This is a genomic window from Enterobacter sp. BIDMC 30, from assembly GCF_000534355.1.
Lineage (GTDB): Bacteria > Pseudomonadota > Gammaproteobacteria > Enterobacterales > Enterobacteriaceae > Enterobacter > Enterobacter ludwigii.
In genome coordinates this window covers 1-57,671 of the sequence record NZ_KI973169.1, presented here as the reverse complement: position 1 = coordinate 57,671, position 57,671 = coordinate 1, and the positions used below count along the sequence as shown (strand labels likewise).

49 protein-coding genes, 5 tRNA genes, 2 pseudogenes and 1 riboswitch (1 of these 57 running past the window's edge) are annotated in these 57,671 nt (G+C 54.4%); of the genes and pseudogenes, 33 read left to right on the top strand and 23 right to left on the bottom strand.

The genetic code is table 11. The annotated features are described in order from the left end of the window. Both glyS and L466_RS21915 read left to right on the top strand, forming a co-directional pair. On the top strand, positions 1-1,452 hold the 3' portion of the coding sequence (gene glyS, locus L466_RS21910; protein ID WP_014168126.1) for a glycine--tRNA ligase subunit beta. Its footprint begins 618 nt before the window's first position; the window shows 1,452 of its 2,070 coding nt (coding positions 619-2,070); its start codon lies beyond the left edge, outside the window; it ends in the stop codon at positions 1,450-1,452. Positions 1,453-1,728: 276 nt separating this feature from the next. Next, a complete protein-coding gene (locus L466_RS21915; RefSeq protein WP_020882642.1) occupies positions 1,729-3,348 on the top strand; it encodes an ABC-F family ATP-binding cassette domain-containing protein in 1,620 nt (539 codons plus the stop codon). 46 nt (positions 3,349-3,394) lie between these two features. Here L466_RS21915 and L466_RS21920 read toward each other — a convergent pair whose 3' ends face one another. Continuing rightward, entirely contained in the window at positions 3,395-3,682 is a 288-nt protein-coding gene (locus L466_RS21920) for an HTH-type transcriptional regulator (RefSeq protein ID WP_025206425.1), read from the bottom strand. A gap of 331 nt (positions 3,683-4,013) precedes the next feature. Between L466_RS21920 and L466_RS21925 the strand changes: the two genes are divergently transcribed. Together L466_RS21925 and cspA are read left to right on the top strand one after the other, a co-directional pair. Next, positions 4,014-4,724: a DUF3053 domain-containing protein gene (locus L466_RS21925; protein WP_020882641.1), complete on the top strand. Its 711-nt coding sequence runs from the start codon at positions 4,014-4,016 to the stop codon at positions 4,722-4,724. 245 nt (positions 4,725-4,969) lie between these two features. Beyond that, entirely contained in the window at positions 4,970-5,182 is a 213-nt protein-coding gene (cspA, locus tag L466_RS21930) for a transcription antiterminator/RNA stability regulator CspE (protein WP_014168131.1), read from the top strand. Between the two features lie 58 nt (positions 5,183-5,240). Here cspA and ghrB read toward each other — a convergent pair whose 3' ends face one another. From ghrB to L466_RS21960, 6 genes are all read right to left on the bottom strand, one after another. Further along, positions 5,241-6,215: a glyoxylate/hydroxypyruvate reductase GhrB gene (ghrB, locus tag L466_RS21935; protein WP_014168132.1), complete on the bottom strand. Its 975-nt coding sequence runs from the start codon at positions 6,213-6,215 to the stop codon at positions 5,241-5,243. 26 nt (positions 6,216-6,241) lie between these two features. Further along, positions 6,242-7,522 carry an MFS transporter gene (locus tag L466_RS21940; protein ID WP_020882640.1) on the bottom strand — a complete coding sequence of 427 codons (1,281 nt, stop codon included), beginning with the start codon at positions 7,520-7,522 and terminating at the stop codon, positions 6,242-6,244. A 108-nt stretch (positions 7,523-7,630) separates the two neighbouring features. Then, positions 7,631-8,569 (bottom strand): sugar kinase, encoded by a 939-nt coding sequence (locus tag L466_RS21945; RefSeq protein ID WP_025206424.1) that lies wholly within the window; start codon positions 8,567-8,569, stop codon positions 7,631-7,633. Positions 8,570-8,572: 3 nt separating this feature from the next. Then, positions 8,573-9,322 (bottom strand): sugar phosphate isomerase/epimerase family protein, encoded by a 750-nt coding sequence (locus L466_RS21950; RefSeq protein ID WP_032679355.1) that lies wholly within the window; start codon positions 9,320-9,322, stop codon positions 8,573-8,575. Between the two features lie 103 nt (positions 9,323-9,425). Beyond that, positions 9,426-10,442 (bottom strand): LacI family DNA-binding transcriptional regulator, encoded by a 1,017-nt coding sequence (locus L466_RS21955; RefSeq protein ID WP_014168136.1) that lies wholly within the window; start codon positions 10,440-10,442, stop codon positions 9,426-9,428. A 123-nt stretch (positions 10,443-10,565) separates the two neighbouring features. Next, positions 10,566-11,228: an OmpA family lipoprotein gene (locus L466_RS21960; RefSeq protein WP_014168137.1), complete on the bottom strand. Its 663-nt coding sequence runs from the start codon at positions 11,226-11,228 to the stop codon at positions 10,566-10,568. Positions 11,229-11,440: 212 nt separating this feature from the next. On the opposite strand from L466_RS21960, the gene L466_RS21965 reads away from it, so the two are divergent. Beyond that, entirely contained in the window at positions 11,441-13,720 is a 2,280-nt protein-coding gene (locus L466_RS21965; RefSeq protein ID WP_050594886.1) for a molybdopterin guanine dinucleotide-containing S/N-oxide reductase, read from the top strand. Here the strand turns inward: L466_RS21965 and L466_RS21970 are convergent. Continuing rightward, complete coding sequence (locus L466_RS21970) at positions 13,689-14,129, bottom strand: N-acetyltransferase (RefSeq protein ID WP_032679978.1); 441 nt, start codon at positions 14,127-14,129, stop codon at positions 13,689-13,691. The genes L466_RS21965 and L466_RS21970 overlap by 32 nt on opposite strands. Continuing rightward, positions 14,107-14,688, bottom strand: a complete 582-nt coding sequence (gene tag, locus L466_RS21975; RefSeq protein WP_014168140.1) for a DNA-3-methyladenine glycosylase I — start codon at positions 14,686-14,688, stop codon at positions 14,107-14,109. Before tag ends, L466_RS21970 begins: the two co-directional genes overlap by 23 nt. A 162-nt stretch (positions 14,689-14,850) precedes the next feature. Between tag and L466_RS21980 the strand changes: the two genes are divergently transcribed. The 9 genes from L466_RS21980 (at position 14,851) to dppF (ending at position 25,418) form a co-directional block, all read left to right on the top strand. Continuing rightward, entirely contained in the window at positions 14,851-15,549 is a 699-nt protein-coding gene (locus L466_RS21980) for an autotransporter domain-containing protein (RefSeq protein WP_020882635.1), read from the top strand. Between the two features lie 238 nt (positions 15,550-15,787). Further along, positions 15,788-16,990, top strand: coding sequence for an L-lactate MFS transporter (locus L466_RS21985; RefSeq protein WP_025206420.1), 1,203 nt, complete (start codon positions 15,788-15,790; stop codon positions 16,988-16,990). Between the two features lie 240 nt (positions 16,991-17,230). Further along, the gene (gene eptB, locus L466_RS21990; RefSeq protein ID WP_014168144.1) at positions 17,231-18,925 is read left to right on the top strand and encodes a kdo(2)-lipid A phosphoethanolamine 7''-transferase; all 1,695 of its coding nucleotides are present in this window, start codon (positions 17,231-17,233) and stop codon (positions 18,923-18,925) included. A gap of 91 nt (positions 18,926-19,016) precedes the next feature. Then, positions 19,017-19,093, top strand: a tRNA-Pro gene (locus L466_RS21995). A gap of 620 nt (positions 19,094-19,713) precedes the next feature. Further along, complete coding sequence (dppA, locus tag L466_RS22000; protein WP_014168145.1) at positions 19,714-21,321, top strand: dipeptide ABC transporter periplasmic-binding protein DppA; 1,608 nt, start codon at positions 19,714-19,716, stop codon at positions 21,319-21,321. A 161-nt stretch (positions 21,322-21,482) separates the two neighbouring features. Further along, a complete protein-coding gene (gene dppB / locus L466_RS22005; protein WP_020882632.1) occupies positions 21,483-22,502 on the top strand; it encodes a dipeptide ABC transporter permease DppB in 1,020 nt (339 codons plus the stop codon). A gap of 9 nt (positions 22,503-22,511) precedes the next feature. Then, complete coding sequence (gene dppC / locus L466_RS22010; RefSeq protein ID WP_014168147.1) at positions 22,512-23,414, top strand: dipeptide ABC transporter permease DppC; 903 nt, start codon at positions 22,512-22,514, stop codon at positions 23,412-23,414. 10 nt (positions 23,415-23,424) lie between these two features. Then, complete coding sequence (dppD, locus tag L466_RS22015; RefSeq protein WP_014168148.1) at positions 23,425-24,408, top strand: dipeptide ABC transporter ATP-binding protein; 984 nt, start codon at positions 23,425-23,427, stop codon at positions 24,406-24,408. Next, a complete protein-coding gene (gene dppF / locus L466_RS22020) occupies positions 24,405-25,418 on the top strand; it encodes a dipeptide ABC transporter ATP-binding subunit DppF (RefSeq protein WP_032679976.1) in 1,014 nt (337 codons plus the stop codon). The genes dppD and dppF overlap by 4 nt, the downstream gene beginning before the upstream one ends. A gap of 50 nt (positions 25,419-25,468) precedes the next feature. Here dppF and coaA read toward each other — a convergent pair whose 3' ends face one another. Next, the gene (gene coaA, locus L466_RS22025; protein WP_025206418.1) at positions 25,469-26,419 is read right to left on the bottom strand and encodes a type I pantothenate kinase; all 951 of its coding nucleotides are present in this window, start codon (positions 26,417-26,419) and stop codon (positions 25,469-25,471) included. A gap of 315 nt (positions 26,420-26,734) precedes the next feature. On the opposite strand from coaA, the gene L466_RS22030 reads away from it, so the two are divergent. From L466_RS22030 to rpoC, 13 genes are all read left to right on the top strand, one after another. Continuing rightward, positions 26,735-26,810: transfer RNA gene (locus L466_RS22030), tRNA-Thr, on the top strand. 8 nt (positions 26,811-26,818) lie between these two features. Continuing rightward, positions 26,819-26,903 (top strand) — tRNA-Tyr (locus tag L466_RS22035). 116 nt (positions 26,904-27,019) lie between these two features. Further along, positions 27,020-27,094, top strand: a tRNA-Gly gene (locus tag L466_RS22040). Positions 27,095-27,100: 6 nt separating this feature from the next. Continuing rightward, positions 27,101-27,176, top strand: a tRNA-Thr gene (locus L466_RS22045). Positions 27,177-27,294: 118 nt separating this feature from the next. Beyond that, the gene (gene tuf, locus L466_RS22050; RefSeq protein ID WP_014168151.1) at positions 27,295-28,479 is read left to right on the top strand and encodes an elongation factor Tu; all 1,185 of its coding nucleotides are present in this window, start codon (positions 27,295-27,297) and stop codon (positions 28,477-28,479) included. Between the two features lie 229 nt (positions 28,480-28,708). Further along, the gene (gene secE, locus L466_RS22055; protein WP_003862342.1) at positions 28,709-29,092 is read left to right on the top strand and encodes a preprotein translocase subunit SecE; all 384 of its coding nucleotides are present in this window, start codon (positions 28,709-28,711) and stop codon (positions 29,090-29,092) included. A 1-nt stretch (position 29,093) separates the two neighbouring features. After that, on the top strand, positions 29,094-29,639 hold the full coding sequence (gene nusG, locus L466_RS22060) for a transcription termination/antitermination protein NusG (protein WP_003862341.1): 546 nt from the start codon (positions 29,094-29,096) through the stop codon (positions 29,637-29,639). 155 nt (positions 29,640-29,794) lie between these two features. Then, positions 29,795-30,223, top strand: coding sequence for a 50S ribosomal protein L11 (gene rplK / locus L466_RS22065; protein WP_008808007.1), 429 nt, complete (start codon positions 29,795-29,797; stop codon positions 30,221-30,223). Positions 30,224-30,226: 3 nt separating this feature from the next. After that, entirely contained in the window at positions 30,227-30,931 is a 705-nt protein-coding gene (gene rplA, locus L466_RS22070; protein WP_006810530.1) for a 50S ribosomal protein L1, read from the top strand. Positions 30,932-31,222: 291 nt separating this feature from the next. Then, positions 31,223-31,720, top strand: a complete 498-nt coding sequence (rplJ, locus tag L466_RS22075) for a 50S ribosomal protein L10 (RefSeq protein ID WP_004097644.1) — start codon at positions 31,223-31,225, stop codon at positions 31,718-31,720. A gap of 66 nt (positions 31,721-31,786) precedes the next feature. Beyond that, on the top strand, positions 31,787-32,152 hold the full coding sequence (rplL, locus tag L466_RS22080; protein WP_014168154.1) for a 50S ribosomal protein L7/L12: 366 nt from the start codon (positions 31,787-31,789) through the stop codon (positions 32,150-32,152). 319 nt (positions 32,153-32,471) lie between these two features. Next, positions 32,472-36,500 (top strand): DNA-directed RNA polymerase subunit beta, encoded by a 4,029-nt coding sequence (rpoB, locus tag L466_RS22085; protein WP_032679974.1) that lies wholly within the window; start codon positions 32,472-32,474, stop codon positions 36,498-36,500. A gap of 76 nt (positions 36,501-36,576) precedes the next feature. Beyond that, positions 36,577-40,800, top strand: a complete 4,224-nt coding sequence (gene rpoC, locus L466_RS22090) for a DNA-directed RNA polymerase subunit beta' (protein ID WP_014168156.1) — start codon at positions 36,577-36,579, stop codon at positions 40,798-40,800. 59 nt (positions 40,801-40,859) lie between these two features. Here the strand turns inward: rpoC and L466_RS22095 are convergent, their stop codons facing one another. The 10 genes from L466_RS22095 to L466_RS22140 all read right to left on the bottom strand — a co-directional run bounded on the left by L466_RS22095 (position 40,860) and on the right by L466_RS22140 (position 49,686). Then, on the bottom strand, positions 40,860-41,177 hold the full coding sequence (locus L466_RS22095; RefSeq protein WP_014168157.1) for a PTS lactose/cellobiose transporter subunit IIA: 318 nt from the start codon (positions 41,175-41,177) through the stop codon (positions 40,860-40,862). Positions 41,178-41,180: 3 nt separating this feature from the next. Next, on the bottom strand, positions 41,181-41,486 hold the full coding sequence (locus L466_RS22100; RefSeq protein WP_014068453.1) for a PTS sugar transporter subunit IIB: 306 nt from the start codon (positions 41,484-41,486) through the stop codon (positions 41,181-41,183). A gap of 180 nt (positions 41,487-41,666) precedes the next feature. Beyond that, positions 41,667-43,208 (bottom strand): sensor domain-containing diguanylate cyclase, encoded by a 1,542-nt coding sequence (locus tag L466_RS22105; RefSeq protein ID WP_032679973.1) that lies wholly within the window; start codon positions 43,206-43,208, stop codon positions 41,667-41,669. Between the two features lie 329 nt (positions 43,209-43,537). Next, positions 43,538-44,671: a 2-iminoacetate synthase ThiH gene (gene thiH, locus L466_RS22110; RefSeq protein ID WP_032679972.1), complete on the bottom strand. Its 1,134-nt coding sequence runs from the start codon at positions 44,669-44,671 to the stop codon at positions 43,538-43,540. After that, entirely contained in the window at positions 44,668-45,438 is a 771-nt protein-coding gene (gene thiG, locus L466_RS22115) for a thiazole synthase (RefSeq protein WP_014168160.1), read from the bottom strand. Before thiG ends, thiH begins: the two co-directional genes overlap by 4 nt. 1 nt (position 45,439) lies before the next feature. Then, complete coding sequence (gene thiS, locus L466_RS22120) at positions 45,440-45,640, bottom strand: sulfur carrier protein ThiS (protein WP_032679363.1); 201 nt, start codon at positions 45,638-45,640, stop codon at positions 45,440-45,442. After that, complete coding sequence (locus L466_RS22125; protein WP_032679971.1) at positions 45,624-46,379, bottom strand: HesA/MoeB/ThiF family protein; 756 nt, start codon at positions 46,377-46,379, stop codon at positions 45,624-45,626. Before L466_RS22125 ends, thiS begins: the two co-directional genes overlap by 17 nt. Next, positions 46,372-47,007 (bottom strand): thiamine phosphate synthase, encoded by a 636-nt coding sequence (gene thiE, locus L466_RS22130; protein WP_032679970.1) that lies wholly within the window; start codon positions 47,005-47,007, stop codon positions 46,372-46,374. Before thiE ends, L466_RS22125 begins: the two co-directional genes overlap by 8 nt. Beyond that, complete coding sequence (gene thiC, locus L466_RS22135) at positions 47,007-48,902, bottom strand: phosphomethylpyrimidine synthase ThiC (protein WP_032679969.1); 1,896 nt, start codon at positions 48,900-48,902, stop codon at positions 47,007-47,009. The genes thiE and thiC overlap by 1 nt, the downstream gene beginning before the upstream one ends. Before the next feature lie 78 nt (positions 48,903-48,980). Beyond that, positions 48,981-49,090: riboswitch (TPP riboswitch) on the bottom strand. 98 nt (positions 49,091-49,188) lie between these two features. After that, positions 49,189-49,686: an Rsd/AlgQ family anti-sigma factor gene (locus L466_RS22140; protein WP_014168165.1), complete on the bottom strand. Its 498-nt coding sequence runs from the start codon at positions 49,684-49,686 to the stop codon at positions 49,189-49,191. 95 nt (positions 49,687-49,781) lie between these two features. Here L466_RS22140 and nudC point away from each other — a divergent pair. Then, positions 49,782-50,534 (top strand): annotated as a pseudogene (gene nudC / locus L466_RS22145) (NAD(+) diphosphatase); the annotation flags it as partial. Here the strand turns inward: nudC and L466_RS24090 are convergent. After that, positions 50,503-50,592 (bottom strand): annotated as a pseudogene (locus L466_RS24090) (hypothetical protein); the annotation flags it as partial. The pseudogenes nudC and L466_RS24090 sit on opposite strands and share 32 nt — an antisense overlap. A gap of 1 nt (position 50,593) precedes the next feature. On the opposite strand from L466_RS24090, the gene hemE reads away from it, so the two are divergent. The 5 genes from hemE to L466_RS22170 all read left to right on the top strand — a co-directional run bounded on the left by hemE (position 50,594) and on the right by L466_RS22170 (position 54,134). Next, positions 50,594-51,658: a uroporphyrinogen decarboxylase gene (gene hemE / locus L466_RS22150; RefSeq protein WP_020882986.1), complete on the top strand. Its 1,065-nt coding sequence runs from the start codon at positions 50,594-50,596 to the stop codon at positions 51,656-51,658. A 9-nt stretch (positions 51,659-51,667) separates the two neighbouring features. After that, entirely contained in the window at positions 51,668-52,336 is a 669-nt protein-coding gene (nfi, locus tag L466_RS22155) for a deoxyribonuclease V (RefSeq protein ID WP_025206412.1), read from the top strand. A 44-nt stretch (positions 52,337-52,380) separates the two neighbouring features. Beyond that, positions 52,381-52,971, top strand: a complete 591-nt coding sequence (locus L466_RS22160; protein ID WP_014168169.1) for a YjaG family protein — start codon at positions 52,381-52,383, stop codon at positions 52,969-52,971. A gap of 186 nt (positions 52,972-53,157) precedes the next feature. Continuing rightward, complete coding sequence (hupA, locus tag L466_RS22165) at positions 53,158-53,430, top strand: nucleoid-associated protein HU-alpha (RefSeq protein WP_002445246.1); 273 nt, start codon at positions 53,158-53,160, stop codon at positions 53,428-53,430. Between the two features lie 11 nt (positions 53,431-53,441). After that, positions 53,442-54,134, top strand: coding sequence for a DUF1481 domain-containing protein (locus L466_RS22170; protein WP_020882988.1), 693 nt, complete (start codon positions 53,442-53,444; stop codon positions 54,132-54,134). Positions 54,135-54,177: 43 nt separating this feature from the next. Here L466_RS22170 and purD read toward each other — a convergent pair whose 3' ends face one another. Both purD and purH read right to left on the bottom strand, forming a co-directional pair. Beyond that, positions 54,178-55,470: a phosphoribosylamine--glycine ligase gene (purD, locus tag L466_RS22175; protein WP_020882989.1), complete on the bottom strand. Its 1,293-nt coding sequence runs from the start codon at positions 55,468-55,470 to the stop codon at positions 54,178-54,180. A 15-nt stretch (positions 55,471-55,485) separates the two neighbouring features. Next, positions 55,486-57,075 carry a bifunctional phosphoribosylaminoimidazolecarboxamide formyltransferase/IMP cyclohydrolase gene (gene purH / locus L466_RS22180; RefSeq protein ID WP_032679968.1) on the bottom strand — a complete coding sequence of 530 codons (1,590 nt, stop codon included), beginning with the start codon at positions 57,073-57,075 and terminating at the stop codon, positions 55,486-55,488. Positions 57,076-57,671: the final 596 nt, after the last annotated feature.

Here is a 57,671-nt window from a genome sequence, read left to right as displayed (position 1 = left end):
CAGATCCTGCTGGAGCGCGGTAAAGTTATTGCTGACTACGAACAGCGTAAAGCCAAAATCAAGGCGGATGCGGAAGACGCGGCGCGTAAGATTGGCGGTAAAGCGGATCTGAGCGACAGCCTGCTGGAAGAAGTAACCTCTCTGGTTGAATGGCCAGTGGTACTGACCGCGAAGTTCGAAGAGAAATTCCTGGCCGTGCCGGCTGAAGCGCTGGTGTACACCATGAAGGGTGACCAGAAGTACTTCCCGGTTTACGCCAACGACGGCAAGCTGCTGCCAAACTTCATCTTCGTGGCGAACATTGAATCAAAAGATCCGATCCAGATTATCTCCGGTAACGAGAAAGTGGTGCGTCCACGTCTGGCGGATGCCGAGTTCTTCTTCAACACCGACCGTAAAAAGCGTCTGGAAGATCACCTGCCACGTCTGCAGACCGTGCTGTTCCAGCAACAGCTGGGTACGCTGCGCGACAAGACTGACCGTATTGCGGAGCTGTCTGGCTGGATCGCACGTGAAATCGGTGCGGATGTGAACCACGCAACGCGCGCGGGTTTACTGTCCAAGTGTGACCTGATGACCAATATGGTGTTCGAATTTACTGACACCCAGGGTGTGATGGGGATGCACTACGCGCGTCACGACGGTGAAGCGGAAGATGTGGCCGTGGCCCTGAACGAGCAGTATCAGCCGCGTTTCGCGGGTGACGCGCTGCCGTCTAATCCGGTGGCCTGTGCGGTCGCGATTGCCGATAAGATGGACACCCTTGCAGGTATCTTTGGCATCGGCCAGCATCCAAAAGGCGACAAAGACCCGTTTGCGCTGCGTCGTGCTGCCCTGGGCGTGCTGCGTATCATCGTTGAAAAGAACCTGAACCTGGATCTGCAGACCCTGACTGAAGAAGCGGTACGTCTGTACGGTGATAAGCTGACCAACGCCAACGTGGTCGATGATGTGATCGACTTTATGCTTGGTCGCTTCCGTGCGTGGTATCAGGACGAAGGTTACACCGTCGATACCATTCAGGCGGTACTGGCACGTCGTCCAACCCGTCCGGCAGATTTCGATGCGCGTATGAAGGCGGTTTCCCACTTCCGTACGCTGGAAGCGGCATCTGCACTGGCCGCGGCTAACAAGCGTGTCTCTAACATTCTGGCGAAATCCGACGAAACGCTGAACGAGCGTGTGAACGCTGCGACGCTGAAAGAGCCAGAAGAGATCGCCCTGGCGATGCAGGTTGTGGTACTGCGTGACAAGCTGGAGCCGTATTTCGCCGAAGGCCGCTACCAGGAAGCCCTGGTGGAGCTGGCGGAACTGCGTGATGTCATCGATGCCTTCTTCGAGAAAGTGATGGTGAACGTGGAAGATAAAGAGCTGCGTATCAACCGTCTCTCTATGCTCGAAAAATTGCGTGAGCTGTTCCTGCGCGTGGCGGATATTTCGTTGCTGCAGTAACATGCATGTGCCCGGTGACGGACCAGCAGTTGAGAAAAACCCGCTTCGGCGGGTTTTTTTATGTCTCGTTTTTTTGTGGACCAGCTAAGCGCAGTGCAATCGCCTAAAAATTCACCTTGAAATGGTCAGCAAATTACCGTTATCCTGTTTCTTTCTCGTTATATTTCTTCCTCAGGAGCGCATCCCGAAAATGAACAAACACGACTGATGAATTTCGATCCTTGCTAAACGCGACCGCGTCGGCAGGGGATGTTTTGATTTCATTCAGGAGTGCTTATGGCTCATTTTGCGCAATCCCCTTCTTTTATTTTGCATCAGGTGACCTGTCAGTTTGCGACGGGCGATACCCTTTTTGGTCCGCTGAATCTTTCTCTGGCACCGTCACTGTGCGCGCTGGTTGGCCGCAACGGCAGCGGTAAAACACGTCTGCTACGTTTGCTGGCGGGGTGTGATGAACCTGCCAGCGGTCATATCGAACGTTTTGCAACGCACGCTTATGTGGCACAACAGCCCGATATCTCCCCGCGAACCACACTTGCTGAGCTGCTGGGGTATGAGGCGATTTTTGCGGCGCGTAAGCGCATCGACAGCGGTGATTACCAGCCCGATGATTTGGCGTTACTCGACGGACACTGGGATGTAGCAGAACGTCTGAGCGAGGCGTTTTTCCACGCAAAACTTCCACCATTTGACCCGGATAAATCAGCCATGGAACTCAGCGGCGGCGAGCGCATTCGCGCGTTGCTCTGTGGCGCGTTTACGGCTGATGCGGATTATCTGCTGCTGGACGAACCCACCAACCATCTCGACCGGCAGGGACGTGAGTGGTTCTACGACCAGCTCGCCCGTTATCAGGGGGGCGTGCTGGTGGCCTCCCACGACCGTGAACTGCTGGCGAAGGTACCGCGTATTCTTGAACTGAGCGCCTCGGGTCTTCGCCACTACGGTGGCAGTTACGACGACTATACGCATCAGCGGGACGCCGAACAGCAGGCAGCCCGTGCGGCACTGGAACATGCGGCAACAGAACGCAAACGCACCCGCGCGCGGATGCAAAAAGAGCATGACGAAAGCCAGCGGCGTTCGGCGAAGACGTTACGTACGGTCGATAACCTTAATATTGCCTCGTTCGAGCGGGTCAGATACAAAATGGCCGCCAAAGAGCGCATTGGCACCTGGAAAAAACAGCATGGCGATCAACATGAAGCGCTGAATGCCGCGGTGAACAAGGCCCGGGAGCGAGTTGAAGAGGAGAATCCGGTGATGTTCACGTTGCCTGGAAGCCAGATTGCTGAGGGGAAACAGGTGCTGGTGATGGAGGGGCTGGTGCTGCCACACGTCACTCTCCCGCCGACCAACTGGCGAATGGACGGACCGATGCGCGTGGCGCTAAAAGGACCAAACGGCTGCGGTAAATCGACGCTTTTAAAAGTCATTCTCGGCGAAGTAGCTCCGCTCTCAGGAACGTGTAAGGTATCGGTAAACTGCGCTTATCTCGATCAACATCTGTCGCAGCTCGATCTTTCGCAGTCGGTGATGGCGCAACTCAATCTGAGTCATACACCTCTGGAAGAGGGTGTGCTGCGAACCCGTTTAGCGCAGCTTCAACTGGGTGCTGACAAAGTGGCGCTTCCACTGGCTGAGCTGAGCGGCGGGGAACGTCTCAAGGCTGCTCTGGCCTGTGTCTTGTGGCGTGAAGACGCTACGCAGCTTTTACTGCTGGATGAACCGACCAACCATCTGGATCTGGCCTCGGTCGAGGCGATTGAAGCCGCACTGGCCGGTTTCCCCGGGGCATTGCTGGTGGTTTCTCACGATGAGGCTTTTTTGCGGGGGTTAGCATTGACGCATGAACTGGTCTGGGAAGAGGCGGGTTGGCGGTGTGCCCCCCTTTAAAACACAAGCCCCCGCAAAGGCGGGGGCGGTAACTCACTTTACTGCATCATGCTATATGCTTGCTGAGTGCAGGGTTGGCCTGAATCAGGCGCATCAGCTTTAGCTCGGTTGGGGTGGGTTTTTCGCGTTTTGACTCCCACTCCTGCACCATAGCCACGCTGACACCCATCGCTCTGGCGAATTCTTCAGTTTTTAATCCAGTCCCTTTGCGCAATTGCTCATATTCTTTAAAGGGATTGGATCTTTGTTGCAGGGCTAACGTCTGCGGTACATCTTTAAAAATAATCTGTTCCAGGCTGCTCAGCAGCTCAAGCTCAGGATCTTTATATTCCATTGAGGACTCCTCTTAAATCACATACCGGGATCAAGAACATCAGAGAGCCTGTTAAGAATAGTCCCTAATACAAACGACGGATCGTCACGGATGTGATTAATCGTGCGGTAACGATCGCTTTATGCGTTTCAGCCGTTGCCAGGGTGAGACTAATTACCTGATTACGCTTATGTCGGCTTCGCCAGGTATTTTTTTGTAAATAGTAAGAAATAAAACGGCAATAGCCGTTTTGCATGAAAAGAGTATCTTGCAGGGCTGACCTGGACTATCCTTGTCAGCGTCGGGCACGCATGTGCCGGTGTGCGCTTTTTTGGGTGAAAGGAGTAATGAAATGGCGACAGGAAAGTCCTGCTCTCGCTGGTTTGCGCCTATTGCGGCGTTGTTGATGGTTGTTAGCCTGAGTGGGTGTTTTGATAAAGAAGGCGATCAGCGCAAAGCGTTTATCGATTTTCTACAGAATACGGTGATGCGCAGCGGTGAACGGTTGCCGACGCTGACTGCGGATCAGAAAAAACAGTTTGGCCCCTTCGTGTCTGATTACGCCATTCTTTATGGTTATTCACAGCAGGTGAGCCAGGCGATGGATTCCGGTATCCGTCCGGTTGTGGATAGCGTGAACGCTATTCGCGTCCCGCAGGATTACATGACGCAACGTGAACCGCTGCGCCAGTCCAACGGTGCGCTCGGCGTGCTGAGCCAACAGCTGCAGAATGCGAAAATGCAGGCGGACGCGTCACGTTCCGCGCTGAAGCAGGGCGACGATCTCAAACCGGTCTTCGACAAAGTGTATGAGAAAGTAGTGTCGAAACCTTCTGAAGCGATGCAACCGCTGATCCCAGCCGCGCAAATTTTCACGCAGCAGCTGGTTCAGGTGGGGGACTTCATCTCCCAGCAGGGCACTCAGGTGAGCTTTGTGGCCAACGGTATTCAGTTCCCGACCTCGCAGCAGGCAAGCCAGTATAATGCGCTGATTGGGCCACTGGCCTCCCAGCACCAGGCCTTTAGTCAGGCGTGGAGTGCAGCGGTCGCTGCCACAGAATAAATCGGAAAACCCCGCCTCAGGCGGGGTTTTTTATTCCGGGCGAAAATAACGCTTGTTATTCTTCTACCACATCGGTATAACTATACAGGTCGGTTTGTTACACAGACCTAAAGCAGTTTAGTAAAGCAGTCCAGATTGTTATCCATAGATACCCTTCGTAGTGACCCTTCCTTCATCGCTTAAAAATCTGTAACACAATCCATCAAGCCGGAAGGCACAATATATTTGTTAATTAAGGTAATTCTATGTCTGCTAAAATGACTGGTCTGGTAAAATGGTTCAACGCTGATAAAGGTTTCGGCTTCATCACTCCTGACGATGGCTCTAAAGACGTGTTCGTACACTTCTCTGCTATCCAGAACGAAGGCTACAAATCTCTGGATGAAGGTCAGAAAGTTTCCTTCACCATCGAAAGCGGCGCTAAAGGCCCAGCAGCTGGTAACGTTGTAAGCCTGTAAGCTTCCAACCCAGTAGCACAAATTTTAAAAACCCGCCTTCTGGCGGGTTTTTTCATTTCTATCGCTGAACCTGCGGGTTAACGCAATTGATTTCCACCTTTCCGCTAAGGGCGGCGATCAGGTTGTCTACCGCGGTTGCAGCCATATTGTAGCGTGTTTCATGGGTTGCTGAGCCGATGTGGGGCAGGGCCACCACGTTGGGCAATGAAAGCAACGGGGAGTCCACCGGCAGCGGTTCCTGTTCAAACACGTCAAGACCGGCAGCGTGGATCTCACCCTGTTGCAGAGCCTCAATCAACGCCTTCTCATCCACCACCGGGCCACGACCCGCGTTGATGAAAATGGCCGTTTTCTTCATTTTTTCAAACGCCTCTTTACCGATAAGATGACGGGTTTCGTCCGTCAGCGGCAGGATCAAACAGACAAAATCGGCTTCCTGCAGCAGCGTATCCAGCTCGCAGTAGCGGGCGTTAAAACGTTCTTCGGCTTCACTGTGATGACGACGCGCGTTATACAGAATCGGCATGTTAAAACCAAAATGTGCGCGCTGCGCCAGAGCCAGGCCAATACGGCCCATGCCAACGATGCCCAGCGTTTTGCCATGAACATCCACCCCAAACCAGTCCGGACCAATGCTTTTTGTCCATTCGCCAGCTTTGACGCGATCGGCCACTTCGACCACACGACGCGCCGTGCTGAGGACCAGCGCCATCAGCGTGTCGGCCACGGTCTCCGTCAGCGCATGTGGCGTATGCATCAACAGGATCTTGCGGGCGTTAAGGGCATCCACGTCGAAGTTGTCATAGCCCACGGAAACGGTAGAGGTAGCACGAAGCTTCGGCATTTTCTCCAGCAGGGCGACATCCACTTTTTCGCTTGAACCCAGCAAACCTTCGGCGCTGGCGAACGCATCGGCGTGCTGTGCCACGGTTTCCGGGCTGAGGTTCTTCACCTGGGTAACGGTGAAGTGTTCCTCAAGGCGTTTCTGCAGATCTTCCGGCAGTGCTTTATACAAAATGACGGACGGCTTCATGCTAATCTCCGTTGATTTTTAAGGATTCAGGCGTGGCGTGCGCCGACAGGTAATTGTTGATTATTAGCAGGCTTAACAATCAGAGTAAGCCACACGGAGGCGAAAAGCGCTACCCCCATAAATATGTACGATGCGGACGGGCTGCCGGTTGCTCCGTTCAGGTAACCCACAAACCAGGAGCCGCAGAACGAGCCCAGCGCTCCCATACTGTTAATCAGTGCCATCGCGCCGCCTGCGACGTTACGCGGCAGCATCTCCGGGATGATCGCAAAGAACGGTCCATAAGGGGCGTACATTGCCGCACCCGCAATCACCAGCAGGGTGTAAGAGACCCAGAAATGGTTCGCGCCGACGGCCCAGGAACCAATGAAGGCAAAGGCAGCGATCAGCAGCAGCGGCCAGACAAACAGCTTACGGTTCTGCATTTTGTCCGATGCCCATGACGCAATGATCATGGCGATTGTTGCTGCGAGGTAAGGCACGGATGACAGCCAGCCCACTTCCACCATGCCAAGGTTTTCACCGGCATTGCGGAGAATCGATGGCAGCCACAGTACGAAACCGTACACGCCAATGCTCCAGGTGAAATACTGGGCGCAGAGCAGAATCACGTTACGCGAGCGGAATGCTTCACCGTAGTTACGCACCGCTTTCAGGCCTTGCTGTTCTTTATCCAGCTGCGCCTGCAGTGCGGCTTTTTCATCTTCGGAGAGCCATTTCGCCTGCGCAGGTTTATCTTTTACCAGCATCCACCAGCAGAATGCCCAGATAACCGCCGGCACCCCTTCGATAATGAACATTTCACGCCAGCCGAAGGACTGGATCAGGTAGCCAGAAACCACCGACATCCACAGCACGGTGACCGGGTTACCGAGGATCAGGAAAGTATTGGCTCGTGAGCGTTCGGATTTGGTAAACCAGTTGCTGATATAAATCAGCATCGCGGGCATTACCGCTGCCTCAACGACCCCAAGAATAAAGCGAATGGCTGCCAGAGCAGGAATATTATTCACCACGCCGGTCAGTGAGGCGCAGGCACCCCACAGGATCAGGCAAACGAAAATCAATTTGCGGACGCTGCGACGCTCCGCATAGATAGCGCCGGGGATCTGGAAGAAGAAGTAGCCCAGGAAGAAAAGGGCACCCAGCAACGAAGAGATACCTTTGGTGATCCCCAGGTCTTCGGTGATCCCTGCCGCGGACGCGAAACTGAAGTTGGCACGATCAAGGTACGCCAGGCTGTACGTGATAAACACGATTGGCATGATGTACCACCAGCGTTTTACTGCATTGGTCGAACTGTTCATAGGCTTGCCTCTGTTGTTGAGGTTTGTACCGCCGTTGTATGTAGGGTACACGGTGGTTTGTTTTGTTTCCCCCTGACCTACCTGAGGAGAGGGGGAGGGAAACGGAATTTATTCGTTCAGCTGCGCGCGGGTCGGTAATCCTTCACTGTCGCCCTGCACCTGGATTGCCAGCGAGCCAATTTTGTTGCCCCGGGCGACGGCCTGCTGCAGCGGTTTGCCTTCCAGCAGGGCACTAATGACTCCCACGGCAAAACCATCGCCAGCACCGACGGTATCAACCACGTTATCGACCTTCACGGCCGCGACTGCGCCTTGCTCGCCGTTAGCCGTTTTAAACCAGGCGCCATCGGCGCCGGTTTTCAGCACCACCGCTTTTACCCCTTTGTTGAGGTAAAAATCGGCAATCCCTTCAGGGGTGTTTTTACCGGTCAGGATCATGCCTTCTTTCACGCCCGGCAGAACCCAGTCAGCCTGAAACGCCAGACGGTTCAGCTTCTCGATCATTTCCGCTTCGCTTTTCCACAGCACCGGGCGCAGGTTAGGATCGAATGAGATCGTTTTCCCCTGAGCCTTCATGGTGGTTGCGGCATGATCCAGTAATGCATACGAGCTGGCTGAAAGCGCAGCCGCCACGCCGCTCAGATGCAGATGGCGTGCGGAGGCGAAATAGTGGGCGTGGTAATCCTCGACTGAGAGGTGGCTCGCCGCAGACCCTTTACGGAAATACTCCACAATGGGATCGGTTCCATTTTCGACTTTCGATTTAAGCTGGAAACCGGTCGGGAAGCGTCCATCGAGGGTGACGCCGGAAGCATCAATGCCCTCTTTTTTCAGCGAATCGAGAACGAAATGGCCAAAGCTGTCATCACCCACGCGGCTGACCCAGCCGACATTCAGACCCAGGCGCGCCAGGCCGGTCGCGACGTTCAGCTCAGCCCCCGCCACGCGTTTGATAAAGTGCTCCACCGTACTCAGGTCGCCCGTTTCGGTGGCGACAAACATCGCCATGGCTTCGCCGATAGTGATCACATCCAGCGTCTTGTGCATGGTTTACTCCTCACGCAGCAGGTTTACGTAATGACGGGTGACGGCGGTTAAATCCGCCCCTTCCAGCGGGAACTCGATACCACGCGGGGCATCGGCGGGCAGCTGACAAAGCAGATCCAGCCAGCGCGCATCGGCCCGATCCGGCGCCACGGCGCGGAAATTTTCTTTATGCGGCACGGCGGCTTTAACGTGGATATAGCTCACTGCGGAGGCCAGATGGCGCGCGGCTTCTTCCGGGGAGTCGCCCACCCACAGCCAGTTGCCCATGTCGAACGTCAGCGTGACGGGCAGCGCCATGTCCCGGCAGGCGGCTTTGAAGCGCTGCATCGGCGCAAGCTGGCCGCAGTCGGTCTGGTCGTTTTCCACCACCAGGGCCATACCGCTTTCATCGAGCAGGGCACGCAGGGCGTGAAGCGGCTGGGTGTCGCTGAAATGACCCAGTGAGACCTTGAGCCACAGCGCATTCAGGGTACTGGCTTCGCTGAGATAACGGGGCAGGTCAGGGTTGAGGGTGCCATCGGGCATAAACAGGGCCGCAGGGGCGGAGTAGCATGCCAGCAGGCCCAGCAGCTCAATGGATTCACCCAGCGCGGGCAGCGCCAGCAGCTCTTCGCTGTTGAACAGCTCGCGGCGGATCTCGACGCCGTCGGCACCCGCGCCCGCAATGACGGGCAGCATTGCCCGTTGACCACCTGCCTGTCGCACCTGTTCCGCGCCATACGCGGCGGTGACCACCATGATTTTTCTGCCCATCGTCGGACTCCATCGCAACACATCAATACTATTACGCTAGATGGAACCGGTTCCAAAGAAAAGGTCAGGATGTTGAATTTATGATCGGTATCACAAGGGAAAATTAACGGGCGGTGGAGCCGCGGACAATCAACTCGCCGGAAAATACCTGCTCGCGAACGGCATCGCTGGTGCCTTCAATACGACGAACCACTTGTTCAACAGCGGCATAGCCAATCTGCCAGGTGGGTTGTTTGAGGGTGGTGATCCCGACGCCAGCCAGTTCTGCCCACTCGAGTTCGTCGAACCCCAGCAGACCGATATCGCTTCCCCAGTGCAGGCCAATGCGCTTAAGCGAGCGGGCGACCTGCAGGGTCAGCGCCCCGTTGGCAGAGATAACGGCTTTACGCATTCCGCGATGGCGGGTGTGGAACTGCCGCAGGGTATTGTCGAGCTGATCGGCTTCATGAAGTGGCGTTTCGGCATTCTCGGCAATCACGCCGGGGTAACGCTCCAGCGTGGCACGAAACGCGCTCAGTCGCTCACGACGGGTGTTGACCATGCCCAGAGGTTCGCTCAGAAACAGGATGGCTTCAAAGCCCTGTTCAATCAGATGCTCAGTGGCGGTTGTCGCCGCCTGAGTGTTATCCAGCCCGACGACATCGCAGGCGAATTCCGGAATTTTGCGGTCGATGAGAACCATCGGCAGGGAGGATTGCTGCAGGCGGTTTAAACCTTCTTCACGCATGCCCACGGCATTTACCACAATCCCTTCGACCTGATAGCTGCGCAGCAGATCCAGGTAATGCAGCTCCTGATCGACTTCGTTGTTGGTGTTACAGACCAGCGGCGTAAAGCCCTTTTCGCGACAGGCGGCTTCAATTCCGCTCAATACGTTGACGGAGTAGGGGTTGGTGATATCGGCGATGATAAGCCCGATAAGACGGGTACGACCCCGTTTGAGCCCGCGCGCCATAAGGCTCGGGCGGTAGTCGAGATCGGCAATGGCCTGTTCAATACGAGCGAGCAACGCATCGGACAACAGGTGTTTCTCGCCGTTGAGGTAGCGTGAAATGCTGGTTTTACCGGTGTTTGCGGCTTTCGCCACGTCGCTGATTGTGGCCCGTGTTGGTTTGCTCATCGCTGAATTCCCTGAAGTGAGTGAGAACACCTTAGCGGGAAAATGAGCGATGGCAAGCGGTTCATGCCGACGTGGCGGCATGACGCCCTATCCCCCTCTCCCCCAGGAAGAGGGGGGCAGCCCTTACTGAATTGGGCTTAAGGTAATCTCAACGCGACGGTTCTGCGCTTTGCCTTCCGCCGTGCTGTTGCTGGCGATAGGGTTTGCAGGGCCCATGCCGCTGGTGCGGATGCGGTTTGCTGCAACGCCCTGCGTGATCAGCGAGCTGGCCACAGAGTCGGCACGCTGCTGAGACAGACGCATATTCAGATCCTGGCTGCCGGTGCTGTCGGTATAACCGATCACATTCACCGCGGTCTTGTTATACTCTTTCAGCACCATTGCCACGCCGGTCAGGGTGTTCGCCCCCGCTGGTTTCAGCGTTGCGCTGCTGCTGTCGAAGGTGACGTTGTTTGGCATATTCAGGATGATGTTATCGCCGCTGCGCGTCACGCTCACGCCGGTGCCTTTCATTTTGTCGCGCAGTTTTGCTTCCTGCACATCCATGTAATAACCCACGCCGCCGCCCAGGGCTGCACCTGCCGCTGCGCCAATTAACGCGCCTTTGCCGCGGTCTTTCTTGGAGGAGGAGAGTGCGCCCACACCGGCCCCTACCAGCGAGCCGAGACCCGCGCCGATACCGGATTTACCAGCTTCGCTTTCACCGGTGTAAGGGTTTGTTGTGCAGCCAGAAACAGCCAGTGCACCGCTCACCAGAGCGGCAATAACGAATACGCGTTTTTTCATCTTATTTCCTTAATCCTTTTTATTCTTTGCCACGACGCGCGTGGCAGTTGATTATGACGTCCAGATACGGAGAAAATTCCGGGTATAACTCTGAAATTTGTGACAAACCATAAACTGCCTCACTAAGAAGGCCGTAAAACCTGCACGCAACCAGGAGCGCACGCTTGAGCACCTCAACAAAAACGATTCTGACCGCCGCCCACTGGGGGCCGATGCTGGTCGAAACCGATGGCGAAAATGTTCTGTCGTCTCGCGGGGCATTGCCAACGCAACATTCCAACTCTTTACAGACTGTCGTTCGCGATCAGGTGCACAGCAAAACGCGCGTGCGCTGGCCGATGGTGCGTAAAGGATTTCTGGCGTCGCCAGACAAGCCGCAGGGTATTCGTGGTCAGGATGAGTTTGTCCGGGTGAGCTGGGATGACGCGCTGGCGCTGATCCATGCGCAGCACAAACGTATTCGCGACACGTATGGCCCGTCGTCCATTTTTGCCGGATCTTACGGCTGGCGGTCAAACGGCGTGCTGCATAAGGCTTCAACGTTACTTCAGCGCTATATGAGTCTGGCCGGGGGGTATACCGGGCATCTTGGGGATTACTCCACCGGCGCAGCGCAGGCGATCATGCCCTACGTGGTGGGCGGTAACGAAGTGTATCAGCAGCAGACCAGCTGGCCGCTGGTGCTGGAGCACACCGATGTGGTGGTGCTGTGGAGCGCCAACCCGCTCAACACCCTGAAAATCGCGTGGAATGCCAGTGACGAGCAGGGGATCCCGTATTTCGATGCGCTGCGTAAAAGCGGCAAGCGCATTATCTGCATTGACCCGATGCGCTCTGAAACCATGGACTTCTTCGGCGACAGCGCCGAGTGGATTGCCCCGCATATGGGCACCGACGTGGCGATGATGCTGGGCATTGCCCATACGCTGGTGGAGAACGGCTGGCACGATACCGGGTTCCTCGCACGCTGTACCACCGGTTTTGACAACTTCGCCGACTATCTGACGGGCAATACAGACGGTATGGCCAAAACGGCAGAGTGGGCGGCAGAGATTTGTGGGGTTCCTGCGGCCAAACTGCGTGAACTGGCAGCGTTATTCCACCAAAACACCACGATGTTAATGTCTGGGTGGGGGATGCAGCGCCAGCAGTTCGGTGAGCAGAAACACTGGATGCTCGTGACGCTGGCCGCCATGCTCGGGCAAATCGGTACGCCGGGCGGTGGGTTTGGTCTCTCTTATCACTTCGCCAATGGCGGCAACCCAACCCGCAAAGCGGCAGTGCTGGCTTCTCTGCAGGGCTCGGTTCAGGGCGGTGTGGATGCCGTGGATAAAATCCCGGTGGCGCGCATTGTTGAAGCCCTGGAAAACCCGGGCGGGTTTTATCAGCATAACGGTCTGGATCGCCACTTCCCGGATATCCGGTTTGTCTGGTGGGCCGGCGGCGCGAACTTTACTCATCACCAGGACACGAATCGCCTGATCCGCGCCTGGCAGAAGCCAGAACTGGTGGTTATCTCAGAATGCTTCTGGACCGCCTCAGCCAAACATGCCGATATTGTGCTGCCGGCGACCACCTCGTTTGAGCGTAACGACCTCACCATGACCGGTGACTACAGCAATCAGCATATGGTACCGATGAAGCGCGTCGTGGCGCCGCGTGATGAGGCGCGTGATGATTTTGAGGTGTTTGCTGAGCTGAGCGAGTTGTGGGAAACGGGGGGGCGCGAGCGTTTTACCGAGGGCAAAACGGATTTGCAGTGGCTGGAGACGTTCTACCAGATTGCAGGCCAGCGCGGGGCCCCGCAGGGCGTGACGCTGCCGCCATTTGCACAGTTCTGGGAAGCGAACCAGATTATTGAGATGCCGGAGAGCGAACAGAATGCGCAGTTTGTTCGCTTCGCCGATTTCCGCCGCGACCCGGAGAACCATCCGCTGAAAACCGAGAGCGGGAAGATTGTGATCTACAGCGAGCGTATCGCCCAATTTAAGTATGCCGACTGTCCGGCGCATCCAACGTGGCTTGAGCCGGACGAGTGGCACGGTAATGCCCAGCCGGAACAGCTGCAGGTGTTATCGGCCCATCCTGCCCATCGCCTGCACAGCCAGCTTAACTATTCATCACTGCGCGAGCGGTATGCGGTTGCCGGGCGAGAGCCCGTGACCCTGAACAGCGCAGATGCGCGCGCGCGTGGGATCGTTGACGGTGACGTGGTTCGCGTCTGGAATCAGCGTGGCCAGGTGCTGGCAGGGGCGGTGGTGAGCGACGGGATTAAACCTGGCGTTATCTGCATTCACCAGGGGGCATGGCCAGACCTGGAGCCGAGCGAAGGCGGTATTTGTAAAAACGGTGCAGTAAACGTTCTGACCAAAGATCTCCCCAGCTCGAAGCTGGGGAATGGCTGCGCGGGGAACACGGCGCTGGCCTGGGTCGAGAAATATCAGGGACCCGAGCTTACGCTCACGGCGTTTGATCCGCCTGCCAGCTCATAATCCACGTTGGGTGCTGAGTGTCATCCTGCCAGGCGCTGTCTTCAATGCGAAAACCCTGTGCATGATAGAAATTCACCGCCCGGACATTTTTCTGGTAGACCTCCAGGCTTAAATACGGGAAGCGCTGTTGAACATGGTTCAGCAGCGCACGCCCAATCCCCCGACCAATAAAATCAGTTGAGACAAACAGCGCGCCTACAAACTGGGACTGCATGACGCTGATAAAGCCGCGCAGCATTCCATCCTCTTCCCATACCCAGGTTTCGGCGGAGGGCAGGTATACATCCCGCACCATACCTTCGTTCTCTTTCCAGTAGCTTGCGCTGATAAACGGGTGCGCCTCCGTGGTGCTTTCAAGCCACAGACTCAGGAGTGGCCCGGCATTATCACTTTCCCATTTGCGGATCATGGTGCCTCCCTGGATGACAGACGCAGCCGGTAACGTGGTCGTTGACCAGGCCACAGGCCTGCATAAAGGCGTAACAGATGGTGGAGCCGACAAATTTAAAGCCGCGTTTTTTCAGCGCTTTAGAGAGCGCATCCGACGCCGGGGTGGAGGCCGGGATCTCCGCGAGCGTGGCGGCCTGGGTAATTTGTGGCGTGTTGTTCACAAACGTCCAGACAAATTCTGAGAACGGTTCTCCGTTTTGCTCCATCGCCAGATAAGCGCGCGCGTTACCAATGATGGCCTGGATCTTACCGCGATGGCGGATGATGCCTGCATCCTGGACCAGCCGTTCCACATCGTCCTCGGTCATGGCAGCGACGGCGACCGGATCGAACTGATGGAAGGCATTACGATAGTTTTCCCGTTTCTTAAGCACCGTAATCCATGACAAGCCCGCCTGTTGACCTTCCAGGCAGATCATCTCAAAAAGCTTTTTCCCTTCTGTCTCCGGTACGCCCCATTCCCGATCGTGATAGTCGATATAAAGCTGATCCTGGCTTACCCAACCGCAACGCTGCATCGGTTATCTCCCTTAATGAAACGGTTATCGCAAAATTTTCATTCTGTCAGGCTTGACGTGTCTACTATAAAGACAATAGTTAATACAGGGCCATATGCCCGCAAAACTCTTCCTAAACAATGACAAATATCGCCGAATTCGGCTCTCTCTGGAGTCGCTTTGATGATGATAAAAAAAATCAGTGGTCGCCATGCTGTTTCTGGCCTGGCGGGGATTTCAGCCTGTCTGTTTTTTTGTAATACAGCATTTGCCTGGCAACAGGAATATATCGTTTCAGACGCCCAAAGTAATACGGCGGAACGCTATACATGGGATGCGGATCACCAACCGCGTTATGAGGATATTCTCGCCGAGCGGATTCAGTCCTCACAAAATGCCCCCGGACTTGCGCTGAGTTTACCATCGGGTTCCACGCCGGCAGGGGCCATGAGCGTGGGCTGGAACATTCCGGTGTCAGGGCGTATCACGACCGGTCCGGTGATGGCGTGGCGTTATGACGGCACGGCACCGATGATGATCAACGAATTTGGTGACAGCGCGACGACGCAGGGGCTTACCGACCCACTCTGGCATGCCAGCGTCAGCACGCTCGGCTGGCGCGTGGATACACAGTACGGCGAGCTTCGCCCGTGGGCGCAGATAAGCTATAACCAGCAGTTTGGCGAAAACCAGTGGAAATCCCAGTTTGGGATGCCACAGACGCCGGCACCAACACAAAGCGGCAACTGGATGGATGTAACCGTCGGAACGGATATTCCGTTTAACACGCATATGGCGGCCTATGCGTCGTTAGCACAAGGGGAATACACCACCACGGGTGAGGAGTTTATGTACACCCTGGGCGTGAGCGCTAATTTTTAAGGTTGTTACTTTTTAAAACGTGCCGATAACATCCTGAATACAATAGCCGTGGGGGTTGTAGCGATAGCAGTCACTAACATGCTGTCGCTTCATTCCCCGGCAAGGTCATTCATTCCCGATTTATGGCATTTCATTCCATTCCTCCTGCATTTCATGCCGTTTTACCCCAGGCATATTAAGGTTTTGTTTATCGTTGTCCTCAGCGAATTCCCTTACTTTCTCTTGCAGGACAACTGCCATGAACACATCAACTTACAACCGTACGCGCTGGCTAACGCTTTTTGGCACCATCGTGACCCAGTTTGCGCTGGGGTCGGTCTATACCTGGAGCCTGTTTAACAGTGCACTTTCCGATAAGCTTGGTGCACCGGTCAGCCAGGTGGCGTTCTCCTTCGGCTTGCTGAGCCTCGGGCTGGCGCTTTCATCTTCCGTCGCGGGAAAATTGCAGGAGCGATTCGGCGTGAAGCGGGTGACGATGGCATCCGGTATCTTGTTGGGCGTGGGCTTTTTCCTGACGGCACATTCCAGCAACCTGATGATGCTGTGGCTGAGCGCCGGGGTGCTGGTGGGACTTGCCGACGGTGCAGGTTATCTGCTGACCCTGTCAAACTGTGTCAAGTGGTTCCCGGAACGTAAAGGTTTAATCTCTGCGTTTGCCATTGGGTCCTATGGCCTGGGGAGCCTCGGTTTTAAATTTATCGATTCCCACCTGCTTGCTTCCGTGGGGCTCGAAAAAACGTTCATGATCTGGGGCGCTATCGTTCTGGTCATGATCCTGTTCGGCGCCACGCTGATGAAAGATGCGCCGCAGCAAGAGGTGAAAACCGTTAACGGTGTGGTGGAGAATGATTTCACCCTCGCGCAGTCTATGCGTCAACCACAGTACTGGATGCTGGCGGTCATGTTCCTGACAGCCTGCATGAGCGGTCTGTATGTGATTGGGGTGGCGAAAGATATTGCTCAGGGAATGGTGAAACTGGATGCGGCAACAGCGGCGAATGCGGTCACCGTCATCTCCATTGCCAACCTCTCTGGCCGTCTGGTGCTCGGGATTCTGTCTGACAAAATTGCCCGTATCCGCGTGATTACTATCGGGCAGGTTGTTTCGCTGGTGGGGATGGCGGCGCTGCTGTTTGCCCCACTGAACGAAGCCACGTTCTTCGCCGCAATTGCCTGTGTGGCCTTTAATTTCGGCGGCACGATTACCGTCTTCCCGTCGCTGGTCAGTGAGTTCTTCGGCCTGAACAATCTGGCGAAAAACTATGGCGTTATCTATCTGGGCTTTGGCATCGGCAGTATCTGCGGCTCGTTAATCGCCTCGCTGTTCGGTGGGTTCTATGTGACCTTCTGCGTGATATTTGCTTTGCTGATAATCTCGCTGGCCTTGTCGACCACCATTCGCCAGCCGCAGCGTGAAGTCTTTAACGAAGCGCATGCCTGATTATCGCTAAGAGGCCTTTACGGCCTCTTTTTTATGGTCGTCCAAAGTATGCCTGGTCGTGTTATTTTGTAAAAAAATGCACCGATCACATTCTCTGCTGCCACTTTTCTCTCCCGCTGTGGTCTACTTAACGCGCTTGTAGACGTTTCTGATAACGGTTTCTTACGCACTTACTTACTCTGTCTGCTTTCTCATCGAGATTAAGCGGGTCTCTATACCCCTTTCCCCAGGGTTGTTTGCATGAAATACATTAGGTCTCTTACCCAGCAAAGATTGTGTCTGATGCTGGCTGTCTATATCGGTTTATTTCTGAATGGCGCGGTGTTGTTCAGAAGAGTGGAAGGTTATTTAGAACATCTCACCGTAAGAAATGGAATTTTTGCCGCAATTGAAGTGTTCGGTTCCGTCCTCGCCACATTCTTCCTGTTACGCCTGCTCTCACTCTTCGGCCGACGCACCTGGCAAATTTTGGCCTCACTGGTGGTAATTATTTCCGCCGCTGCCAGTTATTACATGACCTTTATGAATGTCGTTATTGGCTACGGCATCGTCGCGTCGGTAATGACAACGGATATCGACCTCTCGAAAGAGGTGGTTGGAAAAGGGTTTATCGTCTGGACGGTATTAACCTGCCTGATCCCGCTCTTCTTTATCTGGAGTAATACCTGCCGCTATACGTTGCTGCGCCAGCTCCGCACCCGTGGGCAGCGAATCAGGAATATCGCCGTCGTTATCCTGGCGGCCTTGCTGGTATGGGCACCCATCCGCTTGATGGAAAAACAGCAAAAACGAATCGAAAAAGCGACGGGTGTGGATATGCCAAGCTATGGCGGCGTGGTAGCAAACTCCTACCTGCCCTCCAACTGGATTTCAGCGCTGGGTCTTTATGCCTGGGCGCAGGCGGATGAATCAAGTGATGTGAAATCGCTCATCAACCCAATGAAAAAATTCAGTTACGAAGCGCCGGGTAACCAACTCGATGATACCTATGTTGTCTTTGTTATTGGTGAAACGACGCGCTGGGATCATATGGGCATCCTCGGTTATGACCGGGATACCACGCCAAAACTGGCGCAGGAAAAGAACCTGGTGGCTTACCGGGGGTATTCTTGCGATACCGCAACCAAGCTCTCGCTGCGTTGTATGTTTGTTCGTGAAGGCGGTGCCAGTGATAACCCACAGCGTACCCTGAAAGAGCAGAACGTATTTGCGGTACTCAAGCAGCTCGGTTTCAGCTCCGATTTATTCGCGATGCAAAGTGAGATGTGGTTCTACACCAACACGCTGGCGGACAACATCTCGTATCGCGAGCAGATTGGCGCCGAACCACGTAACCGCGGCAAGAACGTGGATGACATGTTGCTCCTTGAGGAGATGTCACAGTCCCTGAAGAGCCATCCGCAGGGTAAACATCTGGTTATCCTGCATACTAAAGGCTCCCATTACAGCTATTACCAACGTTACACGCGTGATTTTGCGAAGTGGCAGCCGGAGTGTGTAGGTATCAATAAAGACTGCAGCAAGCAGGAACTGATCAATGCCTATGATAACTCGGTTCTGTATGTGGATACGTTCCTGAGCCGGGTGATTGACCAGCTTCGTGATAAGAAAGCGATTGTTATTTATGCGGCTGACCACGGAGAGTCAATCAACGAGAAAGAGCATTTGCACGGTACGCCGCGCAAGCTGGCACCGCCTGAGCAATTCCGTGTACCGATGATCATGTGGATGTCGGACAAGTACCTCGAAGACCCGGAGAAAGCGAAGATGTTTGCCCACCTGAAAAAAGAGGCAGACATGAAGGTGCCGCGTCGTCATGTTGAGCTGTACGACACCATTTTGGGTTGCCTGGGTTATACCTCTCCTGACGGCGGTATCAACGAAAATAACAACTGGTGCAAACTCCCTGATAGCAAGGCGAAAGCCGCGCAGTAACGCGTCTGGCGAGAATATCGCCAGTTGAAGGGCTTTTTTAATTTAAGGGATTGACGGGGGCGCACCTCAGCAGTAAGATGCGCTCCGCATTCGGCGAGTAGCGCAGCTTGGTAGCGCAACTGGTTTGGGACCAGTGGGTCGGAGGTTCGAATCCTCTCTCGCCGACCACATTTAAAGAAGGGCTAACCGCAAGGTTAGCCCTTTTTGCATTAGCAGCTTACTCATCCTGATTCACCAAAACGCCCCTTATCCCGCCTTCTTCCTGTCTGTTAACGATTTTGTGACATAATCCATTGTATTTTTTTATATATAGATTGATCTTTTTTCGCGTTGCTTATGGATAACCTCAGCATTTTTCGCTGTGCGTTTTAACGTTCGCGGTATTTAGTGCTCAGATAATCACCGTTCTGCAAGAAAATTTACCCGATCTGAATAAAAGTTAATCACTGATTGTTGCGAAATATGAAGATAATTGTGCTGCAACATAGCGAGTAGCATAAATTTCCCTGCTGAAAACTGGCATACATAGTTTTTTTAATCTTTGTTTGCGGTTTCTCACACTCAGCGTAAATCCCCGTCACCTGTATTGACGTTTTCACATTCTGTTGACAGATTGTAGGGCATGAGGGGCATTTCAGGGACGATCTGCGCTGCAACTCAAACGCTCTTCTGAAAGGATTCTCCATCCCTTAAACGCCTTCGGGCATCACCGACCGGACCGGGTAAAAAATAAATAAAGGTCTGGCGGCGTAACACAACAAAGCAAAACATCACATTGGAGCAGAATAATGAGTATTTCCTTGAAGAAGTCAGGGATGCTGAAGCTTGGTCTGAGCCTGGTGGCTATGACCGTGGCAGCAAGCGTACAGGCAAAAACCCTGGTTTACTGTTCTGAAGGCTCGCCGGAAGGCTTTAACCCACAGCTCTTTACCTCTGGTACGACTTACGACGCAAGCTCTGTGCCTATCTATAACCGTCTGGTTGAATTCAAAACCGGTACCACGGAAGTGATCCCAGGTCTGGCGGAGAAGTGGGACGTCAGCGAAGACGGTAAGACCTATACCTTCCACCTGCGCCAGGGCGTGAAGTGGCAGGACAACAAAGAATTCAAACCAACGCGCGATTTTAACGCCGATGACGTTGTGTTCTCCTTCGACCGTCAGAAAAACGCTCAGAACCCGTATCACAAAGTGTCTGGCGGCAGCTATGAATACTTCGAAGGGATGGGCCTGCAGGACCTGATCGCTGAAGTGAAAAAAGTGGACGATAAAACCGTTCAGTTCGTGCTGACGCGTCCGGAAGCACCATTCCTGGCTGACCTGGCCATGGACTTCGCCTCTATTCTGTCTAAAGAGTACGCGGACAACATGCTGAAAGCCGGCACCCCGGAGAAAGTGGACCTGAACCCAATCGGTACCGGTCCGTTCCAGCTTCTGCAGTACCAGAAAGATTCCCGTATTCTGTATAAAGCCTTCCCGGGCTTCTGGGGCACCAAGCCGCAGATCGACCGTCTGGTCTTCTCCATCACGCCTGATGCTTCTGTGCGTTACGCAAAACTGCAGAAAAATGAATGCCAGGTCATGCCATACCCGAACCCGGCTGACATCGCGCGCATGAAGCAGGATAAAAACATCAACCTGCTGGAGCAGGCTGGTCTGAACGTGGGTTACCTCTCCTTCAACACCGAGAAGAAACCGTTTGATGACGTGAAAGTCCGTCAGGCGCTGACCTATGCGGTGAATAAAGAAGCGATCATTAAAGCGGTCTATCAGGGCGCGGGTGTTGCCGCCAAGAACCTGATCCCACCAACTATGTGGGGCTATAACGACGACGTTAAAGACTACACCTACGATCCTGAGAAAGCGAAAGCGCTGCTGAAAGAAGCAGGCCAGGAGAAAGGCTTTACCGTTGAGCTGTGGGCGATGCCAGTACAGCGTCCGTATAACCCGAATGCACGCCGTATGGCTGAAATGGTTCAGGCTGACTGGGCTAAAGTGGGCGTTCAGGCCAAGATTGTGACCTACGAGTGGGGCGAGTATCTGAAGCGTGCCAAAGCGGGTGAGCATCAGGCGGTGATGATGGGCTGGACCGGTGACAATGGGGATCCGGACAACTTCTTCGCTACCCTGTTCAGCTGTGCAGCTGCGAAAGACGGTTCTAACTACTCTCGCTGGTGCTATAAGCCGTTTGAAGACCTGATCCAGCCGGCGCGTGCGACCGACGATCACAACAAACGTATCGAGCTGTACAAACAGGCTCAGGTTGTGATGCACGATCAGGCTCCGGCTCTGATTGTGGCTCACTCCACCGTGTACGAACCAGTGCGTAAAGAAGTGAAGGGCTACGTGGTTGATCCACTGGGCAAACACCACTTCGAAAACGTCTCTGTTGAATAATAAGTAGGGTGTTCACCCTCTCCTTCACGGAGAGGGCAGGGGTGAGGGCGTGCATGCATTCCCTCACCCTAATCCTCTCCTGAAGAGAGAGGGAATTTACATTTGTGAGCAATACAGACGTCACGCCAACTGGTTGTACGTCATCAGAGAGAATCCGGGTTATGTTGCAGTTCATCCTCCGACGTCTGGGACTTGTTATCCCCACGTTTATCGGTATCACCCTTCTCACTTTTGCCTTCGTCCATATGATCCCCGGCGACCCGGTAATGATTATGGCGGGCGAGCGTGGTATTTCACCTGAACGCCATGCACAGCTGCTGGCTGAGCTTGGCCTGAACAAACCACTGTGGCAGCAATACCTCAACTATATCTGGGGCGTGTTGCACGGTGATTTAGGGATTTCGCTGAAAAGCCGTCTTCCGGTGTGGGACGAGTTCGTGCCGCGTTTTAAAGCGACACTGGAGCTTGGTGTCTGCGCCATGATTTTCGCCACTGCGGTGGGTATCCCTGTTGGGGTCCTGGCTGCCGTGAAACGTGGCTCTATTTTCGACCATACGGCTGTTGGCCTGGCGCTGACGGGTTACTCCATGCCTATCTTCTGGTGGGGCATGATGCTGATCATGCTGGTCTCGGTGCAGCTAAACCTGACGCCGGTCTCCGGACGCGTCAGCGATATGGTCTTCCTGGATGATACGAATCCTCTGACCGGTTTCATGCTGATCGATACGGCTATCTGGGGCGAAGAGGGTAACTTCATTGATGCGGTGGCACATATGATCCTGCCTGCGATGGTGCTCGGTACCATTCCTCTGGCGGTTATCGTGCGTATGACCCGTTCTTCAATGCTGGAAGTGTTGGGTGAGGATTACATTCGCACCGCACGCGCCAAAGGTCTGACGCGTATGCGCGTCATTATCGTTCACGCCCTGCGTAACGCCATGCTGCCGGTTGTGACCGTTATTGGTCTGCAGGTGGGGACGTTGCTGGCGGGTGCGATCCTGACCGAAACCATCTTCTCCTGGCCGGGCCTCGGACGCTGGCTGATTGACGCACTGCAACGCCGTGATTATCCGGTAGTGCAGGGCGGGGTATTGCTGGTCGCGACGATGATTATTCTCGTCAACCTGCTGGTCGATTTGCTCTACGGCGTGGTGAACCCGCGTATTCGTCATAAGAAGTAAGGGGCCATCATGTCACACGTTTCTGAAAATAAAGTGGTTACTGCACCGGTTCCCATGACGCCGCTGCAGGAATTCTGGCACTACTTCAAGCGCAACAAAGGCGCGGTTGTGGGGCTGGTTTATGTCTCTGTCATGATCCTGATTGCGGTGTTTGCCAACGTGCTTGCACCGTATAACCCGGCGGATCAGTTCCGTGATGCGTTGCTGGCACCGCCAGCATGGCAGGATGGCGGTAGCCTGTCGCACCTGCTGGGTACCGATGACGTGGGCCGCGATGTGCTGTCGCGTCTGATGTACGGTGCGCGTCTGTCGCTGCTGGTCGGCTGCCTGGTGGTCGTGTTGTCGCTGGTTATGGGGATCGTACTCGGTCTGGTTGCCGGCTACTTCGGCGGCATTATCGATAACATCATCATGCGTATCGTCGATATCATGCTGGCGCTGCCCAGCTTGCTGTTGGCGCTGGTTCTGGTGGCGATTTTTGGTCCGTCGATCAGTAACGCCGCGCTGGCATTAACCTTCGTGGCGCTTCCCCACTATGTGCGACTCACACGTGCGGCGGTGCTGGTGGAAGTAAACCGCGACTACGTAACGGCCTCCCGCGTGGCGGGTGCTGGCGCGATGCGTCAAATGTTCGTCAACATCTTCCCGAACTGCCTGGCGCCGCTGATTGTTCAGGCGTCGCTCGGTTTCTCTAACGCCATTCTTGATATGGCCGCTCTTGGCTTCCTGGGCATGGGTGCGCAGCCGCCAACACCGGAGTGGGGCACCATGCTCTCCGATGTGTTGCAGTTCGCCCAAAGCGCCTGGTGGGTTGTGACCTTCCCGGGTCTGGCAATCCTGCTGACGGTGCTGGCATTTAACCTGATGGGTGATGGCCTGCGTGATGCACTTGATCCCAAACTGAAGCAGTAAGAGGCACGAGATGGCGTTATTAAATGTAGATAAATTATCGGTGCACTTCGGTGACGAAGGCACTCCGTTTCGCGCCGTGGACCGCATCAGCTACAGCGTAAATCAGGGCGAAGTGGTCGGCATTGTGGGTGAGTCGGGTTCCGGTAAGTCGGTCAGTTCACTGGCCATCATGGGGCTGATTGATTATCCCGGCCGTGTGATGGCCGAGAGTCTGGAGTTTAACGGTCAGGACCTGCAGCGTATCTCCGAAAAGCAGCGCCGCCAGCTGGTCGGTGCGGAAGTGGCGATGATCTTCCAGGACCCGATGACCAGCCTGAACCCTTGTTACACCGTGGGATTCCAGATTATGGAAGCCATCAAGGTGCACCAGGGCGGGAATAAGAAGACCCGGCGTCAGCGTGCGATCGATCTGCTGAATCAGGTTGGTATCCCTGACCCGGCATCGCGTCTGGACGTTTACCCGCACCAGCTCTCCGGTGGGATGAGCCAGCGTGTGATGATCGCCATGGCGATTGCCTGTCGGCCAAAACTGCTGATTGCGGATGAACCGACAACGGCACTGGACGTGACTATCCAGGCGCAGATCATCGAGCTGCTGCTGGAACTGCAGCAGAAAGAGAACATGGCGCTGGTGCTGATTACGCATGACCTGGCGCTGGTGGCCGAAGCGGCGCACAAAATTATCGTGATGTATGCAGGTCAGGTGGTCGAGACTGGCCATTCGCACGATATTTTCCGCGCGCCGCGTCACCCGTATACGCAGGCGCTTTTGCGTGCGCTGCCGGAGTTTGCCCAGGACAAAGCGCGCCTGGCATCACTTCCGGGCGTCGTACCAGGTAAATATGACCGACCGCAGGGCTGCCTGCTTAATCCGCGTTGTCCGTATGCTACAGACAAATGTCGTGCAGAAGAGCCAGAGCTCAACCTGCTTGCTGACGGTCGTCAGTCGAAATGCCACTACCCACTCGATGATGCCGGGAGGCCAACACTATGAGTACGCAACAGGCCACCACGCAACAACCGCTGTTGCAGGCTATCGACCTGAAAAAATACTATCCGGTGAAGAAGGGGCTGTTTGCGCCTGAACGCCTGGTGAAAGCGCTGGATGGCGTCTCCTTTACCCTTGAACGCGGCAAAACGCTGGCGGTGGTCGGTGAGTCAGGCTGTGGCAAATCGACGTTGGGTCGTTTGCTGACGATGATTGAAGTCCCCACTGGCGGTGAGCTCTATTATCAGGGACAGGACCTGCTCAAGCACGATCCGCAGGCGCAGAAACTGCGCCGTCAGAAAATCCAGATTGTGTTCCAGAATCCGTACGGATCGTTGAACCCGCGTAAAAAAGTGGGACAGATTCTGGAAGAGCCCCTGCTGATTAACAGCAATCTGAGCAAAGAGCAGCGTCGTGAAAAAGCGCTGGCGATGATGGCGAAAGTGGGCCTGAAGACCGAGCATTACGATCGTTATCCGCATATGTTCTCTGGCGGCCAGCGCCAGCGTATCGCGATTGCGCGTGGTTTGATGCTCGACCCTGACGTGGTCATCGCCGATGAGCCGGTATCTGCCCTCGACGTTTCTGTGCGTGCGCAGGTGTTGAACCTGATGATGGATCTGCAGCAGGACATGGGGCTGTCGTACGTGTTTATTTCGCACGACCTGTCGGTTGTGGAGCACATTGCCGACGAAGTGATGGTGATGTATCTGGGGCGCTGCGTGGAGAAGGGGACAAAAGAGCAGATCTTTACTCATCCTCGTCACCCGTACACCCAGGCGCTGCTGTCTGCTACCCCGCGTCTGAACCCTGACGATCGTCGTGAGCGTATCAAGCTGACGGGTGAATTGCCCAGCCCGCTGAATCCGCCTCCAGGCTGTGCATTCAACGCCCGCTGCAGTCGCCGCTTTGGCCCGTGCACCCAGTTACAGCCACAGCTTAAGGATTATGGCGGTCAGCTGGTTGCCTGCTTCGCGGTCGATCAGGATGAGAATGGCGAAAAGCCGATGGCGTAATCCATCAATAAAAAAACCGGCGCTAAGCCGGTTTTTTTATGTCTGCGTGATTACTTGCGCAGACGGATCTGGTCAACTGCGTGTTTCTCACTCTTGGTGAGGATCAGGCTGGCGCGCTCACGTGTGGGCAGGATGTTCTCTTTCAGGTTCACGTAGTTGATCTCATTCCACAGCCCTCGCGCCACATTAATGGCTTCTTCTTCAGAAAGCTGGGCGTAGTGGTGGAAATAGGAGTCAGGATCGGTGAACGCGCCTTCACGGAACTTCAGGAAGCGGTTGATATACCAGTTCTGCAGCAGGTCTTCCGGCGCATCGACATAAATAGAGAAATCGACGAAGTCAGAGACAAACACATGATGGGGATCGTGAGGATAATCCATCCCGCTTTGCAGGACGTTTAACCCTTCGAGGATCAGGATATCCGGCTGAACCACCGTTTTGTCTCCACCCGGGATGCGATCGTAGATCAGGTGCGAATAGACCGGAGCCGTCACGTTAGGCGCGCCCGATTTCAGGTCAGAGACAAACTTCACCAGACGGTGCATATCATAAGAGAGCGGGAAGCCCTTCTTCTTCATTAGCCCGCGTTCCTTTAACACCTCATTCGGGTGCAGGAAACCGTCAGTGGTGATGAGCTCCACGCTGCGGTGTTCTGGCCAGCGGCTCAGTAACGCCTGCAATACACGTGCGGTGGTGCTTTTACCTACGGCCACGCTGCCTGCAATGCTGATGATATAAGGAATGCGTTGGCCGTTCGTCCCGAGGAACTGCTCCAGCACCGCCTGACGGCGCAGGTTGGAGCTGATATAGAAGTTAAGCAAGCGCGAGAGTGGTAAATAGATTTCTGCCACTTCTTCCAGCGACAGATCTTCGTTTATCCCCTTTAACCGTGCGATTTCGCCTTCCGTCAGCGTCATCGGGACGGAGTCACGCAGTGCAGCCCACTGGCTACGGTTAAACTGAAGATAAGGTGTCATTAACGTTTGCTCTTTTTTGCTCATAAGCATGCTTCAGTGAGCCAGCACAACACAGCGCGTCCGGGCTCAACATAGTTAATTTTGGACAATGGGCAGGAGGTTAACACCAGATGACAGGAATAATAAGAAAAAATATGGGGAAGCGATGCTTTACGCGGGAGCCATCACGATACGGTATAAGTGGTGTAAATCGGGCGCTGATGTTGAATTTTTGACCTTGAATGGATGAATTTACAGCGGTTAACCCTGGTTTCGAATAAAATGTGAGCGAAAGAACGTTTTATGCAATTTTTTAGTTGCATGACTGCGCATGTCTCCATAGAATGCGCGCTACTTGATGCCGACTTAGCTCAGTAGGTAGAGCAACTGACTTGTAATCAGTAGGTCACCAGTTCGATTCCGGTAGTCGGCACCATCAAGTCCGGTGGGGTTCCCGAGCGGCCAAAGGGAGCAGACTGTAAATCTGCCGTCACAGACTTCGAAGGTTCGAATCCTTCCCCCACCACCACTTTCTGGCAGCGTTAAGCCGCCGGAGCTGGTTTGAAAATTGAATCAGCTCGAACCTAAAAAGAGAGAAATCTCTTTTTTTGTTACAGAAAGAACTGGGTAGCCGAGTTTCAGGATGCGGGCATCGTATAATGGCTATTACCTCAGCCTTCCAAGCTGATGATGCGGGTTCGATTCCCGCTGCCCGCTCCAATACGTGCTGATATGGCTCAGTTGGTAGAGCGCACCCTTGGTAAGGGTGAGGTCCCCAGTTCGACTCTGGGTATCAGCACCACTTCACTTCTCCTTCCCGTTTCTCTCTGTTTCAATTTTACTGTATTCAACAATTCAGGCATTTCGCCTGGTTGATGTGGTGATATCACCGATTTATCCGTGTCTTAGAGGGACAATCGATGTCTAAAGAAAAGTTTGAACGTACAAAACCGCACGTTAACGTCGGTACTATCGGCCACGTTGACCATGGTAAAACAACGCTGACCGCTGCAATCACTACCGTTCTGGCTAAAACCTACGGTGGTTCTGCTCGTGCATTCGACCAGATCGATAACGCGCCAGAAGAAAAAGCTCGTGGTATCACCATCAACACCTCTCACGTTGAGTACGACACCCCGACTCGCCACTACGCACACGTAGACTGCCCAGGCCACGCCGACTATGTTAAAAACATGATCACCGGTGCTGCGCAGATGGACGGCGCGATCCTGGTTGTTGCTGCGACTGACGGCCCAATGCCTCAGACTCGTGAGCACATCCTGCTGGGTCGTCAGGTAGGCGTTCCTTACATCATCGTGTTCCTGAACAAATGTGACATGGTTGATGACGAAGAGCTGCTGGAACTGGTAGAGATGGAAGTTCGTGAACTGCTGTCTCAGTACGATTTCCCAGGCGACGACACTCCAATCGTTCGTGGTTCCGCGCTGAAAGCGCTGGAAGGCGAAGCAGAGTGGGAAGAGAAAATCATCGAACTGGCTGGCTTCCTGGATTCTTACATCCCAGAACCAGAGCGTGCGATTGACAAGCCGTTCCTGCTGCCAATCGAAGACGTATTCTCCATCTCCGGTCGTGGTACCGTTGTTACCGGTCGTGTTGAGCGCGGTATCATCAAAGTTGGCGAAGAAGTTGAAATCGTTGGTATCAAAGAGACTGCTAAGTCTACCTGTACTGGCGTTGAAATGTTCCGCAAACTGCTGGACGAAGGCCGTGCTGGTGAGAACGTAGGTGTTCTGCTGCGTGGTATCAAACGTGAAGAAATCGAACGTGGTCAGGTACTGGCTAAGCCAGGCTCAATCAAGCCACACACCAAGTTCGAATCTGAAGTGTACATCCTGTCCAAAGACGAAGGCGGCCGTCATACTCCGTTCTTCAAAGGCTACCGTCCACAGTTCTACTTCCGTACAACTGACGTGACCGGTACCATCGAACTGCCAGAAGGCGTTGAGATGGTAATGCCAGGCGACAACATCAAGATGGTTGTGACGCTGATCCACCCAATCGCGATGGACGACGGTCTGCGTTTCGCAATCCGTGAAGGTGGCCGTACCGTTGGCGCGGGCGTGGTTGCTAAAGTTCTCGGCTAATTGCTGATAACATTTGACGCAATGCGCAATAAAAGGGCATCATTTGATGCCCTTTTTGCACGCTTTCAGATCAGAACCTGGCTCATCAGTGATTAAATTTGTCATAATCATTGCTGAGACAGGCTCTGCAGAGAGCGTATAATCCGAAAAGCGAATTAGCATTTCGATTTGGTTTGCCTCGCAATCGCGGGGTGAAAATGTTTGTAGAATACTTCTGACAGGTTGGTTTATGAGTGCGAATACCGAAGCTCAAGGGAGCGGGCGCGGCCTGGAAGCGATGAAATGGGTAGTCGTAGCCGTGCTGCTGATTGTAGCGATTGTCGGCAACTACCTTTATCGTGACATGATGCTGCCGCTACGCGCGCTTGCAGTGGTAATTCTGATTGCTGCAGCGGGTGGTGTCGCGCTGTTGACGACAAAAGGCAAAGCGACTGTCGCTTTTGCTCGCGAAGCGCGTACCGAAGTCCGCAAGGTAATTTGGCCGACTCGCCAGGAAACATTGCACACCACGCTGATCGTAGCGGCGGTTACCGCTGTAATGTCACTGATCCTGTGGGGACTGGATGGTATTCTGGTTCGCCTGGTATCCTTTATCACTGGCCTGAGGTTCTGAGATGTCTGAAGCCCCTAAAAAGCGCTGGTACGTCGTTCAGGCGTTTTCCGGTTTTGAAGGCCGCGTAGCAACGTCGCTGCGTGAGCATATCAAATTACACAACATGGAAGAGTTATTTGGCGAAGTTATGGTTCCGACCGAAGAAGTGGTCGAGATCCGTGGCGGCCAACGTCGCAAAAGCGAGCGTAAATTCTTCCCGGGTTACGTGCTGGTTCAGATGGTTATGAACGACGCGAGCTGGCACCTGGTGCGCAGCGTACCGCGCGTGATGGGCTTTATCGGCGGCACGTCTGACCGTCCGGCGCCAATCAGCGACAAAGAAGTTGATGCGATTATGAACCGCCTGCAGCAGGTGGGTGATAAGCCGCGTCCGAAAACGCTGTTTGAACCGGGTGAAATGGTTCGTGTTAATGACGGTCCGTTTGCTGACTTTAATGGCGTGGTTGAAGAAGTGGACTACGAAAAGTCCCGCCTGAAAGTGTCCGTTTCTATCTTCGGTCGTGCGACCCCGGTAGAACTGGACTTTGCCCAGGTAGAAAAAGCCTAAGCAGCGATCAAAAAAGCGACGATTTAATCGTTGCACAAGGCGCGAGATTGGAATACAATTTCGCGCCTTTTGTTTTTATGGGCTGCGGCCTGTAAAACGATTTTATTCACGGGGAGCCTCCTTGAGGCGTTATCACCCAATCAGAGGATTTTAGAATGGCTAAGAAAGTACAAGCCTACGTCAAGCTGCAGGTTGCAGCAGGTATGGCGAACCCAAGTCCACCAGTTGGTCCAGCTCTGGGTCAGCAGGGTGTGAACATCATGGAATTCTGTAAAGCGTTCAACGCCAAAACCGAATCCATGGAAAAAGGTCTGCCAATCCCAGTTGTTATCACTGTATACGCTGACCGTTCTTTCACTTTCGTTACCAAAACCCCTCCAGCAGCAGTTCTGCTGAAGAAAGCGGCGGGTATCAAGTCTGGTTCCGGTAAACCGAACAAAGACAAAGTGGGTAAAATTTCCCGCGCTCAGCTGCAGGAAATCGCGCAGACCAAAGCTGCCGACATGACTGGTGCCGACATTGAAGCGATGACTCGCTCAATCGAAGGTACTGCACGTTCCATGGGCCTGGTAGTGGAGGACTAAGAAATGGCTAAACTGACCAAGCGCATGTCCGTGATCCGTGACAAAGTTGATGCGACCAAACAGTACGACATCAACGAAGCTATCGCTCTGCTGAAAGAACTGGCTACCGCTAAGTTCGTTGAAAGCGTTGACGTTGCTGTTAACCTGGGCATCGATGCTCGTAAATCTGATCAGAACGTTCGTGGTGCAACTGTACTGCCACACGGTACTGGCCGTTCCGTACGCGTAGCTGTATTTGCTCAGGGTGCAAACGCTGAAGCGGCTAAAGCTGCCGGCGCTGAACTGGTAGGTATGGAAGATCTGGCTGACCAGATCAAGAAAGGCGAAATGAACTTTGACGTTGTTATTGCTTCTCCAGATGCAATGCGCGTTGTTGGCCAGCTGGGCCAGGTTCTGGGTCCACGCGGCCTGATGCCAAACCCGAAAGTGGGTACTGTAACCCCTAACGTTGCTGAAGCTGTTAAGAACGCTAAAGCAGGTCAGGTTCGTTATCGTAACGACAAAAACGGCATCATCCACACCACCATCGGTAAAGTGGACTTTGACGCTGACAAACTGAAAGAAAACCTGGAAGCTCTGCTGGTTGCGCTGAAAAAAGCAAAACCAACTCAGGCGAAAGGTGTGTACATCAAGAAAGTTAGCATCTCCACCACCATGGGTGCAGGTGTTGCAGTTGACCAGGCTGGCCTGAGCGCTGCTGCAAACTAATGCCTTTACGTGGGCGGTGATTTTGTCTACAATCTTACCCCCACGTTTGCTAACAAAAGTTAGCGGCTAAAAGATTTGTTCGTTGGAGCCTGGCCTAATCCAGGCCTCCGTCGAAGACCGCAGGTGTTTCGCAAGAAACTTAATGCCCTGCGTAGACGGTGACAGAACGCTAAGATTATTTTTGGATACTCTGGCTTGTTTCTGCTCACCGTATTAAGACGCTCTTTCCGTTGGGGAGAGTGAAGTGAGTTCCGGAACATGAGTTCCGGCAAACATCCAGGAGCAAAGCTAATGGCTTTAAATCTTCAAGACAAACAAGCGATTGTTGCTGAAGTCAGCGAAGTAGCCAAAGGCGCGCTGTCTGCAGTAGTTGCGGATTCCCGTGGCGTTACTGTAGACAAAATGACTGAACTGCGTAAAGCAGGTCGTGAAGCTGGCGTATACATGCGTGTTGTTCGTAACACCCTGCTGCGTCGCGTAGTTGAAGGTACTCCTTTCGAGTGCCTGAAAGACACGTTTGTTGGTCCGACCCTTATTGCATACTCTATGGAACACCCGGGCGCTGCTGCTCGTCTGTTCAAAGAGTTCGCGAAAGCGAATGCAAAATTTGAGGTCAAAGCTGCAGCCTTTGAAGGTGAGTTGATCCCGGCATCGCAAATCGATCGCCTGGCAACCCTGCCGACCTACGAAGAAGCAATTGCACGCCTGATGGCAACCATGAAAGAAGCTTCGGCTGGCAAACTGGTTCGCACTCTGGCTGCTGTTCGCGATGCAAAAGAAGCTGCTTAATCGCAGTTATCTTTATAAAGCATTTGCTTACGTATAAACTTATTCTGATTTTCAGGAACAATTTAAATGTCTATCACTAAAGATCAAATCATTGAAGCAGTTGCAGCTATGTCCGTAATGGACGTTGTAGAACTGATCTCTGCAATGGAAGAAAAATTCGGTGTTTCCGCTGCTGCTGCTGTAGCTGTAGCTGCTGGCCCGGTTGAAGCTGCTGAAGAAAAAACTGAATTCGACGTAATTCTGAAAGCTGCTGGCGCTAACAAAGTTGCTGTTATCAAAGCAGTACGTGGCGCAACTGGCCTGGGTCTGAAAGAAGCTAAAGACCTGGTAGAAGCTGCTCCAGCTGCGCTGAAAGAAGGCGTGAGCAAAGACGACGCAGAAGCACTGAAAAAATCTCTGGAAGAAGCTGGCGCTGAAGTTGAAGTTAAATAAGCCAACTTTTCTGGTTGCAGCCTAAGTCATTAGGCTGATGGCTGGTGACTTTTTAGTCACCAGCCTTTTTGCGCTGTAAGGCATCAGTAGCATTTCACACTGTTTGACTACTGGTTGTCCTGACAATGCATGTTTCTATCGACGACTTAATATATTGCGACAGGGTGCGCGCTCTGTGTAAATCGCGACGAAATGATTTAAGCGTGATAGCAACAGGTATTGCGGAAAGTATTCAATTTTCCGGTCCACAAAATGGTGTTGCACAAACTGTCCCTTCGTCGGACAGATGGGTCGACTTGTCAGCGAGCTGAGGAACCCTATGGTTTACTCCTATACCGAGAAAAAACGTATTCGTAAGGATTTTGGTAAACGTCCACAAGTTCTGGACATTCCATATCTCCTTTCTATCCAGCTTGACTCGTTCCAGAAGTTTATCGAGCAAGATCCTGAAGGGCAGTACGGCCTGGAAGCAGCCTTCCGTTCCGTGTTCCCGATTCAGAGCTACAGCGGTAACTCCGAGCTGCAGTACGTCAGCTACCGCCTTGGCGAACCGGTGTTTGACGTTCAGGAATGTCAGATCCGTGGCGTGACCTATTCCGCACCGCTGCGCGTAAAACTGCGTCTGGTGATCTATGAGCGCGAAGCGCCAGAAGGCACCGTAAAAGACATTAAAGAACAAGAAGTCTACATGGGTGAAATTCCACTCATGACAGACAACGGTACTTTCGTCATCAACGGTACTGAGCGTGTTATCGTTTCCCAGCTGCATCGTAGCCCGGGTGTCTTCTTCGACAGCGATAAAGGTAAAACACACTCATCCGGTAAAGTACTGTATAACGCGCGTATCATTCCTTACCGTGGTTCCTGGCTGGACTTCGAGTTCGATCCTAAAGACAACCTGTTTGTCCGTATCGACCGTCGTCGTAAACTGCCTGCGACCATCATTTTGCGTGCGCTGCAATACACCACTGAACAGATCCTGGACCTGTTCTTTGAGAAAGTAATCTTTGAAATCCGCGACAACAAGTTGCAGATGGAGCTGGTGCCAGAGCGTCTGCGTGGTGAGACCGCGTCGTTCGACATCGAAGCCGACGGCAAAGTGTATGTGGAAAAAGGCCGCCGTATTACCGCGCGCCACATCCGTCAGCTGGAAAAAGATGATATCAAACTCATCGAAGTTCCGGTTGAATACATTGCTGGAAAAGTAGCCGCGAAAGATTACGTTGATGAATCAACTGGCGAGCTGATCTGCCCGGCGAACATGGAGCTGAGCCTGGATCTGCTGGCTAAGCTGAGCCAGTCTGGCCACAAACGCATCGAAACGCTGTTCACCAACGATCTGGACCACGGTCCTTATATCTCTGAGACTATCCGCGTCGATCCAACGACCGATCGTCTGAGCGCGCTTGTAGAAATCTACCGCATGATGCGCCCTGGTGAACCACCAACTCGCGAAGCGGCTGAAAGCCTGTTCGAGAACCTGTTCTTCTCCGAAGACCGCTACGATCTGTCCGCGGTTGGTCGTATGAAGTTCAACCGTTCTCTGCTGCGTGATGAGATCGAAGGTTCCGGTATCCTGAGCAAAGACGACATCATCGAAGTGATGAAGAAGCTCATCGATATCCGTAACGGCAAAGGCGAAGTGGACGATATCGACCACCTCGGCAACCGTCGTATCCGTTCCGTAGGCGAAATGGCGGAAAACCAGTTCCGCGTTGGCCTGGTACGTGTTGAGCGTGCGGTGAAAGAGCGTCTGTCTCTGGGCGATCTGGATACCCTGATGCCTCAGGATATGATCAACGCCAAGCCGATTTCTGCAGCAGTGAAAGAGTTCTTCGGTTCCAGCCAGCTGTCTCAGTTCATGGACCAGAACAACCCGCTGTCTGAGATCACGCACAAACGTCGTATCTCTGCACTCGGCCCAGGCGGTCTGACCCGTGAACGTGCAGGCTTCGAAGTTCGAGACGTACACCCGACTCACTACGGTCGCGTATGTCCAATCGAAACGCCTGAAGGTCCAAACATCGGTCTGATCAACTCCCTGTCCGTGTACGCACAGACTAACGAATACGGTTTCCTTGAGACACCGTACCGTAAAGTGACCGACGGTGTTGTAACTGACGAAATTCACTACCTGTCTGCTATCGAAGAAGGCAACTACGTTATCGCTCAGGCGAACTCCAACCTGGATGACGAAGGCCACTTTGTAGAAGATCTGGTTACCTGCCGTAGCAAAGGCGAATCCAGCTTGTTCAGCCGCGACCAGGTTGACTACATGGACGTATCCACCCAGCAGGTGGTATCCGTCGGTGCGTCCCTGATCCCGTTCCTGGAACACGATGACGCCAACCGTGCATTGATGGGTGCGAACATGCAACGTCAGGCCGTTCCAACTCTGCGTGCTGATAAGCCGCTGGTTGGTACCGGTATGGAACGTGCTGTTGCCGTTGACTCCGGTGTTACTGCGGTGGCTAAACGTGGCGGTACTGTTCAGTACGTGGATGCTTCCCGTATCGTTATCAAAGTTAACGAAGACGAGATGTACCCGGGCGAAGCAGGTATCGACATTTATAACCTGACCAAATACACCCGTTCTAACCAGAACACCTGTATCAACCAGATGCCTTGTGTGTCTCTGGGTGAGCCCGTTGAGCGCGGCGACGTGCTGGCAGACGGTCCGTCCACTGACCTCGGTGAACTGGCGCTCGGTCAGAACATGCGCGTAGCGTTCATGCCGTGGAACGGTTACAACTTCGAAGACTCCATCCTCGTCTCCGAGCGTGTGGTTCAGGAAGATCGTTTCACTACCATCCACATTCAGGAACTGGCATGTGTGTCCCGTGACACCAAGCTGGGGCCAGAAGAGATCACCGCTGACATCCCTAACGTGGGTGAAGCTGCGCTCTCCAAACTGGATGAATCCGGTATCGTTTACATCGGTGCAGAAGTGACCGGCGGCGACATTCTGGTTGGTAAGGTAACGCCGAAAGGTGAAACCCAGCTGACGCCAGAAGAGAAACTGCTGCGTGCTATCTTCGGTGAGAAAGCGTCTGACGTTAAAGACTCTTCTCTGCGCGTACCAAACGGTGTTTCCGGGACGGTTATCGATGTTCAGGTCTTCACCCGTGACGGCGTTGAAAAAGATAAGCGTGCGCTGGAAATCGAAGAGATGCAGCTCAAACAGGCTAAGAAAGACCTGTCTGAAGAACTGCAGATCCTCGAAGCGGGTCTGTTCAGCCGTATCTATGCGGTGCTGGTTGCCGGTGGCGTTGAAGCTGAGAAGCTCGACAAACTGCCACGCGATCGCTGGCTGGAACTGGGCCTGACCGACGAAGAGAAACAAAATCAGCTGGAACAGCTGGCTGAGCAGTATGACGAACTGAAACACGAGTTCGAGAAAAAACTCGAAGCGAAACGCCGTAAAATCACTCAGGGCGACGATCTGGCACCAGGCGTGCTGAAGATTGTTAAGGTGTATCTGGCTGTTAAACGTCAGATCCAGCCTGGTGATAAGATGGCAGGTCGTCACGGTAACAAGGGTGTTATCTCTAAGATCAACCCGATCGAAGATATGCCGCACGATGCTAACGGTACGCCGGTAGATATCGTACTGAACCCACTGGGCGTACCGTCTCGTATGAACATCGGTCAGATTCTGGAAACCCACCTGGGTATGGCTGCGAAAGGTATCGGCGATAAGATCAACGCCATGCTGAAACAGCAGGAAGAAGTCGCGAAACTGCGCGAATTCATCCAGCGTGCCTACGATCTGGGTACCGACGTTCGTCAGAAAGTCGACCTGAGCACCTTCAGCGATGAAGAAGTGCTGCGTCTGGCAGAGAACCTGCGCAAAGGTATGCCGATTGCAACGCCGGTATTCGACGGTGCAAAAGAATCTGAAATCAAAGAGCTGCTGCAACTGGGTGGTCTGCCAACGTCTGGTCAGATTACGCTGTTTGATGGCCGTACCGGTGAACAGTTCGAGCGTCCGGTAACCGTAGGTTACATGTACATGCTGAAACTGAACCACCTGGTCGACGACAAGATGCACGCTCGTTCTACCGGTTCTTACAGCCTGGTTACTCAGCAGCCGCTGGGTGGTAAGGCGCAGTTCGGTGGTCAGCGCTTCGGGGAGATGGAAGTGTGGGCGCTGGAAGCATACGGCGCAGCATACACCCTGCAGGAAATGCTCACCGTTAAGTCTGATGACGTGAACGGTCGTACCAAGATGTATAAAAACATCGTGGACGGCAATCATCAGATGGAACCGGGCATGCCAGAGTCCTTCAACGTACTGTTGAAAGAGATTCGTTCGCTGGGTATCAACATCGAACTGGAAGACGAGTAATTCTCGCTCAAACAGGTCACTGGTGTCGGGCTAACCCCCGACACCAGATTGTGCTAACTCCGACGGGAGCAAATCCGTGAAAGATTTATTAAAGTTTCTGAAAGCGCAGACTAAAACCGAAGAGTTTGATGCGATCAAAATTGCTCTGGCTTCGCCAGACATGATCCGTTCATGGTCTTTCGGTGAAGTTAAAAAGCCGGAAACCATCAACTACCGTACGTTCAAGCCTGAGCGTGACGGCCTTTTCTGTGCACGAATTTTCGGGCCAGTAAAAGACTACGAGTGCCTGTGCGGTAAGTACAAGCGCCTGAAACACCGTGGTGTGATCTGTGAGAAGTGCGGCGTTGAAGTGACCCAGACCAAAGTGCGCCGTGAGCGCATGGGCCACATCGAACTGGCATCTCCAACTGCGCACATCTGGTTCCTGAAATCTCTGCCGTCCCGTATCGGCCTGCTGCTGGATATGCCGCTGCGCGATATCGAACGTGTTCTGTACTTCGAATCTTATGTCGTTATCGAAGGCGGTATGACGAACCTGGAACGCCACCAGATTCTGACCGAAGAACAGTATCTGGACGCGCTGGAAGAGTTCGGTGACGAATTCGACGCGAAGATGGGTGCGGAAGCTATTCAGGCCCTACTGAAGAGCATGGACCTGGAGCAAGAGTGCGAGCAGCTGCGTGAAGAGCTGAACGAAACCAACTCCGAAACCAAGCGTAAAAAGCTGACCAAGCGTATCAAACTGCTGGAAGCATTCGTTCAGTCTGGTAACAAACCAGAGTGGATGATCCTGACCGTTCTGCCGGTTCTGCCGCCAGATCTGCGTCCGCTGGTTCCGCTGGATGGTGGTCGTTTCGCAACGTCGGATCTGAACGATCTGTATCGTCGCGTTATCAACCGTAACAACCGTCTGAAACGTCTGCTGGATCTGGCTGCGCCGGACATCATCGTACGTAACGAAAAACGTATGCTGCAGGAAGCGGTAGATGCCCTGCTGGATAACGGTCGTCGCGGTCGTGCGATCACCGGTTCTAACAAACGTCCTCTGAAATCTTTGGCCGATATGATCAAAGGTAAACAGGGTCGTTTCCGTCAGAACCTGCTCGGTAAGCGTGTTGACTACTCCGGTCGTTCTGTTATCACCGTAGGTCCATACCTGCGTCTGCATCAGTGCGGTCTGCCGAAGAAAATGGCACTGGAGCTGTTCAAACCGTTCATCTACGGCAAGCTGGAACTGCGTGGCCTGGCCACCACCATCAAAGCCGCTAAGAAAATGGTTGAGCGTGAAGAAGCTGTCGTTTGGGATATCCTGGACGAAGTTATCCGCGAACACCCGGTACTGCTGAACCGTGCACCAACACTGCACCGTCTGGGTATCCAGGCATTTGAACCGGTACTGATCGAAGGTAAAGCTATCCAGCTGCACCCGCTGGTTTGTGCGGCATATAACGCCGACTTCGATGGTGACCAGATGGCTGTTCACGTACCGCTGACGCTGGAAGCCCAGCTCGAAGCGCGTGCGCTGATGATGTCTACTAACAACATCCTGTCTCCAGCGAACGGTGAACCAATCATCGTTCCTTCTCAGGACGTTGTATTGGGTCTGTACTACATGACCCGTGACTGTGTTAACGCCAAAGGCGAAGGCATGGTGCTGACTGGCCCTAAAGAAGCTGAGCGTATCTATCGTGCTGGCCTGGCCTCTCTGCATGCGCGTGTCAAAGTGCGTATCACTGAATATGAAAAAGATGCTAACGGCGAATTCGTTGCGAAAACCAGCCTGAAAGACACGACCGTTGGCCGTGCCATTCTGTGGATGATCGTACCGAAAGGTCTGCCTTTCTCCATCGTCAACCAGGCGCTGGGTAAGAAAGCGATCTCCAAAATGCTGAACACCTGTTACCGCATTCTGGGTCTGAAGCCGACAGTTATCTTCGCTGACCAGACAATGTATACCGGCTTTGCATATGCAGCGCGTTCAGGTGCATCTGTTGGTATCGATGACATGGTTATCCCAGAGAAGAAACACGAGATCATCTCTGAAGCGGAAGCCGAAGTTGCTGAGATCCAGGAGCAGTTCCAGTCTGGTCTGGTTACCGCGGGCGAACGCTATAACAAAGTTATCGATATCTGGGCTGCGGCGAACGATCGTGTATCCAAAGCGATGATGGATAACCTGCAAACCGAAACCGTGATTAACCGTGACGGCGTAGAAGAGCAGCAGGTTTCCTTCAACAGCATTTACATGATGGCCGACTCCGGTGCGCGTGGTTCTGCAGCACAGATTCGTCAGCTGGCAGGTATGCGTGGTCTGATGGCGAAGCCAGATGGCTCCATCATCGAAACGCCAATCACCGCGAACTTCCGTGAAGGTCTGAACGTACTCCAGTACTTCATCTCTACTCACGGTGCGCGTAAAGGTCTGGCGGATACCGCACTGAAAACAGCGAACTCCGGTTATCTGACGCGTCGTCTGGTTGACGTTGCACAGGATCTGGTTGTGACCGAAGACGATTGTGGCACCCTCGAAGGTATCACCATGACCCCGGTTATCGAGGGTGGTGATGTTAAAGAGCCGCTGCGCGATCGCGTACTGGGTCGTGTAACCGCGGAAGACATTCTGAAGCCGGGTACCGCAGACATTCTGGTTCCACGCAACACGCTGCTGCACGAACAGTGGTGTGACCTGCTGGAAGCGAACTCTGTTGACTCTGTGAAAGTTCGTTCCGTTGTATCTTGTGACACCGATTTCGGTGTATGTGCGCACTGCTATGGTCGTGACCTGGCGCGTGGCCACATCATCAACAAAGGTGAAGCAATCGGTGTTATCGCGGCACAGTCCATCGGTGAACCGGGTACACAGCTGACGATGCGTACGTTCCACATCGGTGGTGCGGCATCTCGTGCGGCTGCTGAATCCAGCATCCAGGTGAAAAACAAAGGTAGCATCAAGCTCAGCAACGCGAAGTCTGTTGTTAACTCCGCAGGCAAGCTGGTTGTGACCTCTCGTAACACCGAGCTGAAGCTGATCGACGAATTCGGTCGTACCAAAGAGAGCTATAAAGTGCCTTACGGTGCTGTTATGGCGAAAGGTGATGGCGAGCAGGTTGCCGGCGGTGAAACCGTTGCAAACTGGGATCCACACACCATGCCGGTTATCACCGAAGTAAGTGGTTTCATCCGCTTCACTGACATGATCGACGGCCAGACCATTACTCGTCAGACCGACGAGCTGACCGGTCTGTCTTCTCTGGTCGTTCTGGACTCTGCTGAGCGTACTGCCGGTGGTAAAGATCTGCGTCCTGCACTGAAAATCGTTGATGCTCAGGGTAACGACGTTCTGATCCCTGGTACCGATATGCCTGCGCAGTACTTCCTGCCGGGTAAAGCGATTGTACAGCTGGAAGATGGCGTACAGATCAGTTCTGGTGACACCCTGGCGCGTATTCCTCAGGAATCCGGCGGTACCAAGGACATCACCGGTGGTCTGCCACGCGTTGCGGATCTGTTTGAAGCACGTCGTCCGAAAGAGCCTGCAATCCTGGCTGAAATCAGCGGTATCATCTCCTTCGGTAAAGAGACCAAAGGTAAACGCCGTCTGGTTATCACCCCAGTAGATGGCAGCGAGCCGTACGAAGAGATGATTCCTAAGTGGCGTCAGCTCAACGTGTTCGAAGGTGAACGTGTAGAACGTGGTGACGTGGTTTCCGACGGTCCAGAAGCGCCGCACGACATCCTGCGTCTGCGTGGTGTGCATGCTGTTACTCGTTACATCGTTAACGAAGTACAGGACGTATACCGTCTGCAGGGCGTTAAGATTAACGATAAACACATTGAAGTTATCGTTCGTCAGATGCTGCGTAAAGCAACCATCGATAGCGCGGGCAGCTCTGAGTTCCTGGAAGGCGAGCAGGTTGAATACTCACGCGTCAAGATCGCTAACCGCGATCTGGAAGCGAACGGCAAAATCGCTGCGACCTTCTCGCGCGATCTGCTGGGTATCACCAAAGCGTCTCTGGCAACAGAGTCCTTCATCTCTGCAGCATCGTTCCAGGAGACCACGCGTGTCCTGACCGAAGCCGCTGTAGCAGGTAAGCGTGATGAACTGCGCGGTCTGAAAGAGAACGTTATCGTAGGTCGTCTGATCCCGGCTGGTACCGGTTATGCGTACCATCAGGATCGTATGCGTCGTCGTGCTGCAGGCGAACTGCCAGCTGCACCGCAGGTAACTGCTGAAGATGCATCCGCGAGCCTGGCAGAGCTGCTGAACGCAGGTCTGGGTGGTTCTGACAACGAGTAATCGTTGATTCAGCAAATAAAAAACCCGCTTCGGCGGGTTTTTTTATGTCTGCATATTTTTCAGTTTATCAGCGGTAGCCGACGATACAGCTCAATCATATCGCCCGCCAGGTCCTGAATGACCATCGCGTTCATCAGGTGATCCTGAGAGTGGACGGTGATCAGGTTAACCGGTAGCTTTCCGGTCCCTTCATCAAGACCAATCAGCTGCGTCTGGATGGTGTGGGCATGTTTCACGTATTCACGCGACTCTTCCATCGCCTTTTCGGCTTCGTCAAAGTCACCTTTACGGGCCATCTGCAACGCCGTAAGGGCAGCACTGCGCGCTGCTCCCGCGTTGACCAGCAGTTCCATGATCGTTGTTTCTAAATCTTCCACGGGTCACTCCAGTAATTTAAGCGCTTTTTCCAGGACGACATCACCTTTCATCATGCCGTAATCCATCATGTCGATCACCGCGACCTTTTTACCCAGCGGATCGGCCTGCGCCTGAAGTTTAGCCTGCTCGTATTTAACCTGTGGCCCCAGCAATACGATGTCAGCCGTCGCGATATTATCTTTAAACTCCGCAACCGGAACGGCTTTAATGGTGACTTCAACCCCTTTTTTCTGCGCGGCGTCTTTCATACGTTGAACCAGCATGCTGGTTGACATTCCCGCTGCACAGCATAAAACGATGTTCTTCATAATCAGCCTCGATCTACATGTGTTTATTGATAATTATCCCGTGCAGACCGCTTCAACAACCGCTTTACCGCGATTGTGTGTCAGGCATCACAAAGAAATGGGTGATTTTCTGAAACCGGTTACAATTTTGCATGAAAGCGCACGCTGCCCGTCGAAACGGACAGCGTGGGAGGGAAGAAATTAACGGATGGAGGTCCGAAGGATGCGGTTTTTACCCTGCTGTTTTGCGCTGTAAAGTGCGTTATCCACGCTCCCGACAAATTGCTCCAGCGGTTCGAAATGCCATTCCCCCAGGCCTGCACTGAACGTGACCTGCAGGTTTTCTTCCCGCCAGACGCGTTTTTCAATGGTGGTACGCCACGCTTCCAGCAACGAGATTGCATCAGCAATTTGCGCAGCCTGGAAGACCACCGCAAACTCTTCTCCACCGTACCGGTACACCGAGATGTGGTGCGGTTGCATGATCTGGATCCCTTCACGCGCCACGTTACGCAGGACAATATCGCCGCTAAGGTGGCCCCAGGTATCGTTGATTGATTTGAAGTTATCGATGTCCACCAGCGCCAGTGCGAAAGGCTGTTGAGCCGCCATTAACTCTTCCACATCGGTATCGAACGCGCGGCGGTTTTTGCAGCCTGTTAGCGCATCGTGGGTTGCCTGGCGGACATATGCCATCTCACGCTCTTTATTCGACTGGATGGTATGACTCAGCATCGCTTCCAGACGCGGTGCCTGGCTGACGTCGCCAGTTTTGATGGCGTTGATAATATGCATCAGCACGGTACGCGAGGCATGGCGAAGGTACAAACCGAAGAGAATGATAATAATCGCCGCCAGTGCAAATCCCCAGCCAACGATAGTGGTTTCGTGGCGGGTAATATCCGTCAGGGTCGCGCCAGAGACCCGGTAGATGACAAACCAATCCGGGTTAGTGAAGGAGTAGTAGTAATACCAGGTTTTACTTTTCCGGTCGTATAAATGACCCTCGCCGCTGGTCATTTTGTCCATCAGCGCTTCGCTCACGTATTTTTTGAACAGCGCGCCCGTGTCAGGATGAAGCACCACGGTTCCGTCGCGCTCGACGACGAAGAATTCCCCTTGTACAGGGGCCACCATCTGTCGAAGGGTATACCCCATCGACGCCAAATCAAGATGAAAGGCGAGGGTTCCCTTGAGTCTGCCTTCTGTTGAAATCAATGGCTTATAAAGCGTGACCGTTGGATGCCCGGTAAAGTAGTCCATATAAGGGTGGGTATAATGGCTGAAAATACTGGCTTCCGCGTGGGCGACAAACCACGGGCGCGTCCGCGGATCGGCGTTTTTACTCTTTTCCGTGGGAGGCGCTTCTGGAACGTGCAAATAATGCCCTTCCGTGTCGGCCAGCGAGATGGATGACACGGTCGGCATCAGGTTTTGCAAATGCATCAACATCTGCAACCCTTGCGTCGGGTTGACGTTCAGCGTCTCATTCAGTATTTCGTTGCGGGAAAAGTACATCGCAGAACGACCAAGAATATAGTCGTTTTCACGCAACATTGATTCGGTATAGTTAACCGCCAGATTATGCGTGAAATTACCATTAATTTTATGATAATCCTCAAGAAAATCCTTTCGTTGCGAAAGCGTAACCACGACAGCGATCAGTGCAAAACTGCACAGTATCCCCGCGAAGCTGGCCATTATTGGCCGGGTAAAAGAGAGTTTTTTGCTGTGAAGTGCCATGAGTTGTACATCATTCCTGAGGGTGAATGCTTTTCGTCTGCCGATATCCTCTCAGCATAGTCGCAGTCCTGCGGTTAGCTGTGAATTATACGGAACACGATTTCAGACGAGATGATTTATCTTAAGAATGGCTAAGAAATTACTTATAAAATCAGAAATTCAGTGTGCACGATAAGTCAGAGGCAGGGCGAAACGAGGAAGAAGCTTTTCGCCCTGGTCAGCGTCCGTTGCTGACCACATGACAATAAAAAACCGGACGATAGCTGACAATCATCCGGTTGTGACTCTCCGTGCCGACTCGTTTTATTTCTGCGGAGTTGCAGTATGTTTCAGCGTAATTGCGAGGCTCTTCCCAGCCAGCTGTCCCAGTCTTTCCAGACCGGCTGCAGCCCCTGCGCGCTCAGGGCCGCGGCGACCGCTTCCGGACGTCGTCCATCATGCGGGGAAAACTGCTCCAGTTCAGGGTGATCATCGGCATAACCGCCCGGCTGTGTTTTGGAAAATGCGCTCACGTTGTTTATCGCAAGCGGGATCACGCGGTCGCGGAACGCCGGTGATTCACGTGTTGAGAGCGATAATTCAACCTCCGGGGCAAGCAGGCGAAACGCGCAGATCGTTTGTACCAGCTGGCGCTCGTCCATGAGTGAGGCCGGTTCAATCCCGCCAGCACACGGGCGCAGCCGGGGGAAGGAGATGGAGTAGCGGCTCTGCCAGTAGTGCTGCTGAAGCCACAACAGATGTTCCGCCACCATATAGCAATCCACGCGCCAGCTATCGGAAAGCCCAATCAGCGCACCAAGGCCAATTTTGTCGATCCCGGCACGTCCGAGCCTGTCCGGCGTTTCAAGGCGGAAGAAGAAGTCCTGTTTCTTGCCCTTCAGGTGATGCCGGGCGTAGGTCGCTTCGTGGTACGTTTCCTGATAGACCATCACTCCATCCAGTCCGAGCGTTTTGAGCTCCGCATACTCGTCCTGCGACAGGGGCTGCACTTCCATCTGCAACGAGGCGAACTGACGACGAATGGCAGGAAGGTGCTGGCGGAAATAGTCCATCCCAACTTTGCCCTGGTGCTCTCCGGTGACCAGCAGGAGATGCTCGAAGCCCATTTCCCGGATCGCCGCACACTCGCGCGCGATCTCCTCCTCATCAAGCGTCTTACGCTTAATGCGGTTGCTCATGGAGAAGCCGCAGTAGGTACAGTCATTGGCGCACAGGTTTGAGAGATAGAGCGGGACGTAAAAGCTCACCGTGTTGCCAAAGCGCTGTCGGGTGAGACGCTGGGCGCGCTGGGCCATTGGCTCCAGATAAGCGCTGGCCGCAGGGGAGAGCAGGGCCATTAAATCGTCGCGGGTCAGATGGCGCGCATTCAGTGCGCGCTCGACGTCGACCGGCGTTTTGCTGTTGATGCGCAGGGCAATGTCGTCCCAGTTAAGCTGCCGCCAGCGGTCGGTAAAGGTGGTCATGAGATTGCCTCCAGAAAACCGGTCAGCGGGCTGGTGGCCTGCGCCTGAAAACTGCGCGAGCCAGGGCCTGATTGCCGTGCCAGCAGGCCAGCCTCCACCGCCATGCGAAACGCGCGCGCCATCATGACCGGATCGTCGGCAACCGCGATGGCCGTGTTCACCAGCACCGCGTCCGCCCCCATCTCCAGCGCCTGCGCGGCATGGCTTGGTACGCCAATACCCGCATCCACCACCACCGGCACGGTGGCCTGCTCAATGATGATCTCCAGCATTGCCCGGGTTTCCAGCCCCTGGTTGGAGCCAATAGGCGCGCCCAGCGGCATAACGGCGGCGCAGCCAACGTCTTCCAGACGTTTGCAGAGTACCGGATCGGCACCGCAGTAAGGCAGAACGATGAACCCTTGTTGTACCAGCTTTTCCGCCGCTTTCAGCGTCTCGATCGGGTCGGGCAACAGCCAGCGAGCATCCGGGTGAATTTCCAGCTTCAGCCAGCGTGTGCCGAGCGCTTCACGCGCCAGTTGGGCGGCGAAAATGGCCTCTTCGGCCGTTTTCGCGCCGGAAGTATTTGGCAGTAGCGTGACGCCAGCTTCCAGTAAAGGCGCCAGAATGGCATCACTGTGATGGCGCAGATCCACGCGCTTTAACGCCAGCGTGACCAGCTGGCTGCCGCTTTCACGGATGGCATCGACCATCAGCTGGGGTGATGCGAATTTCCCGGTTCCGGTAAACAGATGTGAATCAAAGACTTTATCGGCAATACGTAACATCTCAGCCCCCTGCGATAACCTGAAACAGCAGGATCTGGTCGCCTTCATTGACCTGCTGATGTTCCCACTGCTCGCGCGGCAGGATCTGTTGATTGAGCGCCAGCGCCGTTCCCGGCTTGAGCTGGCGCAGTTTATCGAGCAGCACGGCAACGGTGAGCCCGTCCTCGCATTTCATCGGCTCATCGTTAAACAGAATGCGCATTGCCGCCTCCACATACCGGGCAGTGGCTGGCGCGGTGTAACGCCAGATGACGCCAGCCGCTGGAGCGGGCGTCAAATAACCGCAACATGTTGCGCTCGGTCTCCATTCCGCTGAGCAGCTTGATGGCCTCGAGCGCCTGCAGGGTACCCATCACCCCCACAACCGGGCCAAGAATGCCCGCGGTGCGACAGTTACGCTCTGGCTCAGCATCGTCTGGCCACAGACAGCGATAGCAGCCCTGCGCCCACGGCGGTGTCAGGACCATCATCTGCCCGCCGAATCCCACCGCGCTGGCGGTGATAAGCGGCGTATTTTTTGCGACACAGGCGGCGTTGATCGCCTGGCGGGTTGCCATATTGTCGGTGCAGTCCAGCACCACGTCGGCCAGGGCGACTTCTCGGAGCAGATTGTCGCCGCTGAGCCGCTCCTGACACGCAATGAGCTCAATATCCGGGTTCAGCTGGTTCAGACGCTGGCGGGTAATGTGTACTTTGGGCTGGTTGATATCCTCGGTGGTGAAGAGGATTTGACGCTGCAGGTTGCTAAGATGCACCTCGTCGTCATCGGCCAGTACCAGCGTGCCCACGCCTGCACCGGCCAGATAGAGCGCGGCAGGCGCGCCTAATCCGCCCAGCCCGACAATCAAAACCCGGCTGGCGAGCAGCTTTTGCTGCCCGTCAATGGCGATATCCTCCAGCAGGATCTGGCGGCTATAGCGCATAAAGTCACGATCATTCATCGCCTGCTCCTGCCAGTTGTAAGAGCTGCCGGGTGGCGGCCTGCCAGTCTGCGGCCTGGGTGATGGCACTGACGACGGCGATACTGCCGACACCGGTATCCAGCACGGCCGGCGCGCGTTCAAGGCTAATCCCGCCGATGGCCACGGTCGGGTACTGCGCAAGACGCTTCACGTGAGCCGCCAGCTGTGCCAGCCCTTGTGGCGCGGAGGGCATCTGTTTAGTTTGCGTCGGGAAGACGTGTCCAAGCGCAATGTACGAAGGGCGAGCCGCCAGCGCCACGTCAATCTCCATATCGTCATGGGTCGAGACACCCAGGCGCAAACCGGCTTCCCGGATGGCATTCAGATCTGTGGTCTCCAGGTCCTCCTGACCCAGATGCACGCCGTAGGCCTGGTGCTTTATCGCCAGTCGCCAGTAGTCGTTGATAAACAGGCGGGCGTTATACCGACGCCCCAGCGCGATGGCGGCGGCGACATCGTTCTCCACCTCCTCATCACGTTTATCTTTGATGCGTAGCTGCAGCGTGCGTACACCTGCCTCCAGCAGGCGGGCAATCCACTCCACGCTGTCCACCACCGGGTAGAGCCCTAAACGAAAGGGCACGGGTGGGAAATCGGGCTGGTACATTACGCCTCCTCTTTTTTGAGGTAGATTTCGCCGCCTTTCGCGCGGAAGGTTTCTGACATATCCGCCATGCCCACTTCAATGGCTTGCGCGGCGGCGTAGTCACGCACCTCCTGGCTGATCTTCATCGAGCAGAATTTTGGCCCACACATGGAGCAGAAATGGGCCACTTTGCCGGACTCCTGCGGCAGGGTTTCGTCGTGATAGGCGCGGGCGGTAAACGGGTCGAGCGCGAGGTTAAACTGATCTTCCCAGCGGAATTCAAAGCGGGCCTTCGACATCGCGTTATCGCGAATTTGCGCGCCCGGATGGCCTTTCGCCAGGTCCGCAGCGTGGGCGGCAATTTTGTAGGTGATAAGCCCCTGCTTCACGTCCTCTTTGTTGGGCAGACCGAGGTGCTCTTTTGGCGTCACATAGCAGAGCATGGCGCAACCGAACCAGCCGATCATCGCCGCACCAATTCCGGAGGTGAAGTGGTCGTAACCCGGGGCAATATCGGTGGTCAACGGCCCCAGGGTATAGAATGGTGCTTCATGGCAGTGCTCCAGTTCTTCCGTCATATTGCGGCGGATCATCTGCATGGGGACATGGCCCGGGCCTTCAATCATCACCTGCACGTCATACTCCCAGGCGATTTTGGTCAGCTCGCCCAGCGTGTGCAGTTCGGCAAACTGCGCTTCGTCGTTGGCATCACGAATGGAACCAGGGCGCAGGCCGTCGCCCAGCGACAGCGAGACGTCGTAAGCGGCACAGATTTCGCAGATCTCGCGGAAGTGTTCGTAGAGGAAGTTTTCCTGATGATGAGACAGACACCACTTCGCCATGATTGAGCCCCCGCGCGAGACAATGCCGGTCAGACGCTTCGCGGTCATCGGCACGTAGCGCAGCAGCACCCCCGCGTGGATGGTGAAGTAGTCTACACCCTGTTCAGCCTGCTCCAGCAGCGTGTCGCGGAACGCTTCCCAGGTGAGGTTTTCAGCGATACCGTTCACTTTCTCCAGCGCCTGATAGACCGGCACCGTTCCGATAGGCACCGGGCTGTTACGCAGGATCCACTCGCGGGTTTCGTGGATATAACGCCCGGTGGAGAGATCCATTACCGTGTCCGCGCCCCAGCGCGTTGACCAGACCAGCTTCTCGACCTCTTCTTCGATGGAGGAGGTGACCGCGGAGTTACCAATATTGGCGTTGACCTTCACCAGGAAGTTGCGGCCGATAATCATCGGTTCGGATTCCGGGTGATTGATGTTGGCGGGGATAATCGCGCGGCCAGCGGCCACTTCATCGCGCACAAACTCCGGGGTGATGTTTTCCGGCAGGCGGGCACCGAAACCTTCGCCCGGATGCTGGTGGCGTAGCACTTCGCTACGGATGCGCTCACGACCCATGTTTTCACGGATGGCGATAAACTCCATCTCCGGGGTGACGATCCCCTGACGCGCATAGTGCAGCTGGGTAACGCATTTGCCCGCCTTTGCACGTTTCGGCGTCAGCAGGCCCGCAAAGCGCAGTTCATCCAGGCCGTCGTCGGCCAGACGCTCTTTGGTGTAGGCAGAGCTGCGAACCGTCAGTTCTTCGCAGTCGTTACGCGCGTCAATCCAGCGCTGGCGCAGTTTTGCCAGACCCTGCTGCACGTTAATGGCCACATCAGGATCGCCGTACGGGCCAGACGTGTCGTAGACAGGCACGGCTTCGTTGTCTTCATACTGCGGGTTCTCTTTGCTGACGCCAAGAAGCGTCGGGCTAAGCTGGATTTCGCGCATCGGAACGCGGATATCCGCCTGAGAGCCGGTGATGTAAATACGCTTAGAGTTCGGGAAAGCGGTGCCTTCCAGGGTGTCGATGAAGTGTTGGGCGTGTGCGCGCTGTTCGCGGCGGGTCAGTTTAGTAGTAGACATAGCTCATTCCAAAAGTGAAGGACATGGCTTGTCAGACGACGGATGAAGCAAGAGGAGATCGCCCGGGGGCGATACTACAGCAGTTTTACTCTTGTTCCCTTCGCAGGTATTAGCCTGATCAGGTTCCGCGGATCCCGAATTAACGGTCTCAGCCCGTGCTTTCACACTGGGCACTCCGACAAGAAATTTACACGCCATCGTTCACGCTATCGCATGAATGATTTCGTGTAATACCCCCTCCTGAGAGGGGCGAATGTTTGTAAACTACTCGTTAACGATTAAGAACTCAAGCAGGCCGCGCGATGTTATCTTCGTTGCTGGCCTTAGAATCGTTATCCAGTACGAGAGCGATCAGCTTATCCTCCAGCGAGAATCGCTCTTCCAGCGCTTCGCCGAGATCGGACAGCGCCTGTTGAAACTCAAGGTAGTTGTCGTGATCGATGGCGTTCTCGAGGGTGGAATCGTAGTAATTCATGATCTGCTGGGTATTGGCTTCCAGCAGCGGGTAGAGTTTGGATGCCGTTAAATACGGGCTAGTGCCTTCCATTTCGCGGATAATGCGTTCATAAATATTGAAATGGCCGTCGGACAGGTAGTCGACCAGGCTCTGACAAAAATCATCCAGCGCTTTTTCATTCAGCCGCATAAACGATTCTTTGCCAGGCTTAATACCGACCAGATTGTAATAAGCCACGAGTAGATGCTTGCGCACATGTAGCCAGCGATCCACCAGTTTGTTACTTCCTCTAACGCGCTCAGTCAGGCTTTCTAGCTGGTTTAACATGTTCGACTCCGCAAGGTTTAGAATTGATTCTGCTTATCCAAAATGTAACCACAATGCTAACAACATGTCAGTGAAGCGAAGGTAGTGCAATAGATATGGATCGTATTATTGAAAAATCAGATCTGGGTTGGTGGATTGTCAGTCACGAACAAAAATTATGGCTGCCCGGTGGGGAAATACCCCATGGCACTGCCGATCGTTTCGATCTCGTTGGTCAGCCTGCGCTGAAGATCGGCGAGTGGCAAGGGGAGCCGGTGTGGTTGATCCAGCAGCCTCGCCGGCAGGACATGGGATCCGTTCGTCAGGTGCTGGATCTTGATGTGGGCCTGTTCCAGCTGGCAGGCCGTGGCGTGCAGCTGGCCGAGTTTTACCGATCGCATAAATACTGCGGCTACTGCGGGCATACCATGCACCCGAGCAAAACCGAGTGGGCCATGCTCTGCAGCCACTGCCGTGAACGCTATTATCCGCAGATTGCGCCGTGCATTATCGTCGCTATCCGGCGTGACGATTCCATCTTGCTGGCGCAACATACCCGCCATCGCAACGGCATTCATACTGTTCTTGCCGGGTTCGTTGAAGTGGGCGAAACGCTGGAGCAGGCGGTGGCGCGTGAAGTGATGGAAGAGAGCGGGATCCGGGTGAAGAACCTGCGTTACGTAACGTCTCAGCCGTGGCCGTTCCCGCAGTCGCTGATGACGGCGTTTATGGCCGAATACGATAGCGGTGAGATTGTTATCGACCAGAAAGAGCTGCTGGACGCGAACTGGTACCGTTATGACGATTTGCCACTGTTACCCCCGCCGGGAACGGTAGCCCGTCGGCTGATAGAAGATACCGTGGCGATGTGTCGGGCCGAGTATGAGTAGTGTTACACTCACGGACTGACGCAATAAGGAACTGCAAAATGACCGAACTGAAGAACGATCGTTATCTGCGTGCGCTGCTGCGCCAGCCCGTTGATGTCACCCCGGTGTGGATGATGCGCCAGGCGGGGCGCTATCTGCCAGAGTACAAAGCCACGCGTGCGCAGGCGGGTGATTTTATGTCGCTGTGCAAAAATGCCGAGCTGGCCTGCGAAGTGACGCTCCAGCCGCTGCGCCGTTACCCGCTGGATGCCGCTATTCTCTTTTCGGACATTCTGACCATTCCGGATGCCATGGGCCTTGGGCTCTATTTCGAAACCGGTGAAGGTCCGCGTTTCACCTCCCCGATCAAAAGCAAAGCCGACGTTGATAAGCTGCCGGTACCGGATCCTGAGCAGGAGCTGGGGTATGTGATGAACGCCGTGCGCACAATTCGCCGTGAACTGAAAGGCGAAGTGCCGCTGATTGGCTTCTCAGGCAGCCCGTGGACGCTGGCGACCTATATGGTGGAAGGTGGCAGCAGCAAAGCCTTTACCGTCATTAAAAAGATGATGTACGCGGAGCCACAGGCGCTGCATACGCTGCTCGACAAGCTGGCGAAGAGCGTCACACTCTATCTTAACGCGCAGATTAAAGCAGGCGCGCAGTCGGTGATGATTTTCGATACCTGGGGCGGCGTGCTGACCGGGCGCGATTACCAGCAGTTCTCGCTGTATTACATGCATAAAATCGTCGATGGCCTGCTGCGTGAAAACGAAGGCCGCCGGGTGCCGGTGACGCTGTTCACCAAAGGCGGTGGGCAGTGGCTGGAAGCCATGGCCGCAACTGGCTGTGACGCGCTGGGTCTCGACTGGACAACCGATATTGCCGATGCGCGCCGTCGCGTGGGTGACAAAGTGGCGCTGCAGGGCAACATGGACCCGTCTATGCTCTATGCTCAGCCTGCCCGTATTGAGGAAGAGGTGGCCTCCATTCTTGCTGGTTTCGGCCAGGGCGAAGGACACGTGTTCAACCTCGGGCACGGTATTCATCAGGATGTACCGCCAGAACACGCTGGCGCGTTTGTGGAGGCGGTGCACCGACTTTCTGCACATTATCATCAGTAAGGAGTGGTTATGGATCTCGCGTCATTACGCGCTCAACAGATAGAACTGGCCTCATCCGTGATCCGCGAGGATCGTCTGGACACAGACCCGCCGCAGTACATTGGCGGAGCAGATGTGGGGTTTGAGCAGGGAGGTGAAGTGACGCGGGCGGCAATGGTGCTGCTGAAATATCCCTCGCTGGAACTGGTGGAGTACAAGGTGGCGCGTATCGCCACCACCATGCCGTACATTCCTGGCTTTCTCTCATTCCGTGAATATCCCGCGCTGCTGGCAGCGTGGGAGCAACTCTCGCAAAAACCCGACCTGCTGTTTGTCGACGGCCATGGTATCTCTCATCCGCGCCGCTTAGGCGTCGCCAGCCATTTTGGGCTGCTGGTGGATGTCCCCACCATCGGTGTGGCTAAAAAACGTCTGTGCGGTGCGTTTGAGCCGCTCTCCGCCGAGCCCGGCGCGCTGGCACCTCTCATCGATAAGGGTGAGCAACTGGCGTGGGTCTGGCGCAGTAAAGCGCGTTGTAACCCCCTGTTTATCGCCACCGGGCATCGGGTGAGCACGGACAGTGCGCTGGCGTGGGTGCAGCGCTGCATGAAAGGGTATCGCTTACCGGAGCCCACCCGCTGGGCTGATGCCGTAGCGTCAGGGCGTCCGGCTTTTACGCGTTGGCAAGAAATTCAGTGATGATTCAGGTAAACTGCGGCTAATTTTCGATTCGAGACCTCATCATGCTACAAAACCCGATTCATCTGCGCCTTGAGAAGCTGGAAAGCTGGCAGCACGTGACTTTTATGGCTTGCCTGTGCGAGCGCATGTATCCCAACTATGCCGCGTTCTGCAAGCAGACAGGCTTTGGTGAAGGGCAGATTTATCGCCGCATCCTGGATTTAATCTGGGAGACGCTAACGGTCAAAGACGCTAAGGTGAACTTCGACTCTCAGCTTGAAAAGCTTGAAGAGGCGATCCCGGCGGCGGATGACTATGACCTGTATGGTGTCTATCCGGCCATTGATGCCTGCGTGGCATTAAGCGAACTGATTCATTCCCGTCTGAGCGGTGAAACGCTGGAGCATGCTATCGAAGTCAGCAAGGCATCCATTACGACCGTCGCGATGCTGGAAATGACCCAGGAAGGTCGGGAAATGACCGACGAAGAGCTGCGAGTGAACCCCGCGGTTGAGCAGGAATGGGATATCCAGTGGGAAATTTTCCGCCTGCTGGCAGAGTGTGAAGAACGCGATATTGAGCTGATAAAAGGGCTCCGTGCGGACTTACGTGAGGCTGGTGAGAGCAATATTGGTATAATTTTTAACCAATGAGACAACAAAACTTGATATAACGCTCGTTTTGTCGCTCCTCGACTCTTCCCTTTCGCCCCTTGTCTGGTCTACATTTGGGGGGCGAAAAAAAGTGGCTATCGGTGCGTGTATGCAGGAGAGTGCTTTTTTGGCATTTTCGTCGCACTCGATGCTTAGCAAGCGATAAACACATTGAAAGGATAACTTATGAACAAGACTCAACTGATTGATGTAATTGCGGACAAGGCTGATCTGTCTAAAGTGCAGGCTAAAGCTGCTCTGGAATCTACCCTGGCTGCTATTACTGAGTCTCTGAAAGAAGGTGATGCTGTACAACTGGTTGGTTTCGGTACCTTCAAAGTGAACCACCGCGCTGAGCGTACTGGCCGCAACCCGCAGACCGGTAAAGAAATCAAAATCGCCGCAGCTAACGTGCCGGCATTTGTTTCTGGTAAAGCACTGAAAGACGCTGTTAAGTAAGACGCGTGGCAGTGAACAGTTTTAACGAAGGGGCGGCAACGCCCCTTTTGTCTGTCTGGCGCGGTCTCTTCGCGCTGGCGGGCGTGATGTTTCTGTCCGCCTGTAGCCACGACACCTCTCTGCCACCGTTTACCGCCAGCGGCTACGCTGACAACCAGGGTGCGGTAAGGATCTGGCGCAAAGATTCTGGCGGCGAAGTGCATCTGCTTTCTGCTTTCAGTCCGTGGCATAACGGCAATACGTCGACCGCGGAGTATCGCTGGCAGGGCGATGACCTGTCGCTGATAGAACTGAATGTCTACAGCAAGACCCCCGAACATGTGAAAGTGCGTTTTGATGACCATGGCGAGCTGAGCTTTATGCAGCGGGAAGTCAGCGGTCAAAAACAGCAGCTTTCCAGCGATCAAGTCGCACTCTATCGTTATCGTGCCGAACAAATCCGCCAGACCAGCGATGCGCTGCGTCAGGGACGCGTTGTGCTGCGCCAGGGGCGCTGGCATGCCGATGGCACGGTAACAACCTGCGAAGGGCAAACCGTTAAGCCTGAGCTTGAAGCCTGGGCAACCGAACATATTGAGCGCCGTCAGCGGCATTCATCAATGGAAGTGAGTGTGGCGTGGCTGGAAGCGCCGGAAGGTTCTCAACTGCTGCTGGTCGCGAACGAAGACTTCTGCACCTGGCAGCCGACAGAAAAGAGTTTTTGAGTGACGTCCCCTCTCCCTGACGGGAGAGGGGCTGGCGGAAGAATTACTCGCCCTGCTCACGCGCAATTGCGCGATAACCGATATCCTGGCGGCTAAAGCTACCGTTCCAGTGAATATCTGCCATCAGCGCATAGGCACGCTTCTGTGCTTCTGCAACGGTGTGACCCAGCGCGGTCGCGCACAGTACACGGCCGCCATTGGTCAGCACGCGATCGTCGTCAGACAGCTTCGTGCCGGCGTGGAATACCTTCGCGCCTTCTACTTCTTCCAGCGGTAAACCGTGAATCTCATCACCGGTATTGTAATTACCCGGATAACCCCCCGCAGCAATCACCACGCCCAGAGAAGCACGTTCATCCCACTCAGACGTTTTCTCATCCAGCTTACCTTCACAGGCGGCAAGACACAGTTCCACCAGGTCAGATTTCATGCGCAGCATGATTGGCTGCGTTTCCGGATCGCCGAAGCGGCAGTTGAACTCAATCACCTTCGGATTGCCCTGCTTATCGATCATCAGGCCTGCATAGAGGAAACCGGTGTAAGTGTTACCTTCGGCAGCCATGCCTTTGACGGTTGGCCAGATGATGCGGTCCATGGTGCGCTGATGCACTTCGTCAGTGACCACAGGGGCAGGGGAGTAAGCGCCCATACCGCCGGTGTTCGGCCCGGTATCTGCATTGCCAACGCGTTTATGATCCTGGCTGGTGGCCATCGGCAGAACATGCTCGCCGTCGACCATCACGATAAAGCTCGCCTCTTCACCGTCAAGGAACTCTTCAATCACGATGCGATGGCCCGCGTCGCCAAAGGCGTTGCCTGCCAGCATATCCTGAACCGCAGCTTCGGCTTCCTCGAGCGTCATCGCCACGATAACGCCTTTACCGGCGGCCAGACCGTCGGCTTTGATAACGATAGGCGCACCTTTTTCACGTAAGTAAGCCAGGGCTGGCTCTACTTCGGTGAAGTTCTGATATTCCGCCGTCGGGATGTTATGACGTGCGAGGAAATCTTTGGTGAAGGCTTTCGAACCTTCCAGCTGTGCAGCCCCTTCCGTTGGGCCGAAGATTTGCAGGCCAGCAGCCCGGAAGGCGTCAACGACGCCAATCACCAGCGGCGCTTCCGGACCCACGATGGTCAGATCGATTTTCTCCTGCTGAGCAAAGCTCAACAGGGCCGGGATATCGGTCACGCCGATAGCGACGTTCTGTAACGTGGGTTCCAGCGCAGTACCGGCATTACCCGGTGCCACAAAGACGGTTTTTACCTGCGGCGACTGGGCCGCTTTCCACGCCAGAGCATGCTCGCGCCCACCATTACCAATGACTAATACTTTCATTTTCTGCTCCGTGGATTAATGGCGGAAGTGACGCATGTCGGTGAAGATCATCGCAATGCCGTGTTCGTCAGCAGCGGCAATGACTTCGTCGTCACGGATTGAGCCGCCAGGCTGGATAACACAGGTAATGCCCACTGCCGCAGCAGCGTCGATACCGTCACGGAACGGGAAGAAGGCGTCAGAAGCCATTGCCGAGCCTTTCACTTCCAGACCTTCATCGGCCGCTTTGATACCGGCAATTTTCGCGGAGTAAACGCGGCTCATCTGGCCTGCGCCTATTCCGATAGTCATGTTCTCTTTTGCATAGACAATCGCGTTGGATTTCACGAACTTCGCAACCTTCCAGCAGAACAGCGCGTCACGCAGTTCCTGCTCGGTAGGCTGGCGTTTCGTCACGACGCGCAGATCGCCCGCGGTAACCATGCCCAGATCGCGATCCTGAACCAGCAGACCGCCGTTCACGCGTTTGAAGTCCAGACCCGGTACGCGCTCATCCCACTGGCCACACACCAGTACGCGCACGTTCTGTTTTGCCGCGGTGATTTTCAGGGCTTCGTCGGATGCAGAAGGAGCGATGATCACTTCGACAAACTGACGGGAGATGATGGCCTGTGCTGTGTCAGCGTCCAGCTCGCGGTTGAAGGCGATAATGCCGCCGAATGCGGAGGTTGGGTCGGTTTTATACGCGCGATCATAGGCGTCGAGAATGGAGGTGCTTACCGCTACGCCACATGGGTTCGCGTGCTTCACGATTACGCAGGCGGGTTCACTGAACGCTTTCACGCACTCGAGCGCTGCATCGGTGTCAGCGATGTTGTTATAGGAGAGTGCCTTGCCCTGAACCTGCTGTGCGGTCGCAACAGAGGCTTCTTTTACCTCTTCTTCTATATAGAAGGCAGCCTGCTGGTGGCTGTTCTCTCCGTAACGCATATCCTGCTTCTTAATGAAGTTCAGGTTCAGCGTACGCGGGAAGCGGCCGGAAGGTTCAGTGCTTTCGCCATGATAAGCAGGCACCAGGCTACCGAAGTAGTTGGCGATCATGCTGTCGTACGCGGCGGTGTGCTCGAATGCTTTGATGGCGAGGTCGAAACGCGTCTCCAGCGTCAGCGACCCTTCGTTGGCATCCATCTCATTAATAATGGTGTTGTAGTCGGTGCTCTTCACCACGATGGCAACATCTTTATGGTTCTTAGCCGCTGAGCGCACCATGGTTGGGCCGCCGATATCAATGTTTTCGACGGCGTCTTCCAGAGAGCAGCCTTCGCGGGCAACGGTCTGTGCAAACGGGTAGAGGTTAACGACGACCATGTCGATTGGCGCGATATCATGCTTTTCCATAATGCCGTCGTCCTGGCCGCGACGACCAAGAATACCGCCGTGGACCTTCGGGTGCAGGGTCTTGACGCGTCCATCCATCATTTCCGGAAAACCGGTGTAATCGGACACTTCGGTTACCGGCAGACCTTTCTCTGCTAACAGGCGAGCGGTACCACCTGTAGAAAGCAGCTCCACACCGCGTGCAGAAAGTGCCTGAGCGAATTCGACGATACCGGCTTTATCAGAAACACTGAGCAGAGCGCGGCGGACTGGACGACGTTGTTGCATGGTAAATCCCCTGGATTTCACGATTACAGAGAGCGTTAGATGAATTTTCCAGCGAAAAACTCATCTAACACACCTGACGAGGCATCCTTGTTAAGCGCGAGCATTTTAACGAAAACGTTTGCGCAACGCTCGCGAATTTTCACTTTTTCGTATCCCTGTGGATAAGTCTGTGTGTAAAAGGGTATAAGGCGGGGTTTTGCTGGGGAATGCAGCAGTCAGTCATTTTTCTGTCATTTAGCGGTTGCGGCCTGCAGAGAACTCCCTATAATGCGCCTCCATCGACACGGCGGATGTGAATCACTTCACAGATAACCCGGTCGGTTGAAGAGAAAAAATCCTGAATTTCAGGGTTGACTCTGAAAGAGGAAAGCGTAATATACGCCACCTCGCGACGGTGAGCTGTAAGCCGCGTCGCAACTGCTCTTTAACAATTTATCAGACAATCTGTGTGGGCACTCAAAGTGACATGGATTCTTAATGTCTTCGGACAAAAAATGAATGCCAAGTCTCTGAGTGAACATACGTAATTCATTACGAAGTTTAATTCACGAGCATCAAACTTAAATTGAAGAGTTTGATCATGGCTCAGATTGAAC

What these genes read in the sequence shown, in the direction of transcription:
- L466_RS21915 (WP_020882642.1), top strand. Translation starts at nt 1,729, where the DNA reads ATGGCTCATTTTGCGCAATCCCCTTCTTTTATTTTGCATCAGGTGACC.
- L466_RS21920 (WP_025206425.1), bottom strand. Translation starts at nt 3,682, where the DNA reads ATGGAATATAAAGATCCTGAGCTTGAGCTGCTGAGCAGCCTGGAACAG.
- L466_RS21925 (WP_020882641.1), top strand. Translation starts at nt 4,014, where the DNA reads ATGGCGACAGGAAAGTCCTGCTCTCGCTGGTTTGCGCCTATTGCGGCG.
- cspA (WP_014168131.1), top strand. Translation starts at nt 4,970, where the DNA reads ATGTCTGCTAAAATGACTGGTCTGGTAAAATGGTTCAACGCTGATAAA.
- ghrB (WP_014168132.1), bottom strand. Translation starts at nt 6,215, where the DNA reads ATGAAGCCGTCCGTCATTTTGTATAAAGCACTGCCGGAAGATCTGCAG.
- L466_RS21940 (WP_020882640.1), bottom strand. Translation starts at nt 7,522, where the DNA reads ATGAACAGTTCGACCAATGCAGTAAAACGCTGGTGGTACATCATGCCA.
- L466_RS21945 (WP_025206424.1), bottom strand. Translation starts at nt 8,569, where the DNA reads ATGCACAAGACGCTGGATGTGATCACTATCGGCGAAGCCATGGCGATG.
- L466_RS21950 (WP_032679355.1), bottom strand. Translation starts at nt 9,322, where the DNA reads ATGGGCAGAAAAATCATGGTGGTCACCGCCGCGTATGGCGCGGAACAG.
- L466_RS21955 (WP_014168136.1), bottom strand. Translation starts at nt 10,442, where the DNA reads ATGAGCAAACCAACACGGGCCACAATCAGCGACGTGGCGAAAGCCGCA.
- L466_RS21960 (WP_014168137.1), bottom strand. Translation starts at nt 11,228, where the DNA reads ATGAAAAAACGCGTATTCGTTATTGCCGCTCTGGTGAGCGGTGCACTG.
- L466_RS21965 (WP_050594886.1), top strand. Translation starts at nt 11,441, where the DNA reads ATGCTGGTCGAAACCGATGGCGAAAATGTTCTGTCGTCTCGCGGGGCA.
- L466_RS21970 (WP_032679978.1), bottom strand. Translation starts at nt 14,129, where the DNA reads ATGATCCGCAAATGGGAAAGTGATAATGCCGGGCCACTCCTGAGTCTG.
- tag (WP_014168140.1), bottom strand. Translation starts at nt 14,688, where the DNA reads ATGCAGCGTTGCGGTTGGGTAAGCCAGGATCAGCTTTATATCGACTAT.
- L466_RS21980 (WP_020882635.1), top strand. Translation starts at nt 14,851, where the DNA reads ATGATGATAAAAAAAATCAGTGGTCGCCATGCTGTTTCTGGCCTGGCG.
- L466_RS21985 (WP_025206420.1), top strand. Translation starts at nt 15,788, where the DNA reads ATGAACACATCAACTTACAACCGTACGCGCTGGCTAACGCTTTTTGGC.
- eptB (WP_014168144.1), top strand. Translation starts at nt 17,231, where the DNA reads ATGAAATACATTAGGTCTCTTACCCAGCAAAGATTGTGTCTGATGCTG.
- dppA (WP_014168145.1), top strand. Translation starts at nt 19,714, where the DNA reads ATGAGTATTTCCTTGAAGAAGTCAGGGATGCTGAAGCTTGGTCTGAGC.
- dppB (WP_020882632.1), top strand. Translation starts at nt 21,483, where the DNA reads ATGTTGCAGTTCATCCTCCGACGTCTGGGACTTGTTATCCCCACGTTT.
- dppC (WP_014168147.1), top strand. Translation starts at nt 22,512, where the DNA reads ATGTCACACGTTTCTGAAAATAAAGTGGTTACTGCACCGGTTCCCATG.
- dppD (WP_014168148.1), top strand. Translation starts at nt 23,425, where the DNA reads ATGGCGTTATTAAATGTAGATAAATTATCGGTGCACTTCGGTGACGAA.
- dppF (WP_032679976.1), top strand. Translation starts at nt 24,405, where the DNA reads ATGAGTACGCAACAGGCCACCACGCAACAACCGCTGTTGCAGGCTATC.
- coaA (WP_025206418.1), bottom strand. Translation starts at nt 26,419, where the DNA reads ATGAGCAAAAAAGAGCAAACGTTAATGACACCTTATCTTCAGTTTAAC.
- tuf (WP_014168151.1), top strand. Translation starts at nt 27,295, where the DNA reads ATGTCTAAAGAAAAGTTTGAACGTACAAAACCGCACGTTAACGTCGGT.
- secE (WP_003862342.1), top strand. Translation starts at nt 28,709, where the DNA reads ATGAGTGCGAATACCGAAGCTCAAGGGAGCGGGCGCGGCCTGGAAGCG.
- nusG (WP_003862341.1), top strand. Translation starts at nt 29,094, where the DNA reads ATGTCTGAAGCCCCTAAAAAGCGCTGGTACGTCGTTCAGGCGTTTTCC.
- rplK (WP_008808007.1), top strand. Translation starts at nt 29,795, where the DNA reads ATGGCTAAGAAAGTACAAGCCTACGTCAAGCTGCAGGTTGCAGCAGGT.
- rplA (WP_006810530.1), top strand. Translation starts at nt 30,227, where the DNA reads ATGGCTAAACTGACCAAGCGCATGTCCGTGATCCGTGACAAAGTTGAT.
- rplJ (WP_004097644.1), top strand. Translation starts at nt 31,223, where the DNA reads ATGGCTTTAAATCTTCAAGACAAACAAGCGATTGTTGCTGAAGTCAGC.
- rplL (WP_014168154.1), top strand. Translation starts at nt 31,787, where the DNA reads ATGTCTATCACTAAAGATCAAATCATTGAAGCAGTTGCAGCTATGTCC.
- rpoB (WP_032679974.1), top strand. Translation starts at nt 32,472, where the DNA reads ATGGTTTACTCCTATACCGAGAAAAAACGTATTCGTAAGGATTTTGGT.
- L466_RS22100 (WP_014068453.1), bottom strand. Translation starts at nt 41,486, where the DNA reads ATGAAGAACATCGTTTTATGCTGTGCAGCGGGAATGTCAACCAGCATG.
- L466_RS22105 (WP_032679973.1), bottom strand. Translation starts at nt 43,208, where the DNA reads ATGGCACTTCACAGCAAAAAACTCTCTTTTACCCGGCCAATAATGGCC.
- thiH (WP_032679972.1), bottom strand. Translation starts at nt 44,671, where the DNA reads ATGACCACCTTTACCGACCGCTGGCGGCAGCTTAACTGGGACGACATT.
- thiG (WP_014168160.1), bottom strand. Translation starts at nt 45,438, where the DNA reads ATGTTACGTATTGCCGATAAAGTCTTTGATTCACATCTGTTTACCGGA.
- thiS (WP_032679363.1), bottom strand. Translation starts at nt 45,640, where the DNA reads ATGCGCATTCTGTTTAACGATGAGCCGATGAAATGCGAGGACGGGCTC.
- L466_RS22125 (WP_032679971.1), bottom strand. Translation starts at nt 46,379, where the DNA reads ATGAATGATCGTGACTTTATGCGCTATAGCCGCCAGATCCTGCTGGAG.
- thiE (WP_032679970.1), bottom strand. Translation starts at nt 47,007, where the DNA reads ATGTACCAGCCCGATTTCCCACCCGTGCCCTTTCGTTTAGGGCTCTAC.
- thiC (WP_032679969.1), bottom strand. Translation starts at nt 48,902, where the DNA reads ATGTCTACTACTAAACTGACCCGCCGCGAACAGCGCGCACACGCCCAA.
- L466_RS22140 (WP_014168165.1), bottom strand. Translation starts at nt 49,686, where the DNA reads ATGTTAAACCAGCTAGAAAGCCTGACTGAGCGCGTTAGAGGAAGTAAC.
- hemE (WP_020882986.1), top strand. Translation starts at nt 50,594, where the DNA reads ATGACCGAACTGAAGAACGATCGTTATCTGCGTGCGCTGCTGCGCCAG.
- nfi (WP_025206412.1), top strand. Translation starts at nt 51,668, where the DNA reads ATGGATCTCGCGTCATTACGCGCTCAACAGATAGAACTGGCCTCATCC.
- L466_RS22160 (WP_014168169.1), top strand. Translation starts at nt 52,381, where the DNA reads ATGCTACAAAACCCGATTCATCTGCGCCTTGAGAAGCTGGAAAGCTGG.
- hupA (WP_002445246.1), top strand. Translation starts at nt 53,158, where the DNA reads ATGAACAAGACTCAACTGATTGATGTAATTGCGGACAAGGCTGATCTG.
- purD (WP_020882989.1), bottom strand. Translation starts at nt 55,470, where the DNA reads ATGAAAGTATTAGTCATTGGTAATGGTGGGCGCGAGCATGCTCTGGCG.
- purH (WP_032679968.1), bottom strand. Translation starts at nt 57,075, where the DNA reads ATGCAACAACGTCGTCCAGTCCGCCGCGCTCTGCTCAGTGTTTCTGAT.